Here is a 57,671-nt window from a genome sequence, read left to right as displayed (position 1 = left end):
GGTATGGGACCACCAGTATTATCATCTCTTCCTGCAGATCGCGGAGAAAAAAGAGATAGATACCTCCTATATCCTGACATTACTTCAAGGCAGGGACAAGGATGTCGTCATCCCGCGGATGGGAGATCAAAACCAGTTACAGCACATTTTACTGACAGACAGTACCAAGCTTGTTAAAAACAAATGGAATATTCCCGAACCCGTTAAGGGGCTGCAGGTTCCTGTAGAAGATATCGATGTGGTATTCATCCCTTTACTGGCATTCGACACAAGGGGACACCGGGTAGGATATGGCAAGGGCTTTTATGACATCTTCCTGGCTGCATGCCGGCCGGAAACCGTGAAAATAGGTTTGTCACTCTTTGAAGCAACTCCATTGATCTCAGATGTTCAAAAAACGGATATTCCTTTGGATTACTGTGTCACCCCGGAAAAGATCTACGATTTTACTTCCTGATCCTCGGCAGAACCGAAAGCTTTTTTATTAAATACGATCAATATACCTACACCGGTACTGATCGCAGTGTCTGCTATATTAAAGACAGGTTCAAAGAACCGGAAGATCTGACCGCCCACCACCGGGACCCATTCCGGCCAACGAGTATCTATGATCGGGAAATAAAGCATATCTACAACCTTCCCATAGAACAGTCCCCCGTAGGGTTCTGAAGAAAAAATGGTAGCTACCTGGTTACTGCTGTCGTTAAAGATCATCCCGTAAAAGAGGGAGTCTATAATATTACCAAAAGCCCCGGCAAAGATCAGGGATACAGCAATGATCAGGGTCCGGGATGCATTTTTCCGGATGATATCATACAACCAGTACCCGATACCAACGATCGCGAATAGCCGGAACACTGTAAGGATAAGTTTGCCGGTACTGTCCGAAACAGGCAGGATATCACTGAGTTTAGTACCCCAGGCCGCACCTTCGTTCTCAATAAAAAGTATTTTGAACCAGCTGAATACAGTGACAGATTCACCAAGGATAAAGTTGGTCTTGATATAAATTTTACTGATCTGGTCTACCAGCAGCACTATGGCAATAAGCAGCAGGGATTTCCTTAAGTTCATTCAGTTTGGTATAATTGGCGCTAAAATAGGGATTATTCTTTTTTAAACAGGCTGATATGCCCTGAGATTGTGCGCAGGAAAAAAAGGTTGTCACCCTCAGGGAATTCTTGGGGGTCAGTTTTCCCATATCGGCTTTCTGCATCCACCACACCTTCAGCAGCTTGTAAGCTGATATCCCCCTGTTGGGTCTGCACCTTCACCGTTCCCTTCACATCCTCCAGTGAACAGTTGCCATCCGACAGTACTACTTCCAGGTTCCGAAAAAGTCCCGTGGCACGTACATTACTACTCTTCCCATAAACCTTTACCTCTATGCCTTGGGGAAGTGAGATCTCCAGGGAAACCGAAATTACTTTGTGAGCACCCAGCTTATCATTGGGAAACCGGAAGCTGGGCTGGAATCCCGTCGCCACTTTTGCGGTAGCCCCTTCCTTTTCAACATGCAATGCCAGGACAGACTGGTATTCGCCCTCGCTCAGCGCGGAGACCCGGATCATTCCGGAATTATTCGTACTTAAATTTACACGGTAGGCGTTGTTCGCATCGACCAACAGGTAGGTGATGTCTTTTGCATCCAGGGATTTAGCTACCTGTTTCTGGGCGTGCAAAAAACCGGCCAACAGGAAGAGGATAAGGATCAACCAGTTTTTCATAACATAAAAAAAACGTCCCGGGGGACGTTTTAACACTTATTTCTGCATGTTCTTGGCTTCGATGCTCAAGGTGGCATGCGGCACCAGCTTTAGACGCTCTTTGTTAATGAGTTTGCCGGTAACCCTGCAGATACCGTAGGTCTTGTTCTCAATACGCATCAATGCATTTTTAAGGTCCCTGATAAACTTTTCCTGCCTGATAGCGAGCTGTGTATTCGCTTCCTTGCTCATAGTTTCCGAACCCTCTTCAAAAGCCTTAAAGGTTGGTGAGGTATCATCAGTACCATTATTTCCATCGTTCATATATGAACTGCGCAGCAGATCCAGATGACTCTTTGCCTTTTCTATCTTTTCTTCTATCAGCACTCTGAACTCCTCGAGCTCCTTATCACTATAGCGCACTTTTGTATCCTTTTCCATAACTCAGTGTTTTTGGATATATAATTTTGTATTAACCTCATCAAAGGCAATTTCTGTCCCCTGATCCAATTTTTCTTCCATGTTCAGTTCGGCAGTCAGGGTCTCAGATTTAATATAATTAATATTGCTCTCCACTGCCTTTTCCACGAACCCATCTTTCAGGATCTTAACATCGATCTTATCGGTTACCTCGTATCCTGATTCTTTCCGGAGATTCTGAATACGATTGACCAATTCCCTGGCGATCCCCTCTTTTCGTAGGTCTTCGTCTATTGTAATATCTAAAGCTACGGTAATTGAGCCGGTGCTGGCCACGAGCCAGCCCTCTATATCCTGGGAAGTAATCTCCACTTCATTTAACTGTAAGATAACATTTTTATTATCTATCTCCAGATTTATTTCGCCTATTTGCTCAATTTTCTGGATGTCCTCCTGGTCCAGGGCTGCAATGGCTGCGGCAACCTTTTTCATATCTTTTCCAAACCTGGGGCCCAGCACCTTAAAGTTAGGCTTGATGCTCTTCACCAATATTCCCGAAGCGTCATCCAGTAATTCTATCTCTTTCACATTCACCTCGGATTTAATCAGGTCGGCTACCGCCTCTATCTCCTGCCGCTGTGTTTCGTGCAGCACAGGGATCATGATCTTCTGCAGTGGCTGTCTTACCTTGATCTTCTCTTTCTGCCTGATCGACAGCACCAGTGAAGAGATCTGCTGTGCCTTCTGCATCTTACTTTCCAGGGATTTATTCACCAGTTCCGGTTGATAGACCGGGAAATCAGTAAGGTGAACACTCTCTTCCCTGTCGCTCACCGTGGCTGCAGTAAGATCACTGTAAAGCCTGTCCATAAAGAATGGTGCGATAGGCGCTCCTAACTGGGCAATTGTTTTCAGACAGGTATACAAAGTCTGGTAAGCGGATATTTTATCCTGCTGGTAATCTCCTTTCCAGAACCGCCTCCTGCTGAGCCTTACATACCAGTTACTCAGGTTTTCCTGTACATAGTCAGAGATCGCCCTTGCCGCACGGGTAGGTTCATAGGATTCGTAAGCATTTTCCACTTCCCGGATCAGCGTATGCAGTTCCGAAAGGATCCATTGGTCTATTTCCGGTCTTTCGCTTAATGGGATATCGGCTTCTTTATACGTAAACTTATCTATATTGGCATAGAGCGCAAAGAAGGCATACGTATTATACAGTGTTCCGAAGAACTTGCGTTTCACCTCAACGATACCATCCACATCAAACTTGAGGTTATCCCATGGATTGGCATTAGAGATCATGTACCAGCGGGTGGCATCGGGGCCATGTTCTTTCATGGTCTCGAAAGGGTCTACCGCGTTCCCTAAACGCTTGGACATTTTCTTCCCTTCCTTATCAAGAACAAGACCGTTAGATACTACATTCCTGTAAGCTACAGAATCAAATACCATAGTGGCTATGGCGTGCAGTGTATAGAACCAACCCCTGGTCTGATCTACCCCTTCTGCGATAAAATCTGCAGGGAAAGTCGTGCCTTGGTCTATCAGTTCCCGGTTCTCAAAGGGATAATGCCATTGGGCATAAGGCATGGAACCACTGTCAAACCAAACGTCGATAAGATCATTTTCACGGCGCATCGGTTTGCCAGAATCGGAAACCAGGATAACCTGGTCCACGATATTTTTATGAAGATCTATCCTTTCATAATTGGCATCATCCATATTCCCCGGCTCAAAACCTTCAAAGATGTCTTTTTCCATCAGGCCAGCCGAGACTGCCTTTGTCATTTCTTCTTTCAGTTCGGCTACAGAGCCTATGCATTTCACTTCCTTTCCGTCTTCTGTTCTCCAGATCGGTAAAGGGATACCCCAGTAACGGGAACGGGAGAGGTTCCAGTCGTTTGCATTCGCAAGCCAGTTCCCAAACCGTCCTTCTCCTGTAGCCTTGGGCTTCCAGTTGATCTCCTGGTTCAGCTGCCACATCCTGTCTTTGATCTCGGTTACCTGGATAAACCAGGAATCCAGAGGGTAATAAAGGATAGGTTTGTCAGTACGCCAGCAGTTGGGATAGGTATGCACGTATTTCTCAACTTTGAAGGCCTTGTTCTCTTCTTTCAGCCTGATAGCGATCTCTACATCCACAGAGCGCTCCGGGGCTGTACCTTCTTCGTAATATTCGTTCTTCACGTATTTCCCGCCAAGCTCCTGTAATTCGGGCCGGAATTTCCCCTGCAGGTCTACAAGGGGGACAGGATTGCCGTGCTCATCCCTGACCAGCATCGGGGGTACAGGTGGCTCTGCTTTCTGGGCAACCTGCATATCGTCTGCCCCGAAGGTGGGTGCAGTGTGTACGATCCCGGTACCGTCTTCCGTGGTGACAAAATCACCCGCGATCACGCGGAATGCATCTTCAGCATTCTGGTAAGGCAGTGCATAAGGCAGTAACTGCTCGTACCGGATACCAACCAGTTCTGACCCGGTAAACGAATCAACTACCTGGTAGGGAATTTTTTTAGTTTCAGGTGTAAAATTACCAAAGACTTCCTCTTCCGTGGCAGCTTCGAACTTGCCTGAGAATACCTGGGAAACCAGGTTTTTGGCAACCATTACCAATATAGGTTCATAGGTGTACTGGTTAAAGCTACGCACCAGTACATACTCAATCTTCGGTCCTACCGTCAGGGCCGTATTAGACGGAAGGGTCCAGGGAGTAGTGGTCCATGCGAGGAAATATATATCCCCTTCCCGTTCCTTCAACCTGGTAGGAAGGCTTTCTTTAACAGCCTTGAATTGCGCGGTGACGGTTGTATCTGTTACTTCCTGGTAGGTTCCCGGCTGGTTCAACTCGTGAGAGCTTAGCCCGGTACCTGCCTTAGGGGAATAGGGCTGTATGGTGTAGCCTTTATAAATGAGGCCCTTGTCATAGATCTGTTTCAGCAACCACCAAACGGTTTCCATATATTTGGGTTCGTAGGTCACGTAAGGATCGTCCATGTCTACCCAGTACCCGATCTTTTCAGTGAGATCGTTCCACACATCTGTATAGCGCATCACCGCCTTACGGCAGGCGTCGTTATAATCTTCTACGGAAATTTTGGTGCCGATATCTTCCTTGGTTATTCCCAATTCTTTTTCCACACCCAATTCGATTGGCAGGCCATGGGTATCCCATCCTGCCTTACGCTTCACCTGGAAACCTTTCATGGTCTTGTAGCGTGGAAAGATATCCTTGATGGTCCTTGCCATTACATGGTGGATCCCCGGTTTCCCGTTAGCAGAAGGGGGACCTTCGTAAAAGACATAGCTCTCCTTTCCTTCCCTGCTGCTGATGCTTTTCTCAAATATCTGCTGCGCTTTCCAGAAAGATTGTACATCATCGGCCACCTTAGGTAAGTCCAAACTCTTATATTCCGTAAATTTCATAAGCGCTGTTTAAAGTCTGCAAAATTAATGAAAATTGCCCAAATTCCGGGGGATAGCATACAAAAAAAGCCCCGATAGACGGGGCTTATTAATAACTAATTCAAATAATTGACTATCGTGTTCCGGTAATGGTGACGTTAGCACTCACTTGTAAAGCTCCTGTCACACTGATTCCACCAAGGTTTAGCCCGGTAGAAGACTCCGCTTCTAACAGTGCATTGAAGTCAAAACTCCCCTCGTTCTCTGTGTATGAGACAAATACCAGCTCGTACTCACCTTCCTCCAGGAAATTCAGGCTGTAGGAATTGGTTAGCCCGCTTACAGTACTACTGGTTACCGCGTTAGAAAAGGTAACCTGGCTTTCACCACTACCTCTTGTTTCCGCTTCAGCATCAAAAGTACCTTTCTCGTAAGCATATACTATGATCTTGTCAGAAGTATTCTGGCTGTCGTTCACAGTACCGTTGATCTTACCTGTAATTTCGGCGTTAACCGTACGGATTCCTCCACTGATCTCTGACATCGAAACAAATTCAAAATCAGAACTCATTGTTCCCTGCTCCTCCTTGATCGTCTTACGAAGGTCAAAATCGAGAACCACTTCGTTCTCTGCGCCTGCGAAAACTTCGTATGCATCATTAACGGTAATCGTATTAGAGGCAGCGGTCAGTTCGTCCTTGGTGCCATCTGCCATTTCGACGTAACACCCGGGAGCATTCCCGTTTACATCCTTCTCGAAGTCTAACACCAGTTTAATATCAGAGTAGGTCCCGGCTTTCATATCCAGGTTACCGAGGGTTTCCGTACGACCGTCTACCAGGGCTTTCAGGTCTACGGTGGTCGCTGTAAAACCTTCGAGCGACTGCCCGTCTACTTTTACATCAGTAATGGTGACAAATACAGCCTCCACATTGGCGTTATCAATCGGAGCGTCTGTTATTTTATAAGTGGTGTTGTATGATTGCGCTCCAGCATCTCCACCATCGTTTTCATCTTTACTACAGGATACCGCGAAAAAAGTTAATGCCAATACCAAAGCTGTAGGTTTCAAATAATGCTTCATAGTTGTGAATTTTTAGTTTTAAACATTCACCCATACAACAACCATCTGCCACTTTACCCTTCTAAAAAAGTGTTAAAACATCCAAACATTCGATAAAATGCATTATTTTTTTAGAAATCATTAACACCGTGTTTACGGTTGTTCCGGGGGTTTTCAGGGGTGATTTTCACCCTACAGACCTGCATAACAGCCGATTAACAACACTCAAAAACCCTAATCATGAAAAAAGTATTGATCATTCTCTCCCTCTTACCATTTTTATACCTGCAATCCTGTGACAGCTGTTCTGAAAACGCTCGGGAGACAGGAAAAACCATAGAAGAGATCGGGGAGGATATGGAGAGAGCCGGTGACGACCTGGAAAGAGCAGGTGAAAAAGCCCTTCGCGAGGCAGAGAGAGCCGGGGAAAAACTCGAGGAGTCCGGGGAAAAGGCCTGGGATAAGACCAAAAGAGCAGCTAAGAAGACCGGGGAAGAGATCGAAGCAGAGATCGATGAAGAAATCCACGAGGACGATCACTGATCACCCCAACGGGTCAGAAAGAATAACCAAGTGACAGGATAAGGTTCCGGCCTGGTGCAACGATACCTGAGGAATAGGAACGGTAACGCTGATCCGTAATGTTTTCCAGAGACAGCGTGGCCCGTACTGCTTCATTGAGCTGGTAACGGGTGCGCAGGTTCAGGGTATACCAGCAAGGCGAGTAGGGATTACCATCTGCATCAGAAGCATAGAGGTAATCCTTGCTGCGTTCTGAGACCGAAAGGTCTTCAAAAGCGATCTCCCCGTTATAGTTTAAAAACAGGTCGGCTTTAAAACTATTCACTTCCCATAACAGGTGCAGGTCACCAAAGGTTGGTGCCGCATGCCGTGAAGCTGATTCAGATCCATCCTCTTCTTCCTCCGTGCCTTCTGTAATGGTGAGGTTACTTTTAAGGGAGAACTGTTCGTCCAGGAATGCCTCCATCCCAAACTCGAACCCATAGACGTATGCATTCGCTGCATTCTGTATAGCCTGGACGTTACTGAGTTCCCCGTTGTACTCGATCTCGCTTTGCCCGTCGAAAGAGAAGTCGCGCCGTACAAGGGCGTCATCCAGGTAAGTGTAAAAAGCAGTTCCTTTCAGGACCAGGCGGTCGTGGAAATTCTTCATTATCCCCATCTCCACATTATAGGCGTATTCGGGTTTCAGGTCGGGATTAGGAACTACCACGGATCCCGGTTCAGAATCGAACACCTTCCCGATATCATCAATATTGGGAGAACGGAAACCTGTAGACGTATTAAAAGTTAGCTGAAGGTGCTCTTTGGGGAACCAACTCAGTCCCAGGCTACCGGTAACTGCGCCATTGCTCAGGTTTGCTTCTTCAAACGGAAAAGGGTAAAAGCTCCTGTCAAATTCTGAATGCAGCCAGATATGGCTGTAGCGCAGCCCGGACATCATCGTCAGGTTGGGCCTTGCGCGGTATTCCCCGCTCAGGTAAGCTGCTGCAGATTGCCAGGTAGATCCATCAGGGTAACGGCTCGGACCATTCTCTACTTCCCCTGTCTCTATATTTTCCAGGTAACCGCTGGATCCAACCTTGTTATAAACATATTCCGCCCCGTAATAGAGCCGGAGGTCTCCTATCTTTTTGTTTTCCAGGTCCAGTTGGGCGGAAAGTGCATCTACCTGCTCCAGGTTCTGATAAAGGATTTCATCCTGGAAGTTCCTGTCATAGCGACTCTCCTCAAATCGCTGGTAGGCCAGGGTAGTTTTCAGTCCATCGTAAAACGCCCCCTGTCCTTTCTGGGTTGCCTGGAAATTCCCCATAAACCACCGTTGCGGACCGTAATACCACTCGCCAGACCTGAGTCCCTGTCCATCCGACGTGGGTCTTACAAGCCGGTCATACCTGGCGTAGTCCGAGGTTTCTGAATAGTGCAACCCCAGGTCGTACTGCCAGTAATTATTCGGTTTATAAGCGAACTTCTGCATAAGGCTCCATTGATCGTAACCGGAGGGCACTTGTGTTCCGGGATCAGGGTTGGCTACCACGTAATCCCGGCCGTTTACACGTACCTGGTATTGCTCCCGCAGGTAAGAATCAGGACCGTGTTCCCCCATTCTCAGGTCTCCAAAATCACTGTAGCTGATGATGCTGAGTGCAGCCCATTTCTTTCCTCCCAGGTTGAGTTCTACATTCCCCGTCTGCTCCATGTTAGCAGAAGAAAACCGGTATTGAGCCGCGCCGTGGACCTGCAGGCTGTCCGCCATGGCAAGAGCCGGCTTCTTGGTATAAAAGTTCATTACGCCCCCTATGGCATCACTACCATAGATGACAGAGCCAGGCCCGAATATAACTTCGGTACTGCTTATCGTAAAAGGATCCAGGGAGATCACGTTCTGAATGTTTCCCCCGCGAAATATTGCATTGTTCATGCGAACCCCGTCTACCGACAATAACAGTCGGTTGGTGGCAAATCCCCTGATCATAGGACTTCCCCCTCCCAACTGGCTTTTCTGGACAAATACCTGCCCGCTTTGCTGCAGGAGGTCTGCAGAAGTCTGGGGAGCGGAAAACGCGATCGTCCTCGCATCCACGGAAACAATTCTCTGGGGCACATCTCTCTTCTGCTGTTCCCATTTGGACACCGACATCACCACTTCGTCCAGTTGTTCTGCGTTCATAGTCAGGTATACCCGGCGTCCCTGTCTCAGGATTACTGATTTCAGGCTCTTTTTAGTCTGGTAGGCGATATGCCTGAAAGTAATTCGCTCCTGTGATGAAAAAAGACGGAGGTCTACCTTCCCGTCGATATCAGAGATAGCTGTCTTGGATTTATCTTCATTAAACACCGCAACATTCATAACCGGTTCCCGGCTGTCGGTATCAAGGATAATGATCTCTTGTGCCCTTACCCAGGCGCACATCAGCATAAGAATGAGAGAGGGTATTACACGGGATTTAACTGAAAACTTCATTGAGTATAGCAAGCGACTTGGGTTTTCGGAATCCGTGCAAATGTATTTCAAAATACTGTAAGAGAATTTGCAGCAGATCCTTTCGTTCGGTTTTTGTTAGTTTTATCTCTGGAAGTGCATCAAAATTTATGCCTAAGAGGGCTTTAAAATGAGATAATTCATCTCCTGACAAAAGGAGGTTCCCGGTAGCGTCCCGGAGAAAGAGGCCTTCCACAAGGTCAAAATACGGGTATTCATCCGCTGTGGTGTCCGGGTAGAAACCGAGATACCGACTTAATTCGAGCAAAAAAAGCAGGTGAAAATTCGCCGCTTGTTCATGGGTATCCAGCCACTGCAGCGAGGCCTGGAGATAATTGAAAAGCGGGACATTCTCTTCTTCTTCCTGAAGGCTGTGCACCAGGACTTCTGCCAGAAACTGGCAGATGGCACTTTTGTCCATACGGGTATGCAGGCTCTCGTAAGGATAGGCTACATGTACCTCTTTCAGATGTTCCAGGGTGCCTTTGTTCTTGTGGTAAGCCACAATTTCCAGTTGCATCAGGGGCTGAAAATAGGCTGCTTTAATCTTTGCTTTACGGGAGGATAACACCCCTTTAAGCAGATAAGTTTTCAGGCCGTCAGATTCCGTGAAAGCTTTTACGATCAAACTGCTGTCGCCGTATTTAAGGGAGGAAAGAACAATAGCTTTGGTGGTGACCTGCATAGTCTTCGGATCAGAAAGGCAAATATAAACAAACACCATGCACAAAAAAGGCCGGGAATCCCCGGCCTTATGCATTTATTACGATTTATTGGATCAGATCACCCCCTGGGCGAGCATTGCGTCGGCAACTTTAACAAAACCGGCAATGTTTGCTCCTTTCACGTAGTTACAATATCCATCTTCTTCTGTACCGAAAGCAGTACAGGAATCATGGATATCTTTCATAATTCCTTTCAGTCTCTCGTCCACTTCTTCACGGGTCCAGCTGATTCGCAGTGAGTTCTGCGACATTTCCAGTCCGGAAGTGGCAACACCCCCTGCATTGGATGCCTTCCCAGGTGCAAATAATATTTTCGCTTCGTGGAAAGCATGGATAGCCTCAGGAGTGGATGGCATGTTAGCTCCTTCAGCAACACATACACAGCCATTCTCAAGCAATGCTTTGGCATCGTTCCCATCCAGTTCGTTCTGGGTAGCACAAGGAAGTGCAATATGACATTTCACCTCCCATGGTGAACCACCTTTATGGAAGGTAGCTTTCGGGTATTTATCTACATATTCAGAGATCCTTCCGCGTTTGTTATTCTTAAGATCCATAACATACGCCAGTTTTTCCTCGTCTATTCCATCTGCATCATAGATATATCCACCGGAATCGGAAAGGGTAAGCACTTTCCCCCCAAGCTGTAATACTTTTTCGGCAGCAAACTGGGCCACGTTCCCTGAACCGGAAATCACGACATCTTTGTCCTTAATATCCTCACCTCTTGTTTTCAGCATATTCTGGGCGAAATACACGGTACCATAACCTGTAGCTTCCGGGCGGATCTTGGATCCTCCCCAGGAAAGACCTTTCCCGGTAAGCACCCCGGTGAATTCATTCCTGATCTTCTTATACATTCCGAACAGGAAACCGATCTCCCTGGCACCTACACCGATATCCCCTGCAGGCACATCTGTATTAGGACCGATATGGCGGCATAACTCGGTCATAAAAGCATGACAGAATCGCATTACCTCGTCATCAGATTTTCCCTTGGGATCAAAATCTGATCCTCCTTTTCCTCCACCCATTGGCAGGGTGGTGAGGCTGTTCTTAAAAACCTGCTCAAAGGCAAGGAATTTAAGAATACTGGCGTTCACCGAAGGGTGAAAACGTAATCCCCCTTTGTAAGGTCCGATGGCCGAGTTCATCTGGATACGGTAGCCACGGTTTACGTGGATATCCCCGTTATCATCAACCCATGCTACCCTGAAAGAGATCAGGCGCTCGGGTTCTACCATCCGGAGCAGGATGTTTTTGCCATTGTAAATTTCGTGTTTTGCAATGTATGGGATCACCGTCTCGGCTACTTCCTGTACTGCCTGGATGAATTCCGGCTCATGCCCATTCCGACTGATCACCTCATCCATAAAAGCTTTGATTTTCGCTTCCATATTATATGCTTAATTAATGTAATTGGTTCAGTCCCGGCTTCATGCAACAGCTCTGCTATGGACAGAACCTCTTAAAACAGGGATATTTTTAATATTATTCAATATATAGCAATTTCAGCGCTAAATTATGCTATTTAAATATTTTACCCCTGCTTTTTTTAAAAATTTGACAATTTGTTCCCACTGAGGATCAGCCGATAGCCTGTTCAAGATCGGCGACCAGGTCTGCAGCATCTTCAATTCCCACGCTTAGGCGGATCAGGGAGTCCACGACCCCACTTTTCTCACGCTCCTCTTTCGGGATACTGGCATGCGTCATACTGGCCGGGTGACCTGCAAGACTCTCCACTCCTCCAAGGGATTCCGCAAGGGTAAAGACTTTAAGTTTTTCCACTATGGCTATAGCCGCATCATAGGAACTGCCTTTGGGCACAAAGGAGACCATCCCGCCAAAATCGCGCATCTGCCTGGCAGCAACGTCATGGTTAGGGTGATCTTCAAAACCGGGCCAGTATACTTTTTCAATCGCCGGGTGAGCCTTGAGGTACTCGGCGACGATCCTGCCGTTCTCGCAGTGACGCTGCATCCGCACATGCAGGGTCTTTATCCCTCTTAGTGTCAGGAAACTATCCATCGGACCACACACGGCTCCACTGGCGTTCTGTAGAAAGTAAAGTTTATCGGCAAGCTCCTTATCCTTTACCACCAGGGCGCCTACAACAACATCGCTATGGCCCCCGAGGTACTTGGTAGCCGAATGCATCACTATGTCCGCACCCAGGTCCAGCGGTAGCTGTAGGTAAGGAGTAGCGAAAGTATTATCTACAGCAAGCAGCAGTTTATGTTTTTCAGCAAGGGCCGCCATGGCTTCAATATCGATCACATTCATCATGGGGTTGGTCGGGGTTTCAACCCATAACAACCTGGTATTCTCATTGATCTTTTCTTCCACGGCTGCCACGTCCTGCATCCCCACGAAGTGGAACTTCAGGCCAAAATCCTCAAATACCTTTTTGAAAAGGCGGTAGCTGCCACCGTATAAGTCGTTCGTTGAAACAATCTCATCACCTGGTTTCATCAGCTTCATCACGGCATCAATGGCTGCAAGGCCACTGCCGAAAGCCAGCCCGTAATTCCCGTTTTCTATACTTGCAAGGGAGGCTTCCAGTGCTGCCCTTGTAGGGTTACCACTCCGGGAATACTCGAATCCCTGGTGACCGCCCGGTGTACTCTGGGCGTAAGTGGAGGTCTGGTAGATAGGGGGCATTACCGCGCCATATGCCTTGTCGGGGGATTGCCCGCCGTGTATCGTCTTACTGTTAAATCTCAGGTCTTTATTGCTCATACTTCCTAAATTTGGAATACAAAAGTATCGTTATCTTTCCTAGAAACCAATGAAAATGAATTTGTAGCTTCGCCGGTGCGTTAAGACCTTATCCATGAAATATATTTTAGTGCTAAGCAGCCTGCTTTTCTTACTGATCTCCTGTTCCGAGGAGGAAACCCTTTTCTTTGAGCCGACCGAAATTAACAGCCAGGAATGTAAAGATTGTCCGGAGGTGAATATCACTATCCCGGAAGCCATGGGTTCAGAGAAATCTGTAAAAACGATCAACGCGGCATTAAGGGAAGAGATCATATCCCTGCTCACCTACGGCGAAACGGGACAGGCCGCTTCCGTAGAAGAAGCCATGGACGCTTTCGAGAAAGACTACAGGGAACTGCGTGAAAAATTTGATGATGAAATGGCAGGGTGGAAAGCCATCATCCGGGCAGAGGTGACCTACCAGGACCCGGGACTGGTCAGTATTGCCATGGAAGCCAACATGTTTACCGGAGGGGCACACGGCTACCAGGTTACCAGGCTCCTGAATTTTGACCGTGAAAAAGGAACCGAGCTAGAACCGGGGGAACTGTTTAGCGATGAAGAGGCATTCAAAAATTTTGCCGAGGCGCGTTTCCGGCAGCAGGAAGACATCCCTGCCGATGAGGCTATAAACAGTACAGGATTTATGTTCAGTGATGATCAGTTCTACCTCCCGGAGAATATTGGCTTATCTGAGAAGGGCCTCACCCTGCTCTACAACGAATACGAAGTTGCCTCCTATGCCGATGGCCGTGTAATTCTTCTGCTGTCCATGGACGAGGTGAGGGAATACCTGAAACCACGGTTTCGCTCCTCATAGGACAAGGCCGTAAAAACATAGAAATAATTGATTATGCCGGGTCCCTGGTTTCAGGATATGTCCTAGTTTTGCCTTTTATCCAAACAGGCAAGTATTTAAATAACCCAGTGCGGTATGAACACTATTTTCCATCTCAGTACATGTGACACCTGTAAAAGGATCCAAGGTGAAATCGGTAAGCCGGAAGGATACCGATTGCAGGATATAAAAACCGAACCCGTTTCCGGTTCCCAGTTAAAAGAATTGCACGCGCTGGCAGGAAGTTATGAATCCTTGTTCAACAAACGGGCGAGATTATATAAGGAAAGGGGGCTGAATAAGCAGGAATTAGGGGAAGAGGAATACAGGCAACTATTACTGGAGCATTATACCTTTCTTAAACGTCCGGTCATTGCGGGTAATGACCACATCTTCATCGGGAACAGCAAAAAAACCGTGGCCGAGGCCAAAGAATACCTGGGTTCTTGAATCGCCGAACCCTGGCCATCATGGCCGCTCTGGGGGCAACGGCCATTTACGGGGTAAACCATACCATCGCCAAAGGAGTGATGCCCGGCCATATCCAGCCTATGGGATTTGTGCTGCTAAGGGTTATTGGTGCAACTATACTCTTTTGGGCAATATCCTTCCTCGCACCCAGGGAACGCATTGAAAAGAAAGACTGGGGACGGGTCCTGGTATGTGCTATCTGCGGGATGGTGATCAACATGCTGGCTTTCTTTTCCGGCCTGGAGCTATCCACCCCTATCAACAGCAGTGTGCTGGTAACCACTACCCCGATCATCGTAGTGCTGTTATCTGCCTTCCTGATCCAGGAGAAGATCTACAAATTGCGAGCTTTGGGAATCGGGATTGGCCTGGTTGGCGCGCTTATCCTGGTCCTTTACGGCGGGGAGCTGAGACAGGATGCGCCAAATATCCCGCTGGGGAACCTGCTCTTTCTATTGAATGCTACATTTTACGGGTTGTACCTGATCCTGGTAAAAAAACTGATCGGTAAATATCACCCCTTTACCCTACTGAAATGGCTCTTCCTGATCGCCATTTTCATCAATCTGCCTTTTGGCTGGAGCCAGTTTATCGCAGTTGAATGGACCACCCTTCCCTGGGATGCGATCTGGAAGCTGGGATTCGTAGTGCTGGGAACTACCTTCTGTACTTACCTCTTCAATGCTTTTGCGCTTACCCAACTCAAGGCGAGTACAGTCAGTGCCTTTGTCTATGTTCAGCCATTGATCGGGATACTTTACGCCGTTGCCAGTGGAAAAGACCAGCTGACCTTACTGAAGGTTCTGGCCGCCTGCCTGGTATTACTCGGTGTTTACCTTGCCAGCAAACGCCCTAAGCCAGGTCTTTAGGAAATTTGCCATGGGCACGGGTATCCTCTTTAGTAAGGGTCCGGAATTCACCCGACTTTTCAAATGAATTAAAGGTCTCTAACAGGTCCGTTGGTAAAGCCGTCAGGCTTCTTTTCTGCAGGTCTATCCAGGCTCCCATCATTTCTCCGTGAGCCAGGTGCCTCCCTTTTTCATCGTAAAAGTTATGGTAGAACTCAAAGAACATCCCATCCTCACTCATCCCGACAATTTCCAGGGATACCCTGATCGGTTTACCGGGAAAGACCTCTTTAAAGTAATAGATATGTTCATAGAGTACCACCGGTCCGAGCGAGCGCTCAGCCATTGTCTTATGGTTAAAGCCCATCTCCATCAGGAAACCCATACGGGTGTGACTCATATAATTTACGAAGGCCGAATTAGCCAGGTGGCGGTTGGCATCGACATCACTCCAGCGGACTTCAAATTCTTTCAGGTACATAGAAAAGCTATTTTTTTATTATGCATGCATACTATTTCCAAAAATACCATAGTTTTGGAGAGGACCACAGTTTTAGGCCACAAAAAATTAGCGTATTTTTATCCATTAACCATATTCCCATGCAAGACAAACCCGACTTCCTGCAAACACTATCGCTCCCGGTAGTTGCCGCACCTATGTTCCTGATCTCTAATCCCGCACTGGTCATTTCGTGCTGTAAACAGGGAATCGTCGGCACCTTCCCGGCTTTGAACCAGCGAAGCAGCGAGGGATTCGAGGAATGGCTGATCGAGATCAAGGAAGCTTTGGCACAGTATGAGAAGGAAAGCGGGAAGAAGGCTGCTCCATTCGGGGTAAACCTTATAGTGCACCAAAGCAATCCCCGTTTACAGGCCGACCTGGAATTATGTATCAAGCATAAAGTACCCCTGGTTATTACTTCCCTGGGGGCAGTGTCGCAGGTAGTTGATGCCGTGCATAGTTACGGTGGACTTGTATTCCACGATGTCATCAAGAAACGGCATGCAGAAAAAGCTGCCGGTGCGGGCGTAGACGGACTTATCCTGGTCGCAGCAGGAGCCGGCGGACACGCCGGTACCATCAATCCTATGACCCTGGTTGCGGAGGTCAGGCAGTTCTTTAAAAAGACCATATTACTGTCAGGCTGTATCAGTACCGGGCGGGATGTCGCTTCGGCCATGCAGATGGGAGCCGACCTGGCCTATATGGGCACCCGGTTTATCAACACCAGCGAGAGTAATGCCCCGGAGGCATACCGGGAGATGATCGTAGAAGCAGGTGCGAGTGATGTCGTTTATACAGCAGCGGTATCCGGGGTTTACGCTAATTTTCTTGCCCCAAGCCTTAAAGCGGCGGGTTTATCTGAAGATGATTTAAAAAAGGGGAGTAAAATAGATTTTGGCAAAGAACTGGATACTGAAGCCAAAGCCTGGAAAACGATCTGGTCTGCGGGGCAGGGAGTAGCCACCATTGATGATGTACTACCTGTAGCTGAACTTGTTGAACTACTTAAAAAAGAATTCAAAGAGGCCGTTGAATCCCAGGCCGCTTTACTACATACATACCCTAAAGACCTGTAAATGCCCCATATCCCTGTAGAATACACACCACCTTTCCTGTTCAGGAGCGGTCACCTGGCTACTATCTACCACGGGCTGTTCCGCCGGGTGCGGGGTTTGGATCAGGAGCGGGAGCGAGTCCAGCTGTGGGACAGTGATTTCATAGATCTCGACTGGAGTTATAGTGATTCCCCAACCCATAAGGTTGTGATCCTGCTCCATGGCCTGGAAGGGAATGCGCAACGCCCCTATATTACAGGAAGTGCACGGGCCTTCAATAAGGCCGGCTACGATGCCTGCGCTGTAAACTTCAGGGGTTGCAGCGGGGAGACCAACAAGCTGTTCCGCTCCTATCATTCGGGCGCTACGGAAGACCTTCATGCGGTGATACAGCATATCCTTGGAACCAAAGATTACAGCGAATTGTATATAAAAGGTTTTAGCCTGGGCGGTAATATGGCCATGAAGTACCTGGGGGAAGGCCGCAATCTTCCACCCCAGCTGAAAGCCGCCGTTGGTGTCTCTGTTCCCTGTGACCTGCATGAATCGCTGAAAAGATTGCTTTCCAGGGAGAATTACCTGTATGCCCGCCGTTTCCTGAAGCACCTGGTCCGGAAACTAAAGGAGAAGCAAAAAATGTTCCCGGAAGAACTTCCGGACAGATTACTGAAACGGATAAGGAATCTCAAGGATTTTGATGACCTGTACACCAGTGTAGCCCATGGCTTTAAGGACGCAGAGGATTATTATGAGCAATGCAGTGCACTGCAGTTTTTACCGAATATTCACCTGCCAGCGTTGATCATTAACGCAAAGGACGATTCCTTCCTTGGCAATGCCTGCTATCCTTTTGATATAGCCCGGATAAACCCGGCCTTATACCTGGAAACTCCCGGTTACGGGGGACATGTAGGTTTTTACGGCGAGCAGAATATTACTTATTCTGAAAAAAGGTCTATAAATTTCTTTGAAGACCTCAGCTGAACAACTGTATTTATTATCTTAGTGAACCTAAATAATTGAACAATGAAAAAACTAGCCATGATATTGGCCATGGGAGCTGTGATGATCAGCTGCGGTGACAAGGAGAAGAAAGAAGAATCCAAGGACGGTTTTGAAATGAACCGCACCAAAAAAACCGAAAAGAAAGAAACTGAGTCCGTAGAGGTCCCGGTGGATATGAGTAACAAAGGGATAGGTCCGGTAGAATCTGTTGAATTCGGTGACGAGATAGATATGGAATTAGCAGCGCAGGGCGAGGCCAAATACAATGCCATCTGTACCGCCTGCCATATGACAGACCAGAGAATGATTGGTCCGGCACTTGCAGGGATCTATGAAAGACGCAGCCCGGAGTGGGTTATGAATATGATCCTGAACCCGGATGGTATGCTTAAGGAAGACCCGATTGCAAAAGCACTGCTGAAAGAATACAATAATGCTATAATGCTGAACCAGAACCTTACCAGGGAAGAGACCAGGGCTATCGCCGAATACCTGCGAACCCTTTAATTGGCATTACAGGATATTAATTTGTGAACGCCTGCACTAAATTTAGTGCGGGCGTTTTTTTCAGCTTGTGGCTCAAAGGACCAGGTTATAAAAATTTGCCAGGCAGTCGTGGAAATTTTACTTCATTTAAAGACTAGGTTATGGCAGGATATCATTTCATAAATAATATGCCCCGAATTTACATCCCGAATTTTCCGGAAAATATTCGGTCTCAACCACCAGAAGCAGGCCCGGTATGTAACGCAATCCCGGGTATTTTGAACGGAATCACTTTTATAGCACAAATTGCGCTGATTGAACAACAACTTTCGTACTTTACGAGTTAATATTATATCAGCATTAAAGTTTCCCCTATGTATAAGATCGTATCAATTGCGCTTCTCTTGATTGCCACCCAGTCAATGACCGGGCAGCGAAGCCTTGAACTCCGGGAAACTTTACCCCAGGCAGAAAAGAATATACTCGCAAGTACCCCGGAAAAGCCGCGGGAACTGCTGCCAGGGGGTGGATCCGACGGCATCAATAATGATAATAAGAGAAGCTGGTCTTTTTTCAACCAGAAAGACGAGGTCGTACTTGCCTTCCATTACCAGGATGGTACTTTATTGAAAGCTGTTAACCGTCTGAGTGTGCCCCTGAGCGTTCCTGTACTCTCCCAGGGTAGCTACCGGATGGAGGAAGTGGACAGTCCGCCGCTCTACCTGGGTGATCCATATGATTTTACCCATTTACTGCAGCAGGAATTTCCATTAAAAAGATCGGTACGTGAAGCTAACTGCAGCGGACTTTTCCAGGCCAGCCTTATCATTGGTCCCGAAGGACAACTAAAATCCATAACTGCAGATAAAGTTCCTTTCCCGGGGATGGAAACTCCTTTCCTCAGTGCTTTAGGAAGATTGCAGGGAAGATGGTTACCTGCCGTGAAGAACGGGCAGGGTGTAAGCAGCAAGGTCCTGGTATTAATGGATCTCCAAAGTTTTCCCGACACGGAATGCGCCTCACACTACACTACCCCTTACTTACAAAAACCAGGGGTGTTCGTAGTAACCAGGAAGCTTATCTCCAAAGAAACTTCCACTATGGCAACCGCTCAATAAGCTGAGCATCACTATTTCCACCTACCAGTTCCAAAAAATATCAACGGGTTGTATTTTTGCAGCCCCGGGAGGCATTCATTGCTTTCCGGGCTAAAAAACACTGCTATGAGTTATATTGAAAAGATAGAGCAAGACCTCCAAAGCCTGAGAAATGCCCTTAAAACCCACAGGTTGTACGATCAGCTTGAAGACGTGGACGACATTCGGGTGTTCATGGAACAACACGTGTACGCGGTCTGGGATTTTATGTCTTTGCTTAAAGCCCTGCAAATGAGGCTTACCACCATCACCACCCCGTGGTTACCTCGGGAAAACGCTTCACTGGCCAGGTTTATTAACGAGATCGTTCATGGAGAAGAGAGTGACCTGAATGAGGTGGGCGAACCCAAAAGTCATTTCGAGATGTACCTGGATGCCATGGAGCAGATCGGCGCCAATACCTCGGAGGTCGATGGGATGGTCAGCTCCTTACGCCGGGGATCTTCTATCGAGGAAGCATTGTCGCGGCTGGAAGTTGATGAGAAGGTCCTCAATTTTGTACGTTATACATTCCGGGTTATCAATACCGATAAACCCCACCTGATCGCCTCGGCATTTACTTTTGGCCGGGAAGACCTTATCCCGGATATGTTCGTGCAGATCCTGAAGCGAGCAGAAGGCGGCAAGGAACGCTATAATAAACTCAGTTATTACCTGGATCGCCACATTGAATTGGATGGAGATGAACACGGTCCTCTGTCCCTGCAAATGGTCTCGGAGTTGTGCGGGGAAGATGACGCGAAATGGCAGGAAGCAGCCCGGACTGCCAGGGAAGCCCTGCAACAGAGAGTATTACTTTGGGATGCTATTGCTGACCTGATCGTTAAAAGGAAAGAGAGCCTTACTCACTCGAATATCTCATAGGGAGGAAAGGGGTACCGAACTTATTGCATACCTTAGATGTACCACCGGGGCCAGCTCACTAAAACCTGTCCCGGGACGGCCGGATTATGAATAAAATTCAATTTCTCTGGGGAAAACTTGTCTCCACCTTTTGGTTTATCCCAATACTGATCGTCGTCCTGGCCATAGGAATGGCCATTGGTTTACTTTACCTGGACAACCTCTATAACTATCAACCCAGCGGAGTGGTTCAGCTGGTGTTCTCGGGCAGCGCAGACTCTGCCAGGAGCGTATTGTCTACGATCTCGGGGGCAATGATCGGGGTGGCCGGGACAGTCTTTTCCCTTACCCTTGTAGCCCTTACCCTGGCTTCCTCCCAGTTCGGCCCACGGTTACTGAATAATTTTATGCACGACCGCCTGAACCAGGTAGTGCTCGGCACCTATATTGCCACCTACGTCTATTGCCTCCTGGTCCTGAACTCAGTTTCTCAAAATGATTCACTGCAGTTTATCCCTACCATTTCCGTTTTTATGGCAATACTGGCAACGGTCGCCAATATCATCCTGCTGATCGTATTCATACATCACATCGCTATAAGTATACAGGCAGACCGGGTGATCGCTGATATCTCCTCTTCCCTTTCCCGGAACATGAAAACTCTTTTCCCTGATCAGCTTGGAGAAGGCAACGAGAAGCCCACACCAAACCTGGATGAGATCAGGAACAAATTCCAGCAGAATTCTGTCTTACTTGCCGGGGAGGGCGGCTACCTGCAATACGTGGACGAAGGACTTGTTACCGAGATTGCCAGCGAACTGGATATCTTATTATTGCTGCAGATCAGACCCGGTGCCTTTGTCGTTGAGCACCAGCAAATAGGGGAAATCTATTCCCTGGCACCAATCAGCCCCGGGGATCTAGATCGTATCCAAGATGCTTTTATTTACGGGCAATCGCGTACCACTCAACAGGATGCGGAATTCTCTATCCACCAAATGGTAGAGATAGCTGCCCGTGCATTATCGCCGGGAATCAATGATCCTTTTACCGCTATTTCCTGTGTCGACAACCTGTGCAGTACGCTTTGTTACCTTACCAGGGTACAATTCCCGCTTCCGTACCGCTATGATGAGGAGAATGTACTGCGTGTCGTGACAGACTCCCTCACCTTTGAAGGAATGCTCAATGCAGCCTTTAACCAGATCCGGCAGTTTGCAGTGGGGAGTCCCTCTGTCATGATACGTTTGGTGGAAGCCCTGAAGACCATTCATACCTTATCAGAGGACCAGGAACAACGGGAGGCAGTTGAACGCCATACCAGGATGATCGTAAGAGCAGCCGAAAAACATTTTGATGAAAAAAATGACTTGCAGGATTTAAAGGAAAGAAGCAATTTCGCATTGCAGACATAGCGAACTTAACTTTCAGAAAATTACATGTTTAATTCCATTCCCGGCTTCAGGGGACTACTTCTCTTAGCCCTGTCATTCACCTGTATCAACTGCAGGCAGCACACCAGTGGCAAGGAAGATGGTGATGGTGCGCACTTACCTGATTCAGCAGAAAATATCGTAAAGAAGGTGGCTGATAACGGGGAGCAGGCCCAACCACAGCTCTTTCCTTTCGGACAGGAATTATCTTCTTTTCACAATTCACAAACCCTTAGGAACGAAGCAGGGGATTGTACAACCACCCTGCGTGAATTCAACCGGGATTCCCTTCGTATCGTGACAGATTCCACCGATTGTTTTGATTACGGTGTGCACAACCAGTATTTCCTTTTCCGGAAAGACAGCCTTGAACAGGTGCATATTTTCGAATTTTACCCCCAGTACGATCCGGCCGGTGAGAAGCTGACCTATGTGGCAACAGAAACTGTGTATTCCCTGGCACGGCAACCTGCAAGAACCTATGTCCGCTCTGATACCCTGGCACAGCCAGAACCCGGCGAGATGAAAAGTGCTTTCGAGTCCGAACTTATCCCGGACCGGGATGCATTACTCGAAGACCTGAGGATACAATTGGCCTCGCTGGAAGATCCCGGGGAAGATCCTTACGGGCTGAACATAGAAGTCTACAAGGATACTGATGGAGGAAAGGCAGACATCTACCTCTATTCCAATGCCTGGGCTAACCCGGCCTGGATCAGCCAGGAGCCCGCAATGTCCCCGATTCCCGAGGAGCAGTATATTGCCTGGGAAATACCAAAAGCAGCCGCCTTTGCCTTTAACAGCTGGTATGCCGGAGGCGGATATATTTACTACGGCCTGATCGAAGGATCCGAAGTGATGATTTATCGACGATTTGTTGAGGAGACTCAGCCTGACGAAGAAAGATTCACGCTCTATAAAATGATATCCCTTGATCCACAGGCCAGCACCCCGTCATACTATATCTGTTACAGGGACGATAGGGATAAGGATCGGGTACTAATGATAGCCATCAGTGAAAACGGGATTGCGTTGTGGGCCGTCTACAAAGGAGTGGAAGATCAGTATATTCTGGTTGAAAAAACAAGGGAGACCGATACGAGTGGTGCTGTACCCCTTTTGGAAAATTCCTACGGAGCTTTTTCTGGCAATACCCTCTCAGGAACATTTATCCTGACCCATTCAGGAAACTGGGATTACGCCAAATTCGCTCCCGCTGACAAAGCCGAAGAACAAAGATTTACTATAAACCATGAGGCCAGTACCGGTGAAAAAGGCTATAGCACAAAACCGTGTTTCTGATACCTATACTGTCTTATTATTCAGGAATTATTTCCGGGACCAGGCATCATTTTTTTCACTATCTTTAATAGTGTCTTCTGGTATAGAAGTAAATGACACTTCCCGCGAATAGTATGCTTTTATTTTCCGCGGTTGAAACCTCCCCCGTACTTAATCAACACCCTACTAATACAGTCTTTTTATTAAGACAGGAACAGCGCAATTATGGATCGAAGAAAAGCTCTAATGGTGGGTGCTGCCGGGGTGGCAGTGCTTACTCTCCCTGCCTGGTTCTACTTTAAAGGAGCTTCTTATGACCCTGCCCTGGGCAAAGCCACGGTATTATACAGGATATGGGAGGACGGCCCGGAGTTACAAAACGTAGGCACACAATACCGTGAGCTTTTTCCGGAGGAAGACAGCAGGAGAAAACTCCTGAAATTACTGACGGGGGATACACCCCGGGATGAGAAAGAAATGGCTGCTGTCATTGAAAAGCAGGTTCATGACGATTACAGGGAGAACCGGATAGTGATGATCGACGGATGGATGCTCTCGGTTACCGAAGCGAGACAGTGCGCGCTATTTTCAATAGATAATCCAACTCCATAGCGATGCACACAGACACCCGGAACCTGGAAAACAATAGCCTGATACAGGGCGACATCTGCATCGTAGGTGCAGGTGCTGCAGGGATCAGTATAGCACTTGACTGGAAAGATACAGCACATAAAGTAATCCTCCTCGAGGGAGGCGGGTTTGAATATGAAGACCAGGTACAGGACCTAATGTCAGGAACAACCAGTGGGCAACGTTATTTCCCCCTCCGCTCTACCCGGTTGCACTACTTTGGGGGCGCAACAGGACATTGGGCGGGAATGTGTTCCCCTTTTGATCCTATCGATTTCATTGATCGCAGCTGGGTTCCCTATAGCGGATGGCCCATCAGCCGGGAAGACCTGGACCCATATTATTCCAAAGCACATGTGCCATTGCAATTAGGCCCCTATGAATACGAGCTTGAATACTGGGATAAGGAATTACCCAATTTAAACCCCCTGCCTTTTGATGAGAAGGTAGTATGGAATAAGATGTGGCAATTCACTACCGCGAATTTCGGACCATTATACAAGGATGAACTGGTTGCGGCAAGGAACATTGAACTCTGCACCTATGCCCATGCTACTTCGATCCGTTTAAAGGATGGATCTTCTGAAGCGGATCATATTGTGATAAAGAACCATGCGGGGAAAACACACCGGGTAAGGGCTAAACATTATCTCCTGGCCTGCGGTACATTACAGAATACACGGCTATTGCTGGCTTCCAACGATCAACGTCCTGAAGGCCTGGGTAATGATCATGACCTTGTCGGCCGGTTCTTTATGGAACACCTGGAGATCCCGGTAGCCGACCTTTGGATGGCAGATCCTTTCCCTACGGACCTGTATTCCTGGAAATACGGTCATACCAAAGCTGCAGCAGAACTTGCAATTACAGCAGCCATACAGGAGAAGGAAAATATTCTTAACGGGACATTATCCTTACGCCCCCTGGTTCTTGGAAAACATACCAAGGCCCGGATGGATACCTGGCAGAACGAAGATCCGCGAAAGAGTCAGGATAATATGTTCCGGAGCTGGGACGAAGCCCTTGCCGCCGGTAAGCAGGAGAAAGGAGCTATCGAAAGAGCCTTTGAACTGAATATCCGTATTGAACAGTGTCCTAACCCGGAATCAAGATTAACCCTCACCAGGGAAAAAGATGCTCTCGGGGTTCCCAGGACCAATCTCAACTGGGCATTGACCGGCTTAGACAAATACAGTGTAAGGCGCATAGCGGAATTAATCGGGCAACAGGCCGGCCTATCCGGTACCGGCCGGGTACAGCTCCGGGAATTCCTCAGGGACAAGAATGACAGCAGCTTTCCCGATACTACTAATGGAGGCTGGCATCATATGGGTACCACCCGGATGAGCACAGATCCTAAGAATGGTGTAGTGGATCCTGAGTGCAGGGTACATGGTATTCCAAACCTGCACATAGCCGGTGCAGCCTGTTATCCCACTTCCGGAGCTCCTAATCCCACCTTAACATTAACGGCTTTAAGCCTGCGCTTATCAGACCGGGTTAAAACCCTGCTGAAAAGGCCCGTATAGTCGCCTGATTAAAGCTCCCGGATTACTATCCCACAAAAATTAATTTAACTTCAAATCGCTTTAGATATGACAAGAGATCATTTTCTTGCTTCCTGCGCGGCAATCCCGCTTTTACCCTACTTGTTTACTACAAGTTCCAGTTCTTCTATACAGGACCGTGAAGGATTTACGGTTGCTGCAGGGGAAGGACGTCATCATGGCCACATTCCTTTGAAAGGAGTGAACCGAAACCTGATGGATATGAAAGTGTCAGGAAAAGACAGCCTGGGAGGAATGTGCATTTTTGAGCAAATCTCACGCACTCCCGGTTTTGGTACCCCACTTCATATCCATTATAAACAAGATGAAGTATTTTATGTGCTGGATGGAAATTATGCGTTCCGGGTGGGGGATAAAGAATTTCGACTTGGGAAAGGCGATAGTATTTTCCTTCCTATGAATGTCCCACATGCCTGGACCCAGATTTCAAAGAAGGGCCGGATGACCGTGATCTTCCAACCCGCAGGAAAGATGGAAGAGTTCTTCCTTACACTTGCGGAAATGGATCATGAACCCGGCAAAGAGGAAATTGCGAAGATTTTCCTGGACCACGAGATGGAAGTGGTTGGTCCCCCGCTTCGCTTAAACTAACAATTCTACTTAGGCGTAACGACTTATTGAAGGAGTAAACGTGCCAACTGTTTTAACTGGTTATGTGGAACCGGGCGGATAGCCTGTTCCACAGCATCAATAACATTGAAAAAAGACAATTGGAGTCCTCCTTGGTCAACTGCAGATAACAAGGTTTAAGCGATGTAAAGTCATCACTATCAGAAGAATGTGGATAAAAAATTGCCTCCCTGCAATAATTTTTCGGAAATATTCTCTATATTACTGTGATTTCACCCCTCACCAAGCCAGAACTTACCACCATTTGTACCAAAAAAAATGAACATCCATTGGTGATGAAAGTCTGTTATAAACATCAACATCTGCGTAATTACTTGTTGCTGGGTATTTCTTTCCTGCTGATGGGGGGGTGGCGTATACTAGCATCATTTGACCAAATTGTCAGCTACCTGTGGCTGCTTTTGGCGGCTATCTCACTTACACATTATTTCTACTCTCGTAAAAAAGCTTATATAACCATTAAACAGGGATATTTATATAAGAATCTCCTCTTCTCACCAAAACTCCTACTCACTGATATTAAACGTATCCGCAAGTTCGCGGGTGACTATATCCTCATGACAGAAAAGGCACAGCTTACCATAGATACACAGATCATAGACGAAGATTCCCTGGAGGAATTGGAATGTGTGTTGGCGCAGCTCGACCTGGAACCCAGCTAAACTGGATCATGAAAAACGTTTTTATATATTATTTATGTTTACTGGCGCCCCTGGCCCTGATCTATTGGTTATATGATTATTACGAGATCAGCTCGGACCTTCTTGCCGGCATAATCATTATTTACCTGCTCGCATACAAAAGTTACCTGGACGGGAGGCGGTTGGTCGCGAAGAATATTCTATCCCGGAATGAGATCTGGATCATGATCATCCCCGGAAACCATCTCCGGTTTTTCAAGGAATTATACCTGGATTAGATCGTATTTATACGTTCCTGGATCATGTAGTACTTATAATCGGGCAGACCCTAAGAACTTCATATCCAGGGAATTACTTATGTGCACTACTGCTCCCATGATATGACATCAATCAGTGAAATTTTGAAGGGAATTCCCGTCCTTTGTAGGATGGCAAAAGAACTTGTTCTTGGTATCGATATCGGCGGCTCTCTGACCAAAATAGGAGTGGTATCCCGGGATGGTAAAATTCTGCATAGAACGATCTACCCTACCGAGGCTTCACTTCCTTTTGACCATTTTATGGCCCGCCTTAAAGAGGTCGTAAATGGCTTCCAGAACAAACTTCACCCCGGGCAACAACTTGTGTTCGTAGGGGTAGGAGCACCAAATGCAAATCCCATGACTGGCAATATTGAAAATCCGCCTAACCTGGGATGGGGAAAGGCATCGCCTTTGGCTACGGAAATTGAGCGGGCATTCGGATTACCGGTGGTTATCGCCAATGATGCCAATGCAGCAGCCCTTGGAGAAATGCTATTCGGATCTGCTGTGGGGATGAAAAATTTTGTCACCCTTACCCTGGGAACAGGCCTTGGAAGTGGTATTATCATCGATGGAAAACTACTCATCGGTCAACACGGTGTGGCCGGGGAGATCGGGCATGTAAATGTTGAACCCGGGGGCAGGCAGTGCAACTGCGGGTTGCGGGGCTGCCTTGAAACTTATGCCTCTGTTACCGGGATCAGGCGAACCGTCTTTGAACTTCTGGCCGAATTGAACTACGATTCCGAATTGCGTTCTTTCAGCTTCGAAGAACTCAACGGGGAAAATATCTCTGACGCCGCACTGGATGGCGACCTCATCGCCTTGACTGCGTTTAAAAGAACCGGGGAAATATTGGGAAGTAAAATGGCCGATACCGTAGCCCACCTGGATCCGGAGGCGTTTATTATTTCGGGTGGACTGAGTAAGGCCGGTCATATCCTGTTGGATCCGCTGATTGAAAGTATGGAAAGACATCTGTTTAATGCCTATAAAGGAAAGATCAAAATATTGCTCTCCAAAGCTACCCGGGCAGATGCCATATTAGGTCCTGCCGCACTGGCCTGGATGGAAATCGACAGCATGAAATTTTCCTGAACAGGGAACTAAGGCCTGCGGAAATACCCAGGTGAAATAAGTAAATCTATTTTCGCTACTGCTTACTTATTATCTCTTCCAATTCTTTTTCACATCTGATAATTAACTGTAAATCACCTAAATTTAGGAGTGTAAACAAATTGATTTCTATATCAAATATGGAAGCTCATACATCTCCCGGCAGTACAGAAATAACCATCTCAACCGTAATCAAGTGTCCAATTGCAAAGGTCTGGCAATTCTGGACCCGGCCAAACCATATTACCCGCTGGAATTTTGCCTCGGATGAGTGGCATTGTCCTTCTGCGGTCAATGATTTAAGACCCGGGGGAACCCTGGACTGGAGAATGGAAGCAAAGGATGGCAGTATGGGTTTTGATTATACCGGGACTTACGAGGAGGTAAGGGCCAATGAATTCATTTCCTACCATATTTCGGATGGCCGTAGGGTTACTATCCATTTTCAGGCAGAGGGGAATGAAACCAGGATAACAGAATCTTTTGAAACAGATAAAACACATCCCGTGGACCTGCAAATAACCGGGTGGCAGGGCATCCTCGAGAACTTTAAAAAATATGTCGAGGCCGGAAAAGAGACAACAAACTGAAATAAGGTAATATGGATTTTCTAAAGATAACACTGGTATTCCTACTCCTGGTTTCCTGCAAGGATAAAGAAGTGGAGAAGAATACCCCGGGTGAGGAACATGAGATCGCATTCGTTTCGGATAGAAATGGTAATTCTGAAATTTACCTGATGAATGCAGATGGCAAGAACGTGGTGAACCTGACCCAACACGATTCGCTCGATTTCAGTCCCTCCTTGTCCGCAGACCGCAAATCCCTTTACTTCTATTCCAAAAGGGAAGGTAACGCGGAAATCTATAAAATGAATCTAAGCACAAACACAAGTGCAAGACTTACCCGGGACCCGGCAGCCGATGTACTCCCCGCCGTTTCTCCGGACGGGAACTCTATTGCATTTATAAGTGACCGCAAGACAGGCAGCAGGAATATGTACGTGATGAATACTGATGGTTCCGAAGTTAGGTCGCTAACCAATAATGCGCATTATGAAGAGAGTCCGTCCTGGTCCCCGGATGGGAAACACATTGTTTTTACACGGCAATTACGGGATAGTGCTGATACGTCTCATGCAGGTAATGGAGAGATCCATATCATGACTGCGGACGGCAACAATATAAAGAGGCTTACTTATAAGGATGGTTACGATTCCGGAGCCAATATTTCTCCGGATGGTAAAAAAATAGCTTTCTATGGCAGTAATGGTGATCAGTGGGATATTTACATCATGGATCCTGATGGCAGGAATGTTCAAAACCTGACGAACGACACCATTGAATGCTATTCCCCGGACTGGTCGCCTGATGGTAAATGGATAGTTTATACGGCGGGTGCTGATGGAAATTATAATATCTGGAAGATCAATACAAGGACACGGGAAAGATTTCAACTGACGGATACAGACGGCAGGAATGAAAGTCCCGTTTGGCGATAATAGAAGAGAAAACCGGGATAAGCATCCCGGTATACTTAATTATTATAAAGGTCGTCTTCCACTAATGATATTATATAATATTGCTATCACTGCAATGACCAGCAGGACATGGATCAGGCTGCTTGTCCCGAGCCCGGGAACTATTCCTAAAAATCCCAATAGCCAAATTACAATAGCGATCACCGCGATTAACCAAAGTAAATTTCTCATAGTCGGTAAGGTTATATTTTTAAATTAATATTAAATATACAACAGTAATTGCCCTGTTTTACAAAATATTATAGCTCATATAGAAGTGATAATATCACTCCTAACCAGTCTTGATACTATAAAAAAAGACTATTGTTCGGCCTGCAGTCAACCGGATATGGAAGATTAAGAACAGAAAGTTATATTCCTGAAAGCTTGTCTCGTGCATTAAAATATTTTCTACATTTAATATAGAACAGCCGGCATAGTTACGGGGCGGAGAGGACCTCTCACCCGATCTCCTATACCGATTTCAATGAATTGGGAATGAAAAAAGCCCTCCTTTACAGCAATGCATATAGGAAGAGGCCGTCGTTCTTTTTGGTAATGGCTATCATTGGTCTCCTCGCTGCTTTAATTGGATTTTCAAAAACATTTTTTATCCCTGTTGGCCAGGGTACTTTTTCGGCACCGGCAGGAGTTCATATTCATGGATTCTTTGCATTTAGCTGGATATTCCTTTTTGTCATCCAGCCCTTCCTTATCCACTTTGGCAAATTCAGAATACATCAAATTCTTGGGGTTGCCGGAATAATTATAGCCTTCGGGGTAGCTATTACCATGGTGCCAGCCGGGCTGTTCCAGGTTCATAAAGAACTAGCACAGGGCCTGGGGCCTACCTCCTATTCCACTCTCCTGGGTGTTATCACCTCGGGCCTGCTGTTCCTGGGTTTGGTTTTGGCCGGCATCTATAACAGGGACAGACCGGAACATCACAAACGATATATGCTGCTCGCTACCATCGTGGTTTTGTGGCCGGCATGGTTCAGGTTCAGGCATTTCTTTCCACAGATCCCCTACCCGGAAATCTGGTTCGCACTCGTACTTGCCGACAGCCTCATCATAATCGCCTGGGCATATGAACTTTACAAGTATGGAAAACTTCATCCCGTCTTAAAATATGCAGGCCTTTTTGTTATAGTGGAACAGGTCCTGGAAATCCTCCTATTTGATAGTAGTCCCTACAGGAAGTTGGCCATTTGGATCTATGGCATAGTGTCCTGAGTCGGGCTTCCGAAGCTAATAATTGTGAATTCTCACATTCTGATTTTATAAGGCGTTTTTTATCTTCACATAAACAGGAGACCGAATGAACCCTAAAGTTAATTTCTTTTTTGATAAAGATTCTCCCTGGCAGGAAGAATACCGGGAACTAAGAAAACTAGCACTTGACTGCGGCCTGGAGGAGGAATTAAAATGGGGGAAGCCCTGTTATACTTACAATGATAAAAATATCGTCCTGATCCATGGCTTCAAGGAATATTGCGCCCTGTTATTTCATAAGGGCGTCCTGTTAGAGAATAAACACGATCTCCTGGTCCAACAAACAGAAAATGTGCAGTCGGCCAGGCAGTTACGGTTTTCAGATGTAAACGATATTAAAGGACAACGGGCAGTTATCAGGTCTTATCTTTTCGAAGCGATCGAAGTGGAAAAGGCCGGTTTGCAGGTAGCCTATAAGGAAACCAAACAATATGATATGCCGGATGAATTTCGTAAGAAATTAGATAAAGACATCGAACTTAAGAAAGCGTTTGAAGCTCTCACCCCGGGTCGGCAACGGGGCTACCTGCTGTATTTCTCAGAGGCAAAACAATCAAAGACCCGGGAATCCAGGATCAATAAATGCCGGTCCAGGATAATGCAGGGCCTGGGTCGGAATGATAAATAATCAAATGACACGTTTTGACAAAATATTGGGCGGAGGAGACCTACGGTCTATCGGCAGGAGCGATGAGGTTGTCGGCATGATTCAGGATCAGAACGATTTTGACCAGTTATTTCCTTTCCTTTTTCACCCGGACCGGGTGGTGGCCGGCAGAACTGCCGACGCCATCGAGAAACTTACGATAGAAAACCCCGGGTACCTCTCTGACCACAAAAAGGAAGTCTTAACGCTCCTGGATAAAGCGAAGGACATCGAGTTAAAATGGCACCTTGCATTGTTGGTGCCCAGGGTGGACTTAAATACTAAAGAGCTGGATGATACCTGGAAGGTACTGCGTCAATGGGCTGAAAATAAGAAGGAAAGCAGGATCGTACGGGTCAATGCCATGCAATCACTCTACGACCTGCAACAGCTGTCCCCTGAATACAGATCACGCTTTTATGAGGTCATTAACGTGCTGGAGAAGGAGAATATCCCTTCTATTACTTCAAGGATCCGGTTATTGCGGAAAAAGGGCATGTAAGCAGCAATAAAAAGCCTACTCGTAGAGATCTCTCGCTACCTGGTACGTATTCGCATGAGCATTGACTATGGTCCTGATATCCGGGGCATAACCTCCTCCCATACTGCACTGAACAGGGACTTTCCTGGCATGGCAGAGCGATAACACCAGTTCATCTCTTTTCCGTGCTCCCTCCATGCTCAGCCCCAGCCTGCCCAACTTGTCCTCGGCCAATACGTCTACTCCACAGAGATAGAATACAAAATCGGGTTGCAGCCTGTTAAAAAGCTCCGGTAGTTTCTCCCCGATTATACTGAGGTAGGTCTCGTCATCGGTATTATCCGGAAGGGCAATATCGAGGTCGCTTTCTTCTTTCCTGAAAGGATAGTTAGACTTGCCGTGTACTGAAAAAGTGAATACGGAAGAATTTTCGCGGAAGATCTCGGCCGTTCCGTTTCCCTGGTGCACATCCAGGTCTATGATAAGTATTTGTGCAGCTTTCCCGGAATGCAACAGGTATTGGGCGGCAATTGCCTGGTCGTTTAGCAGGCAAAAGGCTTCCCCCCGGTCTGAAAAAGCGTGGTGGGTACCTCCTGCTATATTAAAAGCAATCCCATGCTTCAAGGCGTAGAGGCATCCCTGAAGGGTTCCCTGGGCGATCATAAGCTCCCGTTTCACAAGAGCTGCTGATAATGGAAAACCGATCTTACGCGCAGCCCTGGGCTCCAGCTGCTGCGTAACCAGATCCCGGTAGTATTCCGGCTTATGAGCCCTGAACACATGCTCCTCCTCGATAATTTCAGGAGAAAAGAACTGTTCCATTGTGCAGGTTCCCTGTCTCACCAACTGCTCCGGAAGCAGGTCGTACTTCAGCATAGGAAACCGGTGCCCCTCGGGAAGGGGGTGCGCATAGATGGGATGGTGGGCAATTCTGATCATTGCCTGCAAAGATAAGGCTTGTCCCCGGTACCTCTGCAACTTTCGGGATGTCAGGCAGGATTCAGAACGTGATATTTACAAAGGGTATCACAGGGCTGGTATAGACACTCTCATCTTCATCGTATAAAAGGTTTAATTTGGCACCCACTGCGATCTTATCCGTTATATTCAGTCCCGCCCCGAGGAAGAACGCTGTATCCCAGTAACTCTCCTTGATATCCCCGGTGATCTCTTCCGTAGTGGTCGAAACATTCAGCTGGGTAAGCTCTACTAAGGTCATCAGTCTTTTGGCGGGATAGTACTGGAGAATTACATTTCCCCCAATAGTGGTGGTCTTCTGTAAATCCTTTATGGAGGTATAACTTCCCTGCAGGCCCGCGCCCAGGTTAACCTTCTCACTGAGGAGAAAGATCAGGTTGGGGGATAAGCTGATATTGGTCCCCCCTACAAAACTAAGCCCGAATCCACAGCCGAATTTCAACTTAGGTTCTGCCGCCGCAGTGCTGTCTACCACACTGATCTCTGTGACCTGGGCAGATGTATGTTCACTATAAACTAAAAATATGACAGCCAAAGCTATCTTCAGGAAGAGGCTTTTTAAATTCATGGTTGGTTATTTTGATAGTAGTACTGAATTGAGTGGTTTTCTGTATTCAAGATATGGTTTTTTCCCTGAATTTCAACAGCATACATTAATACGGTTCAGATTAATAGAGATTTTTGGTTCTGAAGACAACGCTGATCACAATCATCTGTATCCGAAACACATACGTAAAATATTTTCTATATTTGGTTACGTAGTTCCTCCCAGTATCTAACTTGATATAGCTCACTATGGGGAATATTTCTAATCACAAGACCAGGTTTCGGCACAGGCTTCAGTTATTATTCTTGCTTTACTTACCGGTATTTGCAATATCACAGGCGGTGCCCGACACGACGCGCTATACCCAGATTTTTGACGGGATTCCCTGGGGGGAATGGAAAACCTGGGAGATCTCAGAAGATACCGTTGGTTATTGGGCAGATTTTAAAGGTTCTTTTGAACGTACTGAAAAATTAGTTCTGAATAAAAATGGCCTGCCGGCATATATGGATATCCGTGGAAAACTTCGGGAAAATTTCCATTACCTGGAACGATATGAGATGCAGGGAGACAGTTCGGCTTTCATAATCACCCTGCAGGAACGAAAACATTTACCAGTAATTACTCCATCATTTTATGCCGCCATTTACCCGGCTCATGATATGGGGGTCCTTGCCCGCGCTCTGCTTAAACAACATGATTCAGTCATTCCGCTACTTCCTGCCGGAAAAGTAAGAATTGAGAGGGTGGCACAACATCAGCTTACCAAATCCAGTGAAAAAATTACCGCAACTTTATATGCAATCCATGGCCATGACCTGGTACCGAGATATGTATGGCTGGATGAAAACCGGAAGACATTTGCAGACCATTGGAGTATACTTAAAGGGTGGGAATCGTCATTCCCGGAATTGAAGCAAATACTCAGGGACACTGAAACGGCGTATAAAATTTCGGTCGCACAAAAGATCACCCGGGTTCCGGAACGGCAGCTTCTCATTTCCAATGCCCGCATATTTAACCCAAAAACCGGTGAGATAATGCCATCTTCATCCATACTTATCCGGGATAGTACTATTGTGGCAGTGGGACCTGATCAGCAATTTACCGGCTTAAAGAGTACTCAACGAATTGATGCTGAAGGGAGAATGGCCATCCCGGGCTTATGGGAGATGCACGGTCATCTGTTCTATCCCTTCGATCCCCAGATAATGTTTCGCAATGGAAATTCGGCACCTTTATATTTAGCCAGCGGGATCACTAGCGTACGCGATATGGGGAGTAATATGACAGAGATTTTCGTCAATAAAAAATATTTTGACAATAATGAGTTCATTGGGCCAAGGGTGTTACCTTCTTTATATATCGACAATCTAAATGTTACAGGCAAAGGCACAATAGGAGTGCGTGTTAGTACACCCGCCGAAGCTTCCCAAATAATCCGGGAGTATGCCGAAAAAGGCATAAGGCATGTAAAGATATATGGTTCAATGACCCCTGACCTGGTAAAAGCCGTAGTTGAGGCAGGCCGGGAGTATGACATGTACATCAACGGCCATTTGCCCCGAACTATGACCATGAACGAAGCCATCCATGCCGGTTACCGGGAGATCCAGCATATCTGGTGGTTGGCCTGGTCTTTAATGTACCCGAGATCAGAAGAGGTCCCGGATTACGAAACTGACGAGGTATGGTTCCAGGTATTCACTGAAGTACTAAAGGACAAAGAAAAACTCGAGCAGTTGGTCGCAACCCTAAAAGAGAAGGATATAGCTGTAGACCCTTCTATCACCTACTTCCTTCTGGAAACAGGTCTGCCCTATTTTCTTTCCGAGGTCATTGACCGGTACCCGGTGCACATCGCCAGAACATATCACCACAGTTTGCCACCGGATATGCTCTTCTTCTACGAACCCCAGAATCCCCTAGCACGTATAGCTAAGGAAAAAGCAATTCAAAGTTTAAAAGAACTAATCGTATATCTGCATCAGCAAGGAGTACAATTGGTGGCAGGCAGCGATGCCTGGGGCGGAGATGCACTTATTGGAGAGCTTTCCGTATATGTAGATGCCGGAATTCCTCCAAGGGATGTATTGAAGATTGCAACCATAGATGCTGCCACCGTTATGGGGATGGGCCATAAATTAGGTTCAATTGAAAAGGGAAAGCTTGCCGATCTGTTCCTTGTTGATGGGGATCCCACCAAAAATTTTAGGGATATCCGGCGCGTAAAGATGGTCGTCAAAAATGGACTGATCTACAATCCAGATGACATTTACGGGACACTGGGTATGAAAACTCGTGATACCGGGGAGATTCCCCTGCTGCGGCAAAAATAAATCGCTCCTCCTATGTCATCCGCGACAGAAATATATTGCTTACAGGTAAGTGATGATTTAGATTTTCATTTATTTGATCTCTGTAAAGAGTACTTAAAGTTTAAGAATCATGGCAGAGAAAATTAAGGTTGATGTGGTTTCGGACGTGGTATGCCCGTGGTGTATTGTCGGATACAAGCGATTGGAAAAGGCTATTTCTGAACTTGGTATTGAAGATAAGATCGAATTGGAATGGCAACCCTTTGAACTAAATCCTCATATGCCACCTGAAGGTGAAAATATACAGGAGCACCTGCATAAGAAATACGGTGCGGAGCCCGAGGATCAAAAGAAATCACAGGATCGACTCTCGCAATTCGGGGAAGAACTTGGATTTAAGTTTGACTATTGGGACGAAATGAAAATAGTAAACACCAGGGATGCGCATATATTACTGGATTACGCTAAAGAAAAAGGAAAACAGACCGAACTGAATTTGCGCCTGATCGAATCCTATTTCAGTGAACGGAAAGATGTTTCTGAAAAGGAGGTACTGGAACAGGCACTCAAGGAAGTTGGATTGAACAGCCAGGAGGCCATGGCCAGGTTAGAAAGTGATGATGCCCGGTACCAGGTTACATCCAATGAGAACTACTGGCAGAGCCTGGGGGTCTCATCGGTACCTACGATGGTTTTTGACCGTAAAAGTGCCCTTACCGGGGCACAACCGGTAGAGGTCTATAAACAGGTGCTGACTGAATTGCTGGAAGAGAAGACCGGGTAAGAACCTGCCAAATATTTTTGAGTACACCAGGAAATTCTCACCCACCTTTTATTCTACCTAACATCCAGACCTGCGATCTGCTTTTTATATTCGGACGGCAGTAACAGGTTTTTGGCAATCCCGTCTAACCGGAATTTCCTGCTCAGTTTATAGAGCGGTACTGCCGGCAGAAGGAACGAGATCTTCCTGAATTTCAGGAATTGTTTTACCTCTGCTGGAACTACCAGGATCTGGGCTTCGATCAGTAATCGGTAGCGCAAGACGCCCAGCTGCCTTTTATACTGCAGGTACAGATCCTCTGTGAATTCTGATCGGATAAGGTTGCGCTGTAAATGAGCCTGTCGTTCCGGCAACCATTCTTTGTAATTCCCGGGAAGATCCTGCAGCCCCATTCCTTTTCCTACCCGGTAGAAAACCCGGTACACTTCTTCCTTTTCTGCAAGTGACAACTTCCTTTCAAGCAGCTCATAGGATGCGATAGAATAATAGATAAGCATATACAACACATCACGGTATGCCCAATCAGGGATCTCATAACCCCGGGCCTTTTCCAGGTTGATGTGGATCGTGGCCATAGTGGCAATTGCCTTTTCCGCCTCTGCTGAAGGCGCAAAAACAATCCTTTTTGCATAGTTAACGGTTGAGAACAACCTTCCTATGGGATCGGATGGCAGCTTCCCGGTGTAATAGAGCCAGTCTACCGCTTTATTCAGGGCAAATTCGGCCGCACCCCCTGCAAAGATGAAGAGGATGGTGTCACTCTTACCCCAGATCTCCCGGACGATACTATCTTCCTGAACAAAGTTTTTCATGATCACACTAAGTTAATGAATACATGAAAAAGGAATTATATTCTTAACCCTATACAGCACTGGGATAACAGGTTTTCCAGAAGACGACCCGGCAACAACTACACAATATACCTGGGCAGATGAATATAGAGCTGGGGTATACTACCCTCCACTCCCCGGTTATAAGTTAACCGAAGGCAATGCAGGAAACACGCAGACGCTTGTATAAAATCCGGGATATTTCCCTGAATAATTAAAAGTCAAGGATTTTATTCAATCTCAGGCTACCTCTTCCTCCTCGTTGACAGTCTCTTCTGTTTTCTCAATAACCTTAAAATGTTCCAGCTGCTCCTCTTCTCCTGTAAAGTATGGGAAGACATCCATGATGGGCGATTCCGTGATCGAGGGAACGCTGTAATCACCCATGGTGCCCTTCATGGCGGTAATGGTATTGTCATAGGCTTCCTTTACATCGTTAGCCTGTACCAACAGGTAGATATTGGATTTTTTTTCCTTGCCGCTTTCTTCATCATAGGCTATCAGTGAAACCTTAGACTTGAACCAGCGGTCCGAATTCTCGTAGGGATGTACCTCGGAGAAATTTGCGACCTTGATATTAGTGATCATAAATTCTTCACTGGTGTAGGCCGCCATCTCCTCGTTGATCCTTGCTTCAGCCTCTGTATAGGAGATCGCATCCAACAGGTAGGTCTCTGTTGTCATTTTCTGCTCTCCCGTTTCGTGGGTCTTCCTGTACTTTACCTTGCACTCATACCAAGTTACGCTCATATCTTTTGTTTTTGGGGTGTCAAATATAGATTTTTAAGTACATGAGAAAGACCGGTAAGAGCAGGAAATATCCACAATTTCCTATCCCGCTCATCCTCTGCGTTTCCCATGCAAATTTTAACATATCGAGCATATCTTAGCCGTTGGTAATAGTATTTACCTAAATTCGAAACCGTGTTGAATCCTTCCCGTCTCAGACGATAAGAACATGATAATTTTAATTCATATAAACCCGGACGAAATATGAAAGCCTGGCTACCGCTACTATCCCTCTTATTGCTTTTAGGAAGTTGTAGAGAGACTAAAGACCGTAATGAAATACAGTTGGTAAGATCGCAGACAGCTCACGGGTTTGCCCGGCAGGCGTGGCAGATGGATTCTCTCTACAGCAGGATGGCCATTCCGGAACAGGAAAATAACTTGCAGTGGAAAGCCGTGATAAGTCCGCATGACGACTACAGTTATGCCAGTTCACTTTACCACGAGGCGCTTCGCGGAGTTAATGCTCCGAACATTATACTTATAGGGGTTGCGCACCGGGCACGGAATTTTGGACTGCAGGATAAGATCGTGTTCGGTAATTATTCACACTGGGAAACCCCTTACGGGAAGATAGCGGTATCCCCGGCGAACAGGGAGATCATGGATAAGCTGCCCGCAGAACACTATATAGTCCATGACAGCATGCAGCTTATAGAACATTCCCTGGAAGCGATAGTGCCATGGATACAGAGAAAGAACCGCGACACGAATATCATTCCCATTCTTGTTCCCTATATCAATTACGAGGATATAGAGACGATTAGCAGTAAGCTGGCTGAAGCAGTAAACCAGGTCATGGAAGACAGGAACTGGAAATTTGGGAAAGACATCGCAATTGTGATCTCCAATGATGCCGTTCACTATGGAGACCAGGAATGGGGAAGTACCTCGGATATGGCCCCGTTTGGCACAGATTCCGCCGGGACGGCTGCAGCCCGTGAAAAAGACCTGGAGATCATCGATCGATGCCTGACCGGGGAGATCAGCAGTGATAAAATTAAACTTTTCACGGAATACACTGTACAGGAAGAGGATTACAAAGAATACAAATGGGTTTGGTGTGGCCGGTACTCGGTGCCTTTCGGACTTGCATTTGCCAACCGGCTCAACCAGGTACAGCACGATCAAAATCTTAAGGGAACATTCCTTGGGTACCAGAGCAGTATCGACCACCCTGCAATCATGGTGGAAGACCTGGGGATGGAAACTACGGCTATTGCCACAGACAGGCACTGGGTGGCGTATACCGCAATTCAATATGAATAATACAATACCCGTATAACAAATGGAGCAGAAAGTAAAGCTCGGGCTTAAGAATAACTGGCTGCAGTTTACCATCCTGGTAATCGTAAATGCTTTTGTAGGCGGAATGGTCGGCCTGGAACGTACTCTTTTCCCGGAATTCGCCGAGTTAGAGTTCGGGGTAGCCTCTAAAACGGCCATACTGTCTTTCATCGTGGCCTTTGGAATGACCAAAGCGCTCACCAATTATTTCACAGGGAAATTAGCGAACCGCTTTGGTCGGAGGAACCTGCTCCTTCTTGGCTGGGTATTCGCTCTTCCCATTCCTTTTATCCTCATCTATGCCCCATCCTGGAACTGGGTTGTATTTGCCAATGTTCTACTGGGGATCAACCAAGGGCTTACCTGGAGCAGTACGGTTGTCATGAAGATCGACCTGGTCGGGGAAAAGGATCGTGGACTGGCCATGGGCATCAACGAGTTTGCAGGATACTTCGCAGTAGGCGTTGTAGCCTTCCTGACAGGGATGATCGCGCAGGAATACGGTGTAACGCCCTATCCCTTTTACCTTGGGATCGGTATTTCTATCCTTGGATTAATCATAACCCTGCTCTTTGTTCGGGATACACGGCAATTTGTCAGGATGGAACAAAAGACCAATGAGACCCGGCAACTCGAAAATGTTTTCATTCAGACCTCCTTCAGGGATAAGACCTTAAGTTCCATAACCCAGGCCGGCTTAGTGAATAACCTGAACGATGGAATGATCTGGGGGCTTCTCCCAATGCTGTTGCTTTCCCTGGACTTCAGCCAGCAGAACATAGGTATCATTGCCGCTATCTACCCAGCGGTTTGGGGGATAGGACAATTGTTTACCGGGAAAATGTCTGACATCTATTCCAAGAAAGGGATGCTGTTCTGGGGGATGCTTATGCAGGGGCTGGCCATTCTTCTGATCCCAACCCTAACCGGGTTCTACCAACTGGCTGTCATTGCCACTTTGCTGGGCCTCGGAACTGCCCTGGTATACCCCACTTTTTTATCGGCCATTTCCTTTGCCACCCCACCACGTCAAAGGGCGGAAAGTATAGGGGTTTTTAGGTTATGGAGAGACCTGGGGTATGCCATTGGAGCTATACTATCGGGCATCCTAGCAGACCTTTTCGGGATATCCTTTGCCATTTTCACTATCGGTGCCATTACGGTACTCTCATCCCTAGTAATCAAATTCCGAATGCCAAGGGATTATAAAGGATCAGAGGGCTGATGACTGTAAATTTTGGAACCACTAAATCAGACGGAAGGTATTTCCCGGGGACAAGTCCCTCCCCTCCCCGGTCTTAAATTACGCCTCTTCCCTGCACCAAGCTTGCAGAAAGGATTATAAATAATTCTCCGGGAATTCATCCAAAGGAGAATCTACTTATTGTTCTAAATAATCTCTATATTTCTGCTTTGTTACTCCTTAATCAACCGACCACATCATAGATACCAGTACATGAAAACCATCCAATTTCTTCTGATCGCATTAATGATAATTCCCTGCTCGCTTCAGGCCCAAAGACGAAAGTCGCGCAATACCCCACCCCCACCTATAGTCCATGACAGCCTCTTCCATGGCTTGCAATGGCGGAATATCGGCCCTTTCCGGGGAGGTCGCAGTGTGGCTTCAAGCGGAGTAGTAGGGCAGCCTATGACCTATTATATGGGCGGTACCGGGAGCGGGATCTGGAAAACCACCGATGACGGCATCAGCTGGAAAAATATTTCTGACGGTTTCCTGAAGACAGGGACGGTAGGTGCCATCGCGGTTTCCGAAAGCAACCCGAACATCGTTATTGCCGGGATGGGAGAACATGCGGCCCGGGGGGTGATGACCTCCATGGGAGACGGTGTCTATAAGTCTACCGATGCCGGCAAGACCTGGAAACATATTGGCCTGGATAATACCAGGCATATCTCGGATGTCATCATACATCCCACGGACCCTGACATCATTTTTGTCGCTGCCCAGGGGGCCCAGTACGGATCATCCGAGGATCGCGGTATATACAGGTCTGAAGATGGAGGAAAAAACTGGGAGAAAGTTCTTTACCTGGATGCTACAACCGGCGCTTCTTCCCTGTCTATGGATATGAAGAATCCGCTTATACTTTATGCTGCAATGTGGCAGCACAGGCGGTATCCCTGGACCATGGAATCCGGGGGAGCCATGTCCGGCTTGTTTAAATCTACCGATGGAGGTGACAGCTGGGAAAAGATGAAAGACGGACTGCCAAAAGAGTTTGGAAAATCTGGAATCTCGGCATCCCGGGCAAACCCGGAACGTGTATACGCGGTGATCGAAGCAGAAGGTGAAAAAGGCGGGGTGTACCGTTCTGATGATGCAGGTAAGAAATGGATGCAGGTAAATAAAGACCGGGTGAATATCGCCAGGTCCTGGTACTACATGGAGATCTTTGCCGACCCCCAGGATGAAAACAAGGTTTACGTGCTCAATGCACCCGTCATGAAATCGATAGACGGGGGGAAATCGTTTTCCAATCTCCCGACTCCGCACGGGGATAACCACCATCTCTGGATCCACCCGGAAGACAACAGCAAAATGATCAACTCTAATGACGGGGGAGCCAATATCTCGAATAACGGGGGGGAAAGCTGGAGTTCCCAGGAAATTCAGCCAACTGCTCAATTCTACCGTGTAATCACCGATAACCAGGTGCCTTACCGGGTCTATGGCGGACAGCAGGACAATTCTGCCATTTCTATTGCCAGCCGCACGAATGGGCGGGGAATCGACTGGAAAGACTGGTATTCTGTGGCAGGGTGTGAAAGTGCCTACCTGGCGTTCGACCCTGATAAGCCGGACGTCATCTACGGCGGATGTTACCAGGGTATCATCGAAAAATGGGTCAAAGCTTCCCGGGAAGGGAAATCCATTAAGGAATATCCCGAACTGGCTCTTGGAAATGTACCTGCCGATTTTAAGTACCGTTATAACTGGAATGCACCTATAATAACTTCTCCGCATAACCGGTCTACCATCTACCATGCCGGGAACGTGGTTTTCAGATCCACTGATGAAGGACAGAGCTGGACTGTCGTAAGTCCCGACCTTACCCGGGATGAAGAAAGCAAACAGGGCCCCGGCGGCGGACCTTATACCAACGAAGCCGCAGGAGGTGAGAATTATAATACCATCATGTACCTGGTAGAATCTCCGCATGAAGAAGGAGTGCTCTGGGCCGGTTCAGATGACGGACTGATACACCTGACCCGCGATGGAGGTGAGAACTGGGTGAATGCTACTCCCCAGGGCCTGCAGGAAGGTATTGTGAACAGCATAGAAGTATCCCCTCATGACCCGGCCACGACCTATGCTGTCGTAATGCGCTACAAATTCATGGACCTGCAACCTTATATTTTTAAGACCACTGATTACGGGCAGACCTGGACTAAGATCGTAAACGGGATCAGTGACCCCCATACCTTCGTAAGGGTGGTCCGCGAGGACCCGGAAAGGAAGGGACTGCTCTATGCGGGTACAGAGACCGGCTTATATATCTCGTTTAATGACGGAGCCCATTGGCAGCCCTTCCAGCTGAACCTCCCGGTGGTTCCCATCAATGATATGACCTTCCAGGACAACGACCTGGTCTTAGCCACAGCAGGTCGCTCTTTCTGGATTCTGGACGATGTCGGGGCCATACAGAATGCTCCTATTACCAACAAGTCGATCGAGCTGGTCCCACCTAAAGACACCTATCTCCTTTTTGGGGGCAGTACGGATAAACCCGTGACCGGACTGGGACAAAATCCCAGGCAGGGAGTGACCATAGATTACTACCTGGGGCAAAAGGCAGACAGTACGGAGCTCACCCTGGAAGTGCTGCAGGACGGGGAAGTTATCAGGACATACAGCAGCAAGAAACAGGAAGATTTTAAATCATGGCCGGGAGGTCCTTCCAAACCGGAAGTATTACCTGCGAAGAAAGGGTATAACCGCTTTACCTGGGATTTCAGGAAAGAATCGCTCCCCGCAGTGGATAAAGTATTTGTTTACGGCAATTACGACGGCTCCCGGGTGGCCCCCGGCACCTATCAATTGCGGTTGACGTTCGGATCTGAAACTTCTGAGACCGAAGTGAATGTACTCCCTAACCCTAACATCGATGCCACTGCCCAGGATTATAAGGAACAACAGGAAATGCTGGACAAGATCGCGCAGACGATATCAGATATGCATGAAGCTGTCAACCAGATGCGATCCGCGAAAAGCCAGCTGAAAACCTATACTGATCTATTGGAAGGCAGGGAAGAAGCAGATACCCTGTTGACTAAAGGCAAGGAACTGGTAGAACGTATCAACACCTGGGAAGAGAACCTTATTCAACCTGCCCAGAAAACATTCCAGGATGTGATCAACTTCAATAACCGGCTTAATGCTGAATTCATGAACTTAAGGGACTACGTAGATGCCGCTGAACCCAAAGTTACCCAGGGTGCACGGGAGAGAATGCAGGACCTGCAGTCTCAATGGAAAGTATATGAACAGGAGAAAGAGGCTATTGTAAAAACGGAAATGGCAGCCTATAATTCACTTTACAACTCACTGGGATTACCGGCCATTATTTTGGAAGACTAGCCTATGGACGATAGAAAAGCTCCTTGGTATTACCTCCTGTTATTAATTCTCGCCGGGGAATCGGTCTTTATCCTGCCCTTCGTACTGGCCCGGGTCTTCAGGCCCACGGTACTGCAGGTATTTGAATTAGACAACCTGCAACTCGGCCTGTGTTTTTCTGTATACGGGATTGTTGCCCTGGTCTCCTATCTTTTCGGAGGTCCGATAGCTGACAAGTACCCCCCTCGTAAACTTATCGCGGTAGCACTCTGGATGACAGCCCTGGGCGGTCTGTTGTATGCTACCTTCCCTAGTTACTCTGTACTGAAATTGCTTTACGGGTATTGGGGATTCACGACAATATTTCTTTTCTGGGCACCTATGATCAAAGCCACCCGGGTCTGGGGAGGAACTACTTCCCAGGGGAAGGCCTTTGGTTTCCTCGATGGCGGTCGTGGCCTTGTGGGTGCACTCTTCGGGGCACTGGGTGTACTCATCTTTTCCCTGTTCATCACCGGTGAAGTTTCAGAAGTAAACATATCAGAAAGCAGGGCTGCTTTCAGGCAGGTGATCCTGGTTTGCTCCGGCATAGTGGTGATCGTAGGCCTATTAGTGTGGATCTTTATGAAACTGGATACCACGGTTGAGGAGACCATAGTACTTAAAAAGATCGAACTCGCCCAGGTAAGTGCTGTATTACGCCTGCCCTCGGTCTGGCTATTGATGGTCATTATTCTCTGCGCATATGTAGGTTATAAGATCACTGATGTTTTCTCGCTATATGCCCAGGACGTGATGTTATACGACCAGGTTCAATCGGCCCAGGTGGGCACATTTTTATTGTTTGTCCGCCCGGTTATCGGGGTAATCATAGGGGTGCTGGCAGATCGCACCCAGACTACCTACTGGCTCTTAATAAGTTTTGTAGTTGCTTTTTTTGGCGCCATATTATTTGCCTCGGGCCTGGTGACGGCATCGGTCTCGGGGCTGTTTTTCCTTTCTATTCTGATCGTAGCGGCAGGGGTATATGCCGCCCGATCGCTCTATTTTGCCGTCATGCAAAGAGGCCGGATTCCCCTGGTACTCACAGGTACCGCCGTGGGAATGATCTCCCTTATCGGCTACACCCCGGATATTTTTGCCGGGCCGGCCATGGGTTATTTACTGGATAATTCGCCCGGGCTGGAGGGGCACCGGGACGTATTCCTGATGATGGCATTGTTTTACTTAATAGGTGGGATCGCTGCCTGGTATTACTTCCGCCTTTACCGAACAACAAAAGAAGAGGCCGTCAAAGAAAAATAAGTTTAATATGTTTTCCCTGCCATCAGCTTAATGAGTGCCCTGCCTGATCTCTGCTAATTTTTCGCGGGCATTCTTCCCGGTAGGGCCTTCCGGATCCATGGACAGCGCTTTATTATACAGGGCAATCGCCTGCTCGTTGTCCCCTGATTTCCAGTACGCTTCTGCAAGGCTATCCCAGGCGTTGGCTGATTCCGGGAACAATTGGGTCACAAAGCCGAAAATTGCGATAGCTTCTCCGTAATCTGCTCTATTCAAGACCATGTAGCCCGTATTATTGAGTTCGGCTTCAAAATCGAAAAATTTATAGGCAGGGTCGGCCATCATCCGCTTGGTTTCGGACATTAATTTCTCTTGCTGCCCGCTTTTGTATAGATCGGTCATATACTGCATAGGGTCCGTAATGAAGTTTTCAGAATCAAAGTTCAATGCAGTTTCCAGGACAGGATCCTGGTTGGTCCTGTACTCTTCGAAACTCATTTCTACCGCGATATGAGGAGCAAGCCATGGCGCATTCTGCCACTGGGGTTTATCCTGCCACCAGGCCCAGGACAAAAAGACCGGAATCTCACTATTTGGGAGAGTTACCTTGTTATTGTCACCGTAAAAATTCACGTTCTCTGAAGTGGGTTCCCCTACGAAAATAGCATTGGTATAATTGTCCAGTTCAAGTACCAGGTTCTGGCAGGCCGAGAAAGTGCGCCTGCCCAGGATCACGAAAAACTTCCCAGGTTGGTTGATCTTTTCAGAGCGAATGATCCCGGTGACCACTTCCTTATTATTAAAATTGTTTCCACCCCCGTTAAGGCGTACGTCTAACACCAGTTTATCAACCTCGTATTGATCAATAAAGTCGAACACCCGCTGATAAAAGGAAGGGATATCCTCTTCAGGATCGTGAAAGACCGAGCTCTGCCTTACGTAGACCGTTTTTTCTTCAGGCAGGTACGTATAATAATAGTGCTTATCCAGCTGTCCCAGGTAATGCGGGGTAACAGATTGATCACGGGCTTCCAGCCAATCCCCATCCTGTTGTATCAAACTGTAATTTACAGGAGGGCGTTCTCCCTTTGACATGGCCCTGAATTCATGAGTAAACGTCTTACCGTTCTTCTCCAGGGTCAGGGTAACTGTTTCAGATAATTCCGGGGTTATCCCCGTCGCATGCAGAACTTCCGGGAAACGCAGGTAATTAATACCAAAGGCTTTAAAATATTGTTCATTTTCTGCCGGCACCACTGGGTAAATAGCTTCCAGGGCTTTATCTATCGGCATTCCTGCCACAGCGACGACTTTGGCACCCAGGGCTCCCGAATGTTCCTTATGGGTGCCTTGGATATACATCCCATCCTGGAATTGATAAAGGTTAAAAGGAAAGTTCCGGAAATCGTAGGGTTCCTGCCGGAAGCTGATATCAGTATGCCCGTATTTGAACATAGCGATAATTTTTGCCAATCCGACCACCACTTCGTGATCCTGCATTTCCGGGATTGCCTTATGGAGCGAGGCTACTGCGCGGTCAAATTCTTCCTTGGTGGTTTTCTTAAACAGAAATGCATAATCCTTGTGTACTGTTTCCTGCAGGAAGCTGAGATCTTCCTGCCATTGTTGAGCCGTCAGGGTAGCCTGCGATTGTACTTGATATGAAAAAGCTAAAATGAAAAGGAAAGTCAGAAGTTTCATTACGGTATGGTTTAAAAGTATAGTGTCTACATGGTATAAGATGTTATTTCTGGCAAAATGTTACAGTTTAGCACGAAAATAATGGTCTGAATGTCATGTTATTACTGATTTCAAATACTGGTTCCCGGTCAATTTTCATCCTTCGGAACAGCCATCATAATTGGTAGAATGTTTAACTTCCCGCCCGAAAAAGAATTCCGGCTACTGAACTGAAACCTATGGCTCGGATCTCTTAATATTTAATTCCCATGCGCCCTTTTAAAAAATATCACGCCCTTGTCCTGTTTCTTATAGTCAGCCTTGTCCTACTGGCTTCCTGTAGCCGCAAAACTTTAGGCAGCGCGGTCAATACCAACCATGCTTCCGTCATAGAAAAACCATACGTGATACTGGTATCACTTGATGGCTTCCGCTGGGATTATGTCGATCGATTTGACCCTCCCAACCTGCTTGACTTTATCGAAAATGGTGTCCAGGCAGCTTCACTGATTCCGGCCTTCCCCTCTAAAACCTTTCCGAATCACTACACCATTGCTACCGGCATGTACCCCGATAAACACGGCTTGCTTGGAAATATCTATTACAATTATGAAAAGCAGGAGATGTATTCCATAGGGAACCGGGAAGTGGTTGAGGACGGTACGTATTACAAGGGAACTCCGATCTGGGTGCAGGCAGATAAAGCGGGAATGGTTACGGCCAGTTTTTTCTTCGTCGGTTCCGAAGCCGATATACAGGGAAAACACCCGACATACTATTATAATTACGATAGTAAGATCACTAATGAAGAGCGCGTGCAAAAGGCTCTCGAGTGGCTTAGACTGCCCGAGAAAAAAAGACCACACCTGATCACTATGTATTTTTCAGATATGGATGATGCCGGGCATCGTTATGGGCCTGATGACGATGAAAAGATCGGTAAAGCCCTGCTGGAGCTGGATGAGGACCTCGGAACCTTGTTCCGTGGGATAGAGAATACAGGACTCCCTGTTAATGTGATCCTGGTATCCGATCACGGGATGTACAATGCTACGGTTGAAAACCTGCTGCCTATAGAAATGGTGCAGGACACCAGTAAATACCATGCGATCAGCAATGGTGCTATAGTCAGCATACATCCTAAAGGAGAAAATAAAGTGAGTGATATCTATAACCTTCTGAAAGAAAAGGAATCTGATTTTAAAGTGTACCGCACCGAAGAGACGCCCTACTTTGAATATGAACCGGAAAATAAGGATTGGGGACCGCTGCAACTGATCCCGGATCCCTGGTATTATTTCAGCAGCCAGCGAGCAATTGATAAGAGGAAGCAATCCTCGCAAAAGGTCTTCGGATTACATGGGTTTGATCCCCAGCTAAAAGATATGCACGGCATACTCTATGCCAATGGCCCGGCCTTTAAGAAGGGTTCCAGTATTCCTTCAATACAAAATATCCACCTTTACCCCCTGATCTGCAAGATCCTGGGACTGGAGATTCCTGCCAACATAGATGGAAACCTGTCCGTCACAGGAAAAGTCCTGGAATAGAAGATTAATGCTAAATTTATAAGCCATTTAAATTTTCGAGATTGTCATCACTAATCAAATTCCGGGAATTACGAAACCTTACGCAGGAAGAGTTAAGTCAGCATGCCGGGATATCCGTCCGTACCATTCAAAGGATCGAGGCAGGCACACCCCCAAAAGGGCATACCCTTAAAGCTTTAGCCAAAGCATTGGGGGTAGAAGAGACTGACTTGTTGCCCCGCCCTGAAGAGACCCCTTCAGTAAATATTCCATTGATGAAACTCGTCAACCTTTCTTCCCTACCGGTAGCATTTATCCCTCCCCTAAATATCCTGTTACCCCTGACTATCCTGCTCATTAAAAAGGATTTTAACCCCGTCAGCAAGCAACTGATCACCGTGCAGATTCTATGGAGTCTGGCTGCAGCTTTTGTTTTCGTTCTCAGCTCTTTTGTTGGCAAATGGCTCTCTTTAGGCAGGGTATTTATGCCTGCCGTTATGCTGCTCCTGGCCCTGAGTAACATCTTCATCATCCTGGGAAATGCCGCTGCATTGGACCGAAAAGGCCGACTCTATTTCCGTCTGAATTTCAGCCTCTTTTAGTTCCTGTCAGGTTTTTGACGGGTATTTGACGGCTGAAAATCATGCCTTCGAGTGAGTGATTTTAGAATCTTTGTTGGAAAAATCAACCCTATGAACCAAAAGTTTTTATTCATCATTACCTTATTACTGACGGGCTTTTTTAATACAATAGCACAAGAAAGTCACAACTCTGAGCTATTCCTGGAGCTTAAAGCACAGGACAGTATTTTTTTTGAACGTAGTTTTAACCAGTGCGACCTGGAATACCTGCAAAGGAATATTTCTGATGAATTGCGATTTTACCACGACCAGGGGGGAATGCAGGACAGGGAACAATTTCTGCTGAACACGGAGAAAAATATCTGTTCTAATCCTGATCTAAAACCTGTACGCCAAGTAGAACCCGGCAGTTTGGAGGTCTACCCGCTCTACCGGGACGGGAAGTTGTATGGAGCTGTTCAGCATGGCAAACATAATTTCTATATCAGAGAACCCGGGAAAGAAGACCGATGGACAGGGATTGCCAGGTTCACCCATCTCTGGCTGCGTAAGGATAAATCCTGGATACTTACCGAAGTCTTAAGTTATGACCACCGCGAACCCCGCCCCGAGGAAATCGAAACAAGGAAATTGAACCGCTTATTACAAGAAAACAATGTGCCTGCAGTAGGGCTGGCTATAATAGAAAAAAGGAAACTTATCAGTACCAGCGTTTACGGCAGCCTGGATGGAGTAATACCTGCTCCCCCTAATACTATTTTTAAAGTTGCCTCCCTTACCAAACCGGTTGTTGCCCTCACTACGCTCCGTTTAATAGATCAGGGAAAACTGGACCTGGATGAACCCTTGTACAAATACTGGGTGGATCCGGATCTTAAAGAGGATAAACGCTATAAAAAATTAACTCCCAGGTTGGTGCTGAGTCACCAGACCGGCTTCCCCAACTGGCGCTACCTGGATGAAAACAATAAACTAACTTTCCAATTTGACCCCGGCACAGGTTACCAGTATTCAGGTGAAGGTTTTGAATACCTCAGGGAAGCCATTGAAAATAAGCTTCAAAAACCGATAGAAGACCTTGCGCATGAATTGATTTTTAAACCGGCCGGGATGACCGATACCAGGTTTTGGTGGGACGATTCTATGGACGAATCCCGATATGCACGAAATTTCGATGTTGCCGGGGAGCTTATCCCTACAAATAAATATTATGAAGCCAATGCAGCGGCAAATCTGCTGACTACGGTTACAGATTATGGGAGATTCCTGGAGTATGTTATCAATGGTGCCGGCCTGTCGACTAAACTATTCCGGGAGATGACCAGGAAGCAAGCGGAGGTCGGGGAGACGAGTTACTTTGGCCTTGGTTGGGAGATCCTTACAGGTTTCACCCAGGGCGAGTATGCTCTATTACATACGGGTAAAGACCCGGGAGTGAGTACCCTGGCGATTATGTTTCCTGAATCCGGGAATGGATACCTGATATTCATGAACGGAGATAATAAGGATAAAATATACGAAACCTTACTGACCCAGAAATTATACCTCGGTAATGAACTTTGGAATTCCAGGTAACCGGTTGTTTTACATCACAATTAAGCCCTGATGTCCCGGTTTTTTGAGCTTCTAAATATTGGAAAAGCGACAACTTCCCTTCTGCTGCCTTCTTAATTTTAAAGAAAAACAGTATGAGGTCAATTTGGAATGGCTCAGTAAGTTTTGGCCTGGTCTCCATCCCTATCAAGATGTACAGTGCCACGGAAGACAACGCCTTGGGTTTTCACCTCCTGGATTCCCAGGATAACTCGCGCATCAGGAATAAACGTGTTAACGAAAATACGGGAGAGGAAGTAGCCTGGGAAGATATAGTAAAAGGATACAAAGAAGGGGATTCATATGTGGTCCTCGAGAAAGAGGATTTTGAAAGGGCCAACATGAAAAAGAGCAAGACCATTGATATCGAGGAATTTGTGGATGAAATCGAAGTGTCCGACCTCCTCTTTAAAAGCCCATACTACCTTGAGCCCCAGAAAGAAGGAGGTAAGTCCTATAACCTGCTCAGAGATTCTCTAAAGAAGACCAAAAAACTGGGTGTAGCAACCTTTGTAATGCGTCAGAAAGAGCATCTCAGCCTTATAGGCGTGTATAAAGATGCTTTGGTGTTACATGTCATCCGCTTTGCCGACGAGATCCGCGATCCCGCCGAGCTGAAATTACCAAAGACCAAAGTGTCTAAAAAAGAGGTAGACATGGCCTTGTCCCTGATCGAGAATTATACATCTTCCTTTGAACTGGATAAATACAAAGATGTCTATAACAAGCAATTACTTAAAATTATAAAGAGTAAGAAAACCGGGAAGAAGATCAAGACCGAAGAGGTAGATACCACCCCGACAGCGGCAACGGACCTGATGGCCAAACTTAAGGCGAGCCTGGAAGCTAAAAAGAAAAGCAAAGCTTCATGAAGTGGGACTAGAGCAGTACATCAAAAAACGCGATTTTAAAAATACCCCGGAGCCGGGAGGAGAATATGACCGTGGCAACCGCCTTCGTTTTGTAATCCAGAGGCACCAGGCGTCGCGTTTACATTATGACCTGCGACTGGAAATGGAAGGTGTCCTTAAAAGCTGGGCTGTACCCAAAGGTCCTTCTATGAATCCAAAAGACAAACGCCTGGCGATAGAGACCGAGGATCACCCGGTAAAATACCTGCATTTCCAGGGTACCATCCCCAAAGGCAATTACGGGGCAGGAGTTATGGATATATGGGACTCGGGCACTTACCGTATCGAAGAAAAAGACAAAGGCGACAGCCCAGTCTCCCAGTGGAAGAAGGGAGATATGAAGATCATATTTTCCGGTTCTAAGATAAAAGGGCAGTTTGCATTGGTGAAAACAAACCGGGGCGAGAAACAGAACCAATGGTTACTGATAAAAAAGAAGGATGAATTTTCTACCGACCTGGAATATGATGCTGAAATATTCATTGGGCAGAGAAGCAGCTCAAAGGACGGTAGTGGGCGGGAAACAAAAATTAGAAAAATTGAGCCAGGGATATTCGTAAAACCCATGTTGGCCAGCCCTGCTAAGAAGATCTTCAATGACCCGGGATACATCTATGAACTTAAGTGGGACGGTTACCGAATGCTCTGCAATGTAAAAAAAGGCAAAGCAGAATTATATTCCCGGAATGGTTATTCTTACAATTCCAAGTTCGGGATTCTTAAAGACGAACTGGAATCCCTTCCCCATGATTGTATCCTGGATGGAGAGGTAGTGGTATTGGAAAAAGATGGCACCCCCAACTTTCAAAAACTCCAGAATTATAGTGCCAAAACCCAGGGTACACTCAGATATTATGTCTTTGACATCCTTTACCTGAATGGGCATAATACCACTGAGTTACCCCTGTTAGACCGGAAAAGTCTTTTGCCGGAATTACTAGAAGACCTGGAAAACGTGGTGTACAGCGACCATGTTAAAGGAATGGGGACTGCCCTGTATAATAAGGCGATCAAAGCAGGCCTGGAAGGGGTAATGGCCAAGGAAGCAAAAAGCACCTATTCCCCGGGATTCAGAACCGAAAAATGGCTTAAGGTCAAAGAATCCTCTACCGAAGATGCCCTGATCTGCGGATATTCAGATTCGTTAAAGGGGGGAGGAAAATTTGGCTCGCTTATCTTAGGGATGTACCAGGAGGGCTCCCTGGTTTACGTCGGTAATTGCGGGACAGGCTTCTCTAATAAAGAACAAACCCGGCTGTTGAATAAATTGAAAACCCTTGAACGGGATGACAGTCCGTTTGGGAAGAAAATAAATCTAAAAGGCAGGAAACCCCACTGGACAGAACCAGTATTGGTATGTGAAGTAAAATTCTCGGAATGGACCAGTTCCGGGCTCATGAGACACCCGGTATATATGGGTTTAAGAGAAGATAAGGATGCTGAGGAAGTCCAGGGCACTACCCCCGCGAACAATACTAAAGACAAGAAGTCCGGGACATTGGAAATTGACGGGTTACAGGTGCCGGTCAGCAACCTGGAAAAGGTATACTGGCCCGGGGAGGGATATACTAAATATGATCTAATTGATTACTATATCCAAGTTTCCGAGACCATTTTACCTTATTTAAAAGACAGGCCCCAAAACCTGCACAGGCATCCCAATGGCATAGACAAACCCTCATTTTACCAGAAGGATAACGAACATTTGCCTTCTTGGGTCAGAACATTCACTGTCTACTCGGAATCCTCCAAAAAAGAGATTGACTACCTGCTGTGCCAGGATGAAGCAACATTGGTTTATATGGCTAATCTGGGATGTATCGAATTAAACCCCTGGAATTCGACCATAGAAAAACCGGAACATCCAACTTACACCGTCATCGATATTGATCCGTCTTCCGGGAATAGCTTTGAAGAGGTCATAGAAGTGGCCCAGGTTGCCAAAGAAGTACTGGATACCGCAGGGATCCCGGGATATTGCAAGACCTCCGGCTCAAGCGGGTTGCATATTTACATCCCCCTGGAACAAAAATATTCTTATGAGGAAGCGAGGGATTTTACAAAGTTATTGTGCTATTATATTCACGATAAATTGCCCAAACTCACCAGCCTGGAAAGAGCAGTAAAAAAAAGAAAGAATAAGATCTACCTGGATTATTTACAAAATCGTAAATCCCAAACCCTGGCTGCCCCTTACTGCGTGAGGCCCAGACCCGGCGCGCCGGTCTCCATGCCTTTGGATTGGAAGGAAGTTAAAAGCGGACTGGAGATCCTGGACTTTACCATAGAGAATACAGCAGGACGAATTAAGAAAAAGGGAGATCTCTTTAAAGCTGTTCTGGGAAAAGGTATCGATATGGAAAAGGCCATAGACCATCTATCGGGATGATAGTAATTGCCGGAGGAACTGCGGAGGTGATTTATCCCTATATTTAATCCCACTAAATTACAGAAAGCCTTATCAGTTTAAAGGAAATTCATACTGTACCTCAACTCCCTGCCCCTTTGCGTCTCCAGGAATACGGAGTGGGTATCTTTGAGGCCACTGCCACCAGGTCTGCTTTAAAGAAATTACTTAAAAAAGAATATATCACGGTAGATGGAATTAAAGCGAGTACGGCGACCATGATCAAAGGCGGTGAAACCATCACCTTAAGCCTGCCGGACCCACTGAAACCTGGCAGACCCGTGGAATTATCCCTAAAGGTGCTCTTTGAAGATGAGTACCTCGCAGCTGTCAGTAAACCAGCCGGCATAGCGGTCAGTGGGAATAAATTCAGGACCATAGTCAATGCCCTGCCCTTTAATTTAAAAGCCAGCTCCCGGCGGGATGCCTGTATTCCACAACCAGTACACAGGCTTGACTTTCCCACTACCGGAATATTACTTGTGGGCAAGACAGCAGGTTGCATTCGGTCTTTGAACAGGATGTTCGAGGAAAAAAAGATCAGGAAGACGTACTATGCCATTACCATGGGGAACATGGCAGAGTTAAAAAGTATCAATGAACCTGTAGAAGGTAAAAGTGCCCATACAGAACTGAAAGTCGTGGATCGTGTTCCCTCAGATAAATACGGCCGGCTCAACCTGGTTCAGCTGCACCCCGCAACGGGCCGAAGGCACCAGTTGCGCATACACCTGGCTGCAGTGGGTCATCCTATCTTAGGCGATAAAAAATATGGCTCCGGATTTCACGGGAGTAAGTTGTATTTACATGCTGCCTCGATAGCATTCAATCACCCGGTCACGGGAGAAATGCTCTGCATCAAGGATAAGTTACCCAGGCATTTCAGAAAAATATTTTCTTTGCCTGAATAATCATTGTCTTATTTGTTTACTGATCTAATACGCCCATGACCTTTTTTTATAACCTCGCTCTCTTAACCCTATCTGCCCTTTTAGTTCACTGGAAACAACACAGTAATATTTTAAGAGAATGGCTTTCCCCCACCAGAAAAAGAATGGTGGAATTTATTAAAGGCTTCCTTATGATGTGTATTCTCTGCGTGCTGTTCCAGCTTCTTGTATCAATGATTGATCATTCCGGCTGGGCTTTGAAAGACTCTTTCCCGGCCGTCCGTATACTCCAGTCCGTTTGGTATGATATAAATTCGGTTCTTTTCGAGGAATTACTTTTCCGGGGAGTCTTACTGTACATGCTTATCCGGTATCTTCCTGGTAATCCCCACAAGGCACTGCTATTCTCGGCTTGTTGTTTCGGAATCTATCATTGGTTCACCCAGGGTGTCATTGGCAATTTACCCGCTATGTTACTGGTTTTTATTCTCACGGCTGGCATGGGGTATGTTTTCGCCTACGCCTATTACAGAACCGGGTCTATCCTTTTATCGTTTGGACTGCACCTGGGATGGAATCTCACAGATCACACATTGTTTTCAACCGGTCCATATGGTGCCCTGATATTGAAGCCTCACAATACAGTAGAAATGTCCGAATCTTATGCGCTGTTGTCTTTTATCCTGTACCTGCTGGTTATTGGCAGTACGTATTGGATGGTTTCCCGGTTAACCCCATACAGAATTACAAAAGATGACCAAAAAAAATGACCCCGGAATGGAGTCATTTTTCTTTTCCTGGTGTACAACCTTATACTCAGGATCGTAGATCAAAGCGGTCCAGGTTCATTACCTTGGTCCATGCCGCGACAAAATCATTTACGAACTTGTCTTTGGCATCTTCACAACCATACACTTCCACCAAAGCACGGAGCTCGGAATTGGATCCAAAGATCATATCAGCCCTGGTACCGGTCCATTTCAGTTCACCCGTCTGCCGGTCCCGACCCTCAAACTCTTTCTCAGCTTCAGATGTAGCCTTCCAGCTAACCCCCAGGTCGAGAAGGTTTACGAACCAGTCATTGGTAAGTGCCCCGGGGCGTTCAGTAAAGACCCCGTGTTTAGAGTTATCGTAATTCGTATCAAGCACACGCATCCCGCCCATAAGAACAGTCATTTCGGGAGCGGTAAGCGTCAGGAGCTGGGCCCTGTCTACAAGCATTTCCTCCGCGGTCACATTATGCTTGGGCTTGGCGTAATTACGGAAGCCGTCAGCCTGTGGTTCCAGGTATTCAAAGGATTCTACGTCGGTTTGCTCTTCGAGGGCATCCCTGCGCCCCGGATAAAATGGGACGGTGATGTCTTTCCCGGCATTCTTTGCGGCCTTTTCTATCCCCACAGAACCTCCAAGGACAATCAGGTCTGCCATGGATACTTTTTTGTTTCCGGACTGTGAATTGTTAAAATCTTCCCGGATTCCTTCGTATGTGGAAAGCACTTTGGATAATTGTTCCGGGTTATTGACCTCCCAGTCCTTTTGAGGAGCAAAACGAATTCGCGCCCCGTTGGCACCACCGCGTTTATCCGATCCGCGGAAGGTAGAAGCGGATGCCCATGCAGTAGAAACCAGGTCCCGGACAGACATTCCTGCATCCAGTATCTTACCTTTTAAGACCTTGACATCTTCATCATTGATCATTTCATAATCCGCTTCAGGGATAGGATCCTGCCAGCTTAGTTCTTCCGATGGAACATCCGGGCCCAGGTAACGTTCCAGTGGACCCATATCCCTGTGCGTAAGCTTGTACCAGGCCCTGGCGAATGCATCCGCAAACTCTTCGGGATTCTCGTGAAAATGCCTTGAAATCTTTTCATATTCGGGGTCCATCCTTAATGACAGGTCTGTAGTCAGCATAAAGGGTGCATGTTTCTTTTCCGGGTCGTGGGCATCCGGGATAAGTCCTTCGCCTGCGCCATCTTTAGGTTTCCATTGGTGGGCCCCTGCAGGGCTTTTGGTCAATTCCCATTCAAATCCGAACAGGTGATCAAAATAGTCGTTACTCCATTGAGCAGGAGTTTTGGTCCAGGCCCCTTCCAGTCCGCTGGTAATCGTATTCTCTGCGTTCCCGCTTCCAAAGTCGTTGTGCCATCCCATACTCTGATGGGCAATGCTAGCCCCTGCTGGTTCTGGTCCTACGTATTCTTCAGGGTCAGCGGCTCCATGCGTTTTTCCAAAAGTATGTCCCCCCGCAATCAGGGCCACAGTCTCGTAATCATTCATCGCCATTCTCTTAAAGGTCTCCCGGATATCCTTTGCTGCCGCTACCGGGTCCGGGTTTCCATTTGGTCCTTCGGGATTTACGTAGATAAGTCCCATCTGCACGTTTCCTAAGGGTTGTTCCAATTCCCTGTCCTCGCTGTAACGGTTATCGCCAAGCCATTCGGTCTCGGAACCCCAGTAGATATCTTGTTCCGGTTCCCAGATATCCTCACGTCCGCCGGCAAATCCAAAGGGTTTTAACCCCATGGTTTCCAGGGCGATATTTCCCGTAAGGATCATCAGGTCTGCCCAGGAGATCTTACGACCATATTTTTTCTTAATTGGCCACAGTAAAAGTCGGGCTTTATCCAGGTTGGCATTGTCCGGCCAGCTGTTCAAAGGTGCAAATCGTTGGGAGCCTGATCCTCCACCCCCACGCCCGTCGTAGACCCGGTAGGTTCCGGCACTATGCCACGCCATCCGGATAAAGAAAGGCCCATAGTGTCCGTAATCTGCAGGCCACCAATCCTGTGAAGTTGTCATCAATTCCCGGAGATCATTCTTTACGGCCTCCAGGTCCAGCGATTTAAATTCGCTGGCATAGTC

Annotated in this window: 53 protein-coding genes (2 of these 53 cut by a window edge); 36 read left to right on the top strand and 17 right to left on the bottom strand. The window is 47.0% G+C overall.

Annotated features, from left to right (window positions below):
• Positions 1-457: the 3' portion of a 5-formyltetrahydrofolate cyclo-ligase gene (locus CLV82_RS04560; RefSeq protein ID WP_133643100.1), read on the top strand. 110 nt of this gene lie to the left of the window's left edge; 457 of the gene's 567 nt are visible here — the last part of the coding sequence; its start codon lies beyond the left edge, outside the window; the stop codon is at positions 455-457.
• Here CLV82_RS04560 and CLV82_RS04555 read toward each other — a convergent pair.
• The 5 genes from CLV82_RS04555 to CLV82_RS04535 form a co-directional block, all read right to left on the bottom strand.
• Entirely contained in the window at positions 439-1,074 is a 636-nt protein-coding gene (locus CLV82_RS04555) for a lipoprotein signal peptidase (protein ID WP_133643099.1), read from the bottom strand. The two genes, CLV82_RS04560 and CLV82_RS04555, sit on opposite strands and share 19 nt — an antisense overlap.
• A gap of 32 nt (positions 1,075-1,106) precedes the next feature.
• Positions 1,107-1,727 (bottom strand): DUF4097 family beta strand repeat-containing protein, encoded by a 621-nt coding sequence (locus CLV82_RS04550; RefSeq protein WP_133643098.1) that lies wholly within the window; start codon positions 1,725-1,727, stop codon positions 1,107-1,109.
• Between the two features lie 36 nt (positions 1,728-1,763).
• The gene (locus CLV82_RS04545) at positions 1,764-2,147 is read right to left on the bottom strand and encodes a TraR/DksA family transcriptional regulator (RefSeq protein ID WP_133643097.1); all 384 of its coding nucleotides are present in this window, start codon (positions 2,145-2,147) and stop codon (positions 1,764-1,766) included.
• Positions 2,148-2,150: 3 nt separating this feature from the next.
• Positions 2,151-5,552, bottom strand: a complete 3,402-nt coding sequence (gene ileS, locus CLV82_RS04540; RefSeq protein WP_133643096.1) for an isoleucine--tRNA ligase — start codon at positions 5,550-5,552, stop codon at positions 2,151-2,153.
• Positions 5,553-5,664: 112 nt separating this feature from the next.
• Complete coding sequence (locus CLV82_RS04535) at positions 5,665-6,615, bottom strand: DUF4382 domain-containing protein (protein WP_133643095.1); 951 nt, start codon at positions 6,613-6,615, stop codon at positions 5,665-5,667.
• A 219-nt stretch (positions 6,616-6,834) separates the two neighbouring features.
• Here CLV82_RS04535 and CLV82_RS04530 point away from each other — a divergent pair, with 219 nt between their 5' ends.
• On the top strand, positions 6,835-7,137 hold the full coding sequence (locus CLV82_RS04530; protein WP_133643094.1) for a hypothetical protein: 303 nt from the start codon (positions 6,835-6,837) through the stop codon (positions 7,135-7,137).
• A gap of 13 nt (positions 7,138-7,150) precedes the next feature.
• Here CLV82_RS04530 and CLV82_RS04525 read toward each other — a convergent pair whose 3' ends face one another.
• The 4 genes from CLV82_RS04525 to CLV82_RS04510 form a co-directional block, all read right to left on the bottom strand.
• The gene (locus CLV82_RS04525; protein ID WP_243744141.1) at positions 7,151-9,529 is read right to left on the bottom strand and encodes a TonB-dependent receptor; all 2,379 of its coding nucleotides are present in this window, start codon (positions 9,527-9,529) and stop codon (positions 7,151-7,153) included.
• Positions 9,530-9,563: 34 nt separating this feature from the next.
• Positions 9,564-10,283 carry a DNA repair protein RecO gene (recO, locus tag CLV82_RS04520; RefSeq protein WP_133643092.1) on the bottom strand — a complete coding sequence of 240 codons (720 nt, stop codon included), beginning with the start codon at positions 10,281-10,283 and terminating at the stop codon, positions 9,564-9,566.
• A gap of 93 nt (positions 10,284-10,376) precedes the next feature.
• The gene (gene gdhA / locus CLV82_RS04515; protein WP_133643091.1) at positions 10,377-11,720 is read right to left on the bottom strand and encodes an NADP-specific glutamate dehydrogenase; all 1,344 of its coding nucleotides are present in this window, start codon (positions 11,718-11,720) and stop codon (positions 10,377-10,379) included.
• Between the two features lie 190 nt (positions 11,721-11,910).
• Positions 11,911-13,050, bottom strand: coding sequence for a cystathionine gamma-synthase (locus CLV82_RS04510; RefSeq protein ID WP_133643462.1), 1,140 nt, complete (start codon positions 13,048-13,050; stop codon positions 11,911-11,913).
• Positions 13,051-13,159: 109 nt separating this feature from the next.
• Between CLV82_RS04510 and CLV82_RS04505 the strand changes: the two genes are divergently transcribed.
• The 3 genes from CLV82_RS04505 (at position 13,160) to CLV82_RS04495 (ending at position 15,264) form a co-directional block, all read left to right on the top strand.
• Positions 13,160-13,906, top strand: a complete 747-nt coding sequence (locus CLV82_RS04505; protein WP_133643090.1) for a DUF3298 and DUF4163 domain-containing protein — start codon at positions 13,160-13,162, stop codon at positions 13,904-13,906.
• 114 nt (positions 13,907-14,020) lie between these two features.
• Positions 14,021-14,374 (top strand): arsenate reductase family protein, encoded by a 354-nt coding sequence (locus CLV82_RS04500; RefSeq protein WP_133643089.1) that lies wholly within the window; start codon positions 14,021-14,023, stop codon positions 14,372-14,374.
• Positions 14,371-15,264, top strand: a complete 894-nt coding sequence (locus CLV82_RS04495) for a DMT family transporter (protein WP_133643088.1) — start codon at positions 14,371-14,373, stop codon at positions 15,262-15,264. The genes CLV82_RS04500 and CLV82_RS04495 overlap by 4 nt, the downstream gene beginning before the upstream one ends.
• Here CLV82_RS04495 and CLV82_RS04490 read toward each other — a convergent pair.
• Positions 15,248-15,724 carry an acyl-CoA thioesterase gene (locus tag CLV82_RS04490; RefSeq protein WP_133643087.1) on the bottom strand — a complete coding sequence of 159 codons (477 nt, stop codon included), beginning with the start codon at positions 15,722-15,724 and terminating at the stop codon, positions 15,248-15,250. The genes CLV82_RS04495 and CLV82_RS04490 overlap by 17 nt on opposite strands.
• A 119-nt stretch (positions 15,725-15,843) precedes the next feature.
• On the opposite strand from CLV82_RS04490, the gene CLV82_RS04485 reads away from it, so the two are divergent.
• From CLV82_RS04485 to CLV82_RS04415, 15 genes are all read left to right on the top strand, one after another.
• The gene (locus CLV82_RS04485; RefSeq protein WP_133643086.1) at positions 15,844-16,824 is read left to right on the top strand and encodes an NAD(P)H-dependent flavin oxidoreductase; all 981 of its coding nucleotides are present in this window, start codon (positions 15,844-15,846) and stop codon (positions 16,822-16,824) included.
• Positions 16,825-17,787 carry a YheT family hydrolase gene (locus CLV82_RS04480; protein ID WP_133643085.1) on the top strand — a complete coding sequence of 321 codons (963 nt, stop codon included), beginning with the start codon at positions 16,825-16,827 and terminating at the stop codon, positions 17,785-17,787. It abuts the gene before it with no gap.
• 42 nt (positions 17,788-17,829) lie between these two features.
• Positions 17,830-18,315, top strand: coding sequence for a c-type cytochrome (locus tag CLV82_RS04475; RefSeq protein WP_133643084.1), 486 nt, complete (start codon positions 17,830-17,832; stop codon positions 18,313-18,315).
• Between the two features lie 353 nt (positions 18,316-18,668).
• Positions 18,669-19,412, top strand: a complete 744-nt coding sequence (locus tag CLV82_RS04470) for a hypothetical protein (RefSeq protein WP_133643083.1) — start codon at positions 18,669-18,671, stop codon at positions 19,410-19,412.
• A 105-nt stretch (positions 19,413-19,517) separates the two neighbouring features.
• On the top strand, positions 19,518-20,315 hold the full coding sequence (locus CLV82_RS04465) for a DUF3050 domain-containing protein (protein WP_133643082.1): 798 nt from the start codon (positions 19,518-19,520) through the stop codon (positions 20,313-20,315).
• A gap of 86 nt (positions 20,316-20,401) precedes the next feature.
• The gene (locus tag CLV82_RS04460) at positions 20,402-21,709 is read left to right on the top strand and encodes a DUF2254 domain-containing protein (protein ID WP_133643081.1); all 1,308 of its coding nucleotides are present in this window, start codon (positions 20,402-20,404) and stop codon (positions 21,707-21,709) included.
• A 24-nt stretch (positions 21,710-21,733) separates the two neighbouring features.
• The gene (locus tag CLV82_RS04455; protein WP_133643080.1) at positions 21,734-23,029 is read left to right on the top strand and encodes a hypothetical protein; all 1,296 of its coding nucleotides are present in this window, start codon (positions 21,734-21,736) and stop codon (positions 23,027-23,029) included.
• Positions 23,030-23,233: 204 nt separating this feature from the next.
• A complete protein-coding gene (locus CLV82_RS04450; RefSeq protein WP_133643079.1) occupies positions 23,234-23,620 on the top strand; it encodes a hypothetical protein in 387 nt (128 codons plus the stop codon).
• 2 nt (positions 23,621-23,622) lie between these two features.
• Positions 23,623-25,167, top strand: a complete 1,545-nt coding sequence (locus CLV82_RS04445; RefSeq protein WP_133643078.1) for an FAD-dependent oxidoreductase — start codon at positions 23,623-23,625, stop codon at positions 25,165-25,167.
• A 66-nt stretch (positions 25,168-25,233) separates the two neighbouring features.
• On the top strand, positions 25,234-25,797 hold the full coding sequence (locus CLV82_RS04440) for a cupin domain-containing protein (protein WP_133643077.1): 564 nt from the start codon (positions 25,234-25,236) through the stop codon (positions 25,795-25,797).
• 314 nt (positions 25,798-26,111) lie between these two features.
• Positions 26,112-26,498 carry a hypothetical protein gene (locus tag CLV82_RS04435; protein WP_133643076.1) on the top strand — a complete coding sequence of 129 codons (387 nt, stop codon included), beginning with the start codon at positions 26,112-26,114 and terminating at the stop codon, positions 26,496-26,498.
• Positions 26,499-26,506: 8 nt separating this feature from the next.
• On the top strand, positions 26,507-26,755 hold the full coding sequence (locus CLV82_RS04430) for a hypothetical protein (RefSeq protein WP_133643075.1): 249 nt from the start codon (positions 26,507-26,509) through the stop codon (positions 26,753-26,755).
• 150 nt (positions 26,756-26,905) lie between these two features.
• Positions 26,906-27,877 (top strand): ROK family protein, encoded by a 972-nt coding sequence (locus CLV82_RS04425; RefSeq protein WP_133643074.1) that lies wholly within the window; start codon positions 26,906-26,908, stop codon positions 27,875-27,877.
• A 158-nt stretch (positions 27,878-28,035) separates the two neighbouring features.
• Positions 28,036-28,485, top strand: coding sequence for an SRPBCC domain-containing protein (locus CLV82_RS04420; RefSeq protein WP_133643073.1), 450 nt, complete (start codon positions 28,036-28,038; stop codon positions 28,483-28,485).
• A gap of 11 nt (positions 28,486-28,496) precedes the next feature.
• Positions 28,497-29,396: a TolB family protein gene (locus CLV82_RS04415; protein WP_133643072.1), complete on the top strand. Its 900-nt coding sequence runs from the start codon at positions 28,497-28,499 to the stop codon at positions 29,394-29,396.
• 42 nt (positions 29,397-29,438) lie between these two features.
• Here the strand turns inward: CLV82_RS04415 and CLV82_RS04410 are convergent, their stop codons facing one another.
• The gene (locus tag CLV82_RS04410; protein WP_133643071.1) at positions 29,439-29,606 is read right to left on the bottom strand and encodes a lmo0937 family membrane protein; all 168 of its coding nucleotides are present in this window, start codon (positions 29,604-29,606) and stop codon (positions 29,439-29,441) included.
• A 306-nt stretch (positions 29,607-29,912) separates the two neighbouring features.
• Between CLV82_RS04410 and CLV82_RS04405 the strand changes: the two genes are divergently transcribed.
• The 3 genes from CLV82_RS04405 to CLV82_RS04395 all read left to right on the top strand — a co-directional run bounded on the left by CLV82_RS04405 (position 29,913) and on the right by CLV82_RS04395 (position 31,837).
• Positions 29,913-30,650, top strand: a complete 738-nt coding sequence (locus CLV82_RS04405; RefSeq protein ID WP_133643070.1) for a hypothetical protein — start codon at positions 29,913-29,915, stop codon at positions 30,648-30,650.
• An 85-nt stretch (positions 30,651-30,735) separates the two neighbouring features.
• Positions 30,736-31,317, top strand: coding sequence for a YdeI/OmpD-associated family protein (locus CLV82_RS04400; RefSeq protein WP_133643069.1), 582 nt, complete (start codon positions 30,736-30,738; stop codon positions 31,315-31,317).
• 4 nt (positions 31,318-31,321) lie between these two features.
• Complete coding sequence (locus tag CLV82_RS04395; RefSeq protein WP_133643068.1) at positions 31,322-31,837, top strand: hypothetical protein; 516 nt, start codon at positions 31,322-31,324, stop codon at positions 31,835-31,837.
• A gap of 15 nt (positions 31,838-31,852) precedes the next feature.
• Here the strand turns inward: CLV82_RS04395 and CLV82_RS04390 are convergent, their stop codons facing one another.
• Entirely contained in the window at positions 31,853-32,755 is a 903-nt protein-coding gene (locus CLV82_RS04390; protein WP_133643067.1) for a histone deacetylase family protein, read from the bottom strand.
• A 61-nt stretch (positions 32,756-32,816) separates the two neighbouring features.
• On the bottom strand, positions 32,817-33,362 hold the full coding sequence (locus tag CLV82_RS04385) for a hypothetical protein (RefSeq protein WP_133643066.1): 546 nt from the start codon (positions 33,360-33,362) through the stop codon (positions 32,817-32,819).
• Positions 33,363-33,682: 320 nt separating this feature from the next.
• On the opposite strand from CLV82_RS04385, the gene CLV82_RS04380 reads away from it, so the two are divergent.
• The gene (locus tag CLV82_RS04380; protein ID WP_166636667.1) at positions 33,683-35,680 is read left to right on the top strand and encodes an amidohydrolase family protein; all 1,998 of its coding nucleotides are present in this window, start codon (positions 33,683-33,685) and stop codon (positions 35,678-35,680) included.
• Between the two features lie 109 nt (positions 35,681-35,789).
• A complete protein-coding gene (locus CLV82_RS04375) occupies positions 35,790-36,443 on the top strand; it encodes a DsbA family oxidoreductase (RefSeq protein ID WP_133643064.1) in 654 nt (217 codons plus the stop codon).
• Positions 36,444-36,496: 53 nt separating this feature from the next.
• Here CLV82_RS04375 and CLV82_RS04370 read toward each other — a convergent pair whose 3' ends face one another.
• A complete protein-coding gene (locus CLV82_RS04370; RefSeq protein ID WP_133643063.1) occupies positions 36,497-37,255 on the bottom strand; it encodes an oxygenase MpaB family protein in 759 nt (252 codons plus the stop codon).
• 258 nt (positions 37,256-37,513) lie between these two features.
• Entirely contained in the window at positions 37,514-38,023 is a 510-nt protein-coding gene (locus CLV82_RS04365; protein WP_133643062.1) for a DUF4494 domain-containing protein, read from the bottom strand.
• A 243-nt stretch (positions 38,024-38,266) separates the two neighbouring features.
• On the opposite strand from CLV82_RS04365, the gene amrB reads away from it, so the two are divergent.
• The 4 genes from amrB to CLV82_RS04345 all read left to right on the top strand — a co-directional run bounded on the left by amrB (position 38,267) and on the right by CLV82_RS04345 (position 45,236).
• Positions 38,267-39,331 (top strand): AmmeMemoRadiSam system protein B, encoded by a 1,065-nt coding sequence (amrB, locus tag CLV82_RS04360; protein WP_133643061.1) that lies wholly within the window; start codon positions 38,267-38,269, stop codon positions 39,329-39,331.
• A 19-nt stretch (positions 39,332-39,350) separates the two neighbouring features.
• On the top strand, positions 39,351-40,574 hold the full coding sequence (locus CLV82_RS04355; protein ID WP_133643060.1) for an MFS transporter: 1,224 nt from the start codon (positions 39,351-39,353) through the stop codon (positions 40,572-40,574).
• A 231-nt stretch (positions 40,575-40,805) separates the two neighbouring features.
• On the top strand, positions 40,806-43,952 hold the full coding sequence (locus CLV82_RS04350) for a VPS10 domain-containing protein (RefSeq protein WP_133643059.1): 3,147 nt from the start codon (positions 40,806-40,808) through the stop codon (positions 43,950-43,952).
• A gap of 3 nt (positions 43,953-43,955) precedes the next feature.
• A complete protein-coding gene (locus CLV82_RS04345) occupies positions 43,956-45,236 on the top strand; it encodes an MFS transporter (RefSeq protein WP_133643058.1) in 1,281 nt (426 codons plus the stop codon).
• Between the two features lie 27 nt (positions 45,237-45,263).
• Here CLV82_RS04345 and CLV82_RS04340 read toward each other — a convergent pair whose 3' ends face one another.
• Positions 45,264-46,916, bottom strand: a complete 1,653-nt coding sequence (locus CLV82_RS04340; protein WP_133643057.1) for a tetratricopeptide repeat protein — start codon at positions 46,914-46,916, stop codon at positions 45,264-45,266.
• Between the two features lie 248 nt (positions 46,917-47,164).
• Here CLV82_RS04340 and CLV82_RS04335 point away from each other — a divergent pair, with 248 nt between their 5' ends.
• From CLV82_RS04335 to CLV82_RS04305, 7 genes are all read left to right on the top strand, one after another.
• On the top strand, positions 47,165-48,445 hold the full coding sequence (locus CLV82_RS04335; RefSeq protein WP_133643056.1) for an alkaline phosphatase family protein: 1,281 nt from the start codon (positions 47,165-47,167) through the stop codon (positions 48,443-48,445).
• A 41-nt stretch (positions 48,446-48,486) separates the two neighbouring features.
• Positions 48,487-49,026, top strand: coding sequence for a helix-turn-helix domain-containing protein (locus CLV82_RS04330; RefSeq protein ID WP_133643055.1), 540 nt, complete (start codon positions 48,487-48,489; stop codon positions 49,024-49,026).
• Between the two features lie 90 nt (positions 49,027-49,116).
• Positions 49,117-50,580, top strand: a complete 1,464-nt coding sequence (locus CLV82_RS04325; RefSeq protein ID WP_133643054.1) for a serine hydrolase — start codon at positions 49,117-49,119, stop codon at positions 50,578-50,580.
• 113 nt (positions 50,581-50,693) lie between these two features.
• Entirely contained in the window at positions 50,694-51,470 is a 777-nt protein-coding gene (ku, locus tag CLV82_RS04320; RefSeq protein WP_133643053.1) for a non-homologous end joining protein Ku, read from the top strand.
• 1 nt (position 51,471) lies between these two features.
• Entirely contained in the window at positions 51,472-53,898 is a 2,427-nt protein-coding gene (gene ligD / locus CLV82_RS04315; RefSeq protein ID WP_133643052.1) for a DNA ligase D, read from the top strand.
• 116 nt (positions 53,899-54,014) lie between these two features.
• A complete protein-coding gene (locus tag CLV82_RS04310) occupies positions 54,015-54,827 on the top strand; it encodes an RluA family pseudouridine synthase (RefSeq protein WP_243744139.1) in 813 nt (270 codons plus the stop codon).
• 170 nt (positions 54,828-54,997) lie between these two features.
• Positions 54,998-55,576, top strand: coding sequence for a CPBP family intramembrane glutamic endopeptidase (locus CLV82_RS04305; protein WP_166636666.1), 579 nt, complete (start codon positions 54,998-55,000; stop codon positions 55,574-55,576).
• 46 nt (positions 55,577-55,622) lie between these two features.
• Here CLV82_RS04305 and katG read toward each other — a convergent pair whose 3' ends face one another.
• Positions 55,623-57,671: the 3' portion of a catalase/peroxidase HPI gene (gene katG / locus CLV82_RS04300; RefSeq protein WP_394346158.1), read on the bottom strand. 153 nt of this gene lie beyond the right edge of the window; the window shows 2,049 of its 2,202 coding nt (coding positions 154-2,202); its start codon lies beyond the right edge, outside the window; its stop codon occupies positions 55,623-55,625.

Source organism: Zeaxanthinibacter enoshimensis (assembly GCF_004362865.1).
Taxonomy (GTDB): Bacteria; Bacteroidota; Bacteroidia; order Flavobacteriales; family Flavobacteriaceae; genus Zeaxanthinibacter; species Zeaxanthinibacter enoshimensis.
Note: the sequence above shows the minus strand (reverse complement) of the source record. Positions and strands in the feature narration are given on the sequence as shown.

Bases quoted from the DNA above. Each gene is read 5' to 3' on its own strand.
- CLV82_RS04555 (WP_133643099.1), bottom strand. From the start codon at position 1,074: ATGAACTTAAGGAAATCCCTGCTGCTTATTGCCATAGTGCTGCTGGTA.
- CLV82_RS04550 (WP_133643098.1), bottom strand. From the start codon at position 1,727: ATGAAAAACTGGTTGATCCTTATCCTCTTCCTGTTGGCCGGTTTTTTG.
- CLV82_RS04545 (WP_133643097.1), bottom strand. From the start codon at position 2,147: ATGGAAAAGGATACAAAAGTGCGCTATAGTGATAAGGAGCTCGAGGAG.
- ileS (WP_133643096.1), bottom strand. From the start codon at position 5,552: ATGAAATTTACGGAATATAAGAGTTTGGACTTACCTAAGGTGGCCGAT.
- CLV82_RS04535 (WP_133643095.1), bottom strand. From the start codon at position 6,615: ATGAAGCATTATTTGAAACCTACAGCTTTGGTATTGGCATTAACTTTT.
- CLV82_RS04530 (WP_133643094.1), top strand. From the start codon at position 6,835: ATGAAAAAAGTATTGATCATTCTCTCCCTCTTACCATTTTTATACCTG.
- CLV82_RS04525 (WP_243744141.1), bottom strand. From the start codon at position 9,529: ATGTGCGCCTGGGTAAGGGCACAAGAGATCATTATCCTTGATACCGAC.
- recO (WP_133643092.1), bottom strand. From the start codon at position 10,283: ATGCAGGTCACCACCAAAGCTATTGTTCTTTCCTCCCTTAAATACGGC.
- gdhA (WP_133643091.1), bottom strand. From the start codon at position 11,720: ATGGAAGCGAAAATCAAAGCTTTTATGGATGAGGTGATCAGTCGGAAT.
- CLV82_RS04505 (WP_133643090.1), top strand. From the start codon at position 13,160: ATGAAATATATTTTAGTGCTAAGCAGCCTGCTTTTCTTACTGATCTCC.
- CLV82_RS04500 (WP_133643089.1), top strand. From the start codon at position 14,021: ATGAACACTATTTTCCATCTCAGTACATGTGACACCTGTAAAAGGATC.
- CLV82_RS04490 (WP_133643087.1), bottom strand. From the start codon at position 15,724: ATGTACCTGAAAGAATTTGAAGTCCGCTGGAGTGATGTCGATGCCAAC.
- CLV82_RS04485 (WP_133643086.1), top strand. From the start codon at position 15,844: ATGCAAGACAAACCCGACTTCCTGCAAACACTATCGCTCCCGGTAGTT.
- CLV82_RS04480 (WP_133643085.1), top strand. From the start codon at position 16,825: ATGCCCCATATCCCTGTAGAATACACACCACCTTTCCTGTTCAGGAGC.
- CLV82_RS04475 (WP_133643084.1), top strand. From the start codon at position 17,830: ATGAAAAAACTAGCCATGATATTGGCCATGGGAGCTGTGATGATCAGC.
- CLV82_RS04470 (WP_133643083.1), top strand. From the start codon at position 18,669: ATGTATAAGATCGTATCAATTGCGCTTCTCTTGATTGCCACCCAGTCA.
- CLV82_RS04465 (WP_133643082.1), top strand. From the start codon at position 19,518: ATGAGTTATATTGAAAAGATAGAGCAAGACCTCCAAAGCCTGAGAAAT.
- CLV82_RS04460 (WP_133643081.1), top strand. From the start codon at position 20,402: ATGAATAAAATTCAATTTCTCTGGGGAAAACTTGTCTCCACCTTTTGG.
- CLV82_RS04455 (WP_133643080.1), top strand. From the start codon at position 21,734: ATGTTTAATTCCATTCCCGGCTTCAGGGGACTACTTCTCTTAGCCCTG.
- CLV82_RS04450 (WP_133643079.1), top strand. From the start codon at position 23,234: ATGGATCGAAGAAAAGCTCTAATGGTGGGTGCTGCCGGGGTGGCAGTG.
- CLV82_RS04445 (WP_133643078.1), top strand. From the start codon at position 23,623: ATGCACACAGACACCCGGAACCTGGAAAACAATAGCCTGATACAGGGC.
- CLV82_RS04440 (WP_133643077.1), top strand. From the start codon at position 25,234: ATGACAAGAGATCATTTTCTTGCTTCCTGCGCGGCAATCCCGCTTTTA.
- CLV82_RS04435 (WP_133643076.1), top strand. From the start codon at position 26,112: ATGAAAGTCTGTTATAAACATCAACATCTGCGTAATTACTTGTTGCTG.
- CLV82_RS04430 (WP_133643075.1), top strand. From the start codon at position 26,507: ATGAAAAACGTTTTTATATATTATTTATGTTTACTGGCGCCCCTGGCC.
- CLV82_RS04425 (WP_133643074.1), top strand. From the start codon at position 26,906: ATGGCAAAAGAACTTGTTCTTGGTATCGATATCGGCGGCTCTCTGACC.
- CLV82_RS04420 (WP_133643073.1), top strand. From the start codon at position 28,036: ATGGAAGCTCATACATCTCCCGGCAGTACAGAAATAACCATCTCAACC.
- CLV82_RS04415 (WP_133643072.1), top strand. From the start codon at position 28,497: ATGGATTTTCTAAAGATAACACTGGTATTCCTACTCCTGGTTTCCTGC.
- CLV82_RS04410 (WP_133643071.1), bottom strand. From the start codon at position 29,606: ATGAGAAATTTACTTTGGTTAATCGCGGTGATCGCTATTGTAATTTGG.
- CLV82_RS04405 (WP_133643070.1), top strand. From the start codon at position 29,913: ATGAAAAAAGCCCTCCTTTACAGCAATGCATATAGGAAGAGGCCGTCG.
- CLV82_RS04400 (WP_133643069.1), top strand. From the start codon at position 30,736: ATGAACCCTAAAGTTAATTTCTTTTTTGATAAAGATTCTCCCTGGCAG.
- CLV82_RS04395 (WP_133643068.1), top strand. From the start codon at position 31,322: ATGACACGTTTTGACAAAATATTGGGCGGAGGAGACCTACGGTCTATC.
- CLV82_RS04390 (WP_133643067.1), bottom strand. From the start codon at position 32,755: ATGATCAGAATTGCCCACCATCCCATCTATGCGCACCCCCTTCCCGAG.
- CLV82_RS04385 (WP_133643066.1), bottom strand. From the start codon at position 33,362: ATGAATTTAAAAAGCCTCTTCCTGAAGATAGCTTTGGCTGTCATATTT.
- CLV82_RS04375 (WP_133643064.1), top strand. From the start codon at position 35,790: ATGGCAGAGAAAATTAAGGTTGATGTGGTTTCGGACGTGGTATGCCCG.
- CLV82_RS04370 (WP_133643063.1), bottom strand. From the start codon at position 37,255: ATGAAAAACTTTGTTCAGGAAGATAGTATCGTCCGGGAGATCTGGGGT.
- CLV82_RS04365 (WP_133643062.1), bottom strand. From the start codon at position 38,023: ATGAGCGTAACTTGGTATGAGTGCAAGGTAAAGTACAGGAAGACCCAC.
- amrB (WP_133643061.1), top strand. From the start codon at position 38,267: ATGAAAGCCTGGCTACCGCTACTATCCCTCTTATTGCTTTTAGGAAGT.
- CLV82_RS04355 (WP_133643060.1), top strand. From the start codon at position 39,351: ATGGAGCAGAAAGTAAAGCTCGGGCTTAAGAATAACTGGCTGCAGTTT.
- CLV82_RS04350 (WP_133643059.1), top strand. From the start codon at position 40,806: ATGAAAACCATCCAATTTCTTCTGATCGCATTAATGATAATTCCCTGC.
- CLV82_RS04345 (WP_133643058.1), top strand. From the start codon at position 43,956: ATGGACGATAGAAAAGCTCCTTGGTATTACCTCCTGTTATTAATTCTC.
- CLV82_RS04340 (WP_133643057.1), bottom strand. From the start codon at position 46,916: ATGAAACTTCTGACTTTCCTTTTCATTTTAGCTTTTTCATATCAAGTA.
- CLV82_RS04335 (WP_133643056.1), top strand. From the start codon at position 47,165: ATGCGCCCTTTTAAAAAATATCACGCCCTTGTCCTGTTTCTTATAGTC.
- CLV82_RS04325 (WP_133643054.1), top strand. From the start codon at position 49,117: ATGAACCAAAAGTTTTTATTCATCATTACCTTATTACTGACGGGCTTT.
- ku (WP_133643053.1), top strand. From the start codon at position 50,694: ATGAGGTCAATTTGGAATGGCTCAGTAAGTTTTGGCCTGGTCTCCATC.
- CLV82_RS04305 (WP_166636666.1), top strand. From the start codon at position 54,998: ATGATGTGTATTCTCTGCGTGCTGTTCCAGCTTCTTGTATCAATGATT.